The sequence below is a fragment of the Sediminitomix flava genome (assembly GCF_003149185.1).
GTDB lineage: Bacteria > Bacteroidota > Bacteroidia > Cytophagales > Flammeovirgaceae > Sediminitomix > Sediminitomix flava.
In genome coordinates this window covers 115,343-173,013 of sequence record NZ_QGDO01000008.1, presented here as the reverse complement: position 1 = coordinate 173,013, position 57,671 = coordinate 115,343, and the positions used below count along the sequence as shown (strand labels likewise).

Here is a 57,671-nt window from a genome sequence, read left to right as displayed (position 1 = left end):
CTTCTTCAATAATATCTTTTACTGAGAAATTATTCTCAGCAAAAACAGATAAACTAACAGTTAATAAAGCAATAAGAGTAGCAATAACTTTTTTCATGGCAGTAGTAAAGTTGTAAGTAAAAATTTGGACACTGAATCATAAACAATTGTACTGAAGTAGTACGTTATAGAAAATGCCAAAGCTATGCCATGAAATTATAAGTTGCTTTTTATCAGGTGATTGTGTCTATTTTTGATTTGCTTTAACCATCTAATGGTATTCGAATTAGATACAGTCTTGAACGAAATTGAACACCAATCAACAGAAAATTAGTGTATTATATGCTGAAAGAAGAAAACCACCTACAACAGAAACAAGTTGTGAGGTGGATTCTTTTTCGTTTTCAATATTAAGTTATGAGTATAAAAAGTTTTTATTAATAGATAAACCCTACCCCCATTTCAAATTGATTGGGTGTTTCACCAGCACTTTCATATCTATTGTTTCTGAACTGATAATCAGCTTTGAATGTCCAGTTTTTCTTTGGTCTAAAGTTTAAACCAACAGAGATTACTTCAAGGTTATTTCCTACAAAATCAATATCATTTTTCACAAAGTAATCGTCTACTTTTTGGTGAGTGTTTACCACTTCATATCTCACAAAAAGTGGAAGTTTCTTTTCTGTATTCATTTTGAATAGGTCAAAAAGATCGTATCTGACTTCTCCATAATAACCCATCGTTTCGGCACCCAATACATAGCTAGACTGATTTATATCTGAACCATCACGTTGGATATTTTCTTTATAAAGATCTTCAGTACCCGATAACCATCCTTTCATGAACATACCGAAGAATGACCAAGGACCCTGTGTATATGCACCAACTGCAGTAAACATTCCTAAGTTAGACTCTAATTTTTGCCCTTGTTTACCTTCAAAAGAGAGTGTATTATTCATAGAAGCATCACCATAATAACCTGCTAATGCAAGAAGTACGTGATCTTCATGACCATACTGTAATTTACCATTCACAGCCCAACCACCAATGTCATCATGAAAAGGATTAGTTCTACCGTCTCTTACCCAAGTACCTGTACGGAAAGCCATGGCATCCATACCTTTAGTTACACCGGCATGGTATTCTAAGTCTTCAATGATGTTACCGTAAAAGTTAACCCCTAGCTCTAACCATTGAGTAGGAATTAATACACGTTCTACTTCAGGTCGATTTACAGTATAAAAAGCAATTGGTTCTTCATTTACATTGACAAAACCTAAACCAAGTGGGTAATTACCTACCCTTACATTGAAATATGGATTAAATAAATAGTCAAAAGAAAATTCTAGGCCGTAATCAAATTCTCCTTTGTTAAATCCATCATGCATAAACTCCATCTGAAGTTCTGACATTAAAATGAATTTGTCTGTAAAACGATATCCAAAGTAAGTACCAAAACGGTAGAGGTTTGTATAATACAATTCTAATTCTCCAGAAGATGTATTTTTAGGTCCTCCGTGATAGTTTACATAATTGATTTCTCCAAATCCGCTTATGGAATATCTTCGATCAGAAGAGAAGATTTTTGAAGATGCATTTGCAAACCCAGGTTGCTTAATATATTTCAATTCTTCAATTGCTCCTTTTTTAACTTCAGTGGAGTCACTTTCAATATCTTGGGCGTACAAGTTTAATGAGGTAAGGCTCAGTATCAGTATTAAAAATCTGACAATTTTCATACAGTCTAAGTTTGTTTGTGCGTGTTAATTAAAAGATGTTTCACAAAAGAGCATTCAAAATAATGTACACACAAGCTTCAATGCCAAACATAACCTAATGAAAATGGTGAATTGCTATTTTTTTAAAGAAGCATTTTTAATTTTAACCAAATATAAATTCATTAAATGAAAAAATATTAAAATTATAAAAAGAGCCTTAAAGTCATTAAAGCTCTTTTTTAAAGTCTTAGCTCGAAATATTAGGTTTGAATTCTAGAATGTTCATTCTTGAACACTCTGTATCTTTTTTGAGGAATCGGGAAAATAAGTAAGCTCAATTTTAGAGTTGTATCTTATAGTAGGCCAGGTTGTTATATTCTTTTGGCATAGTGTTGGTGACTAGCAGTAATTGAAATACTATTTTATTAGTTTTTGTGATTCAGTGTCAAACCTCATTTAATTCATGAAGAAATTATTAATTACTATCGCCGCACTTATTGGTTTTACTTGCTCTGCATTTGCAGTGAATAAACTATATAAATCGAAATCGAAAAAGTATAATGCCTTGAAGGAAGAAGTAAGTTATAAGTCAGATTGGTTTACTTCAATTAGTGTTTCATCTATTCGATTGCAAGAGCAAAAGAACATGACAGAAGCATTTGCATGGCTTGAAAAAACAGTTAAATCTTTGGAGACTTCCAAGAAGCTAGATCAATAAGATGCTCATTTCATTCATTGGAGAAATGATTCTGCAAAGTGTTATGAAAAAGAACTGACGATAGAAGTCTCCAAAAGTTATTGTTACGGTGAGTATATTCTAATTTAAGTTTGCTATAAATTCTTCAAGATTATCCTTTCTATTTAAGCCCAATTTTTTTCGGAGTCTATACCTTGTTGTATGAACACTTTCAGTAGAGATTCCTAATAGTTTAGACATCTCTTTACTATCAAAAGAGAGTTTAATCAATGCACATATTTTCTGATCTCCTTGAGTAAGGTTTGGGAAATTCTCATTAAGAGTTTTATAGAAATCTCCATTTACTTCTACAAAACGAGCTTCAAATTCTTTCCAATTATTTGATCGATTAATATCAATACTTTTTGCTAGTTTCTGAAGCTTGCTGCTATTTGTATCTTTTCCATGTTCTTTCAGCTTACTTTTTAATTCAACAAGCATTTCATCTCGTTCAATAATTTGTAAAGTAGAAGCAGTCAGCTCTTTATTCTTAATTTCTAAGATTTCTTTAGCTTTTTCTTGTTCAAGTTTACGGCGCTCAAGCATTAACTTCTTTTCCGTTTTTATCTTGTTTCTGAAATGACGGTAGACAAAAAGAATGATACCAAGCAGAAGAACAATAGCACTATAGGAAATCAGTGTTTTTAAATACCAGATTTTATCTTCTTGCTCTAACTCTTTTAATTTCTGTTCTTGAATAACCTTTCGTTGGGCGTCTTTTTCTTGCCTAAAAGAATCTTTTATCTCAATAAATTGCCTGTTTTTTGCACTTCTAGTTCCGTACTGAATTTCACTTAATGCCTTTGCTTCTTTGAGACTCGCATAAGCTTCTTGATAGTTTTTCTTTTCTAATAAAAGCTCTGAAAGCTTTTCATAAAGCTCAGGAAGGACATCTTGGTGACTTTTGTATTTGAGTCCGTTATCAATAGCACTTCTGTAAAATTTCTCTGCATTTTCAAGGTCTCTATTATCTAAATAGATGTCTGCAAGTGCAGAATGATAAATCACTAAATAGCTCTTTTGGTCACTGCTAAAATATTTATCTAAAGGCAAAAGAATGTCTAAGGCTTTAGTGGATTGGTTTTCTACAAAGAAATTATAGCCCAATTCAGCTTCAATAAATGCAGAACTTGTTTGAACATCCCCCAAATCTTTAAAACGAATGAGTCTACAGCTATCCAAATACACTCTTGCTTGTTCAGTATTTTCAAGTTTTCGATTATAGATGGCTAGCGCATAATAATTATTTAGGAGTGTCTGTCGATCAATTTCTCCCTCAGCAAATAGGTTTTTATTTATCTCTAAAGATTTATCAAAATATTTTTTAGCCTCTTCGCTTCTTTCGTACAGGTGGTACAGCCAAGCAAGCCCAAAATAGGTTGATGCTTCCAATTTTAAACTTTTTACTTGGTCTAGAAATAAGAGTGCTTCCCAATAGCCATCGTAAGCAGCTCCAAAATCAGCATTATGAGTATACTGATCAGACAGACTTATTAAGCTCTGAATAGCTGTAAGGGTATCTCTTGTTTCGATACTTTTTGTGTATCCATTTTTGAGAATATTTAGTGCGCTGTCGGGGTATTGAAATCTTAAATTAGTAGCAACAGTTATAAAATCTTCCGAACTATTTTCTGGAAATGTAGAAAAATCTTGTGCAGAAAGACTGAACGAGCTAAAAATTAAATGTAAAAAAAGAACATAATGATGTCTAGTTCTGTGTTCAAAAAAAGTCAACATAAATAATTTTATAGTTCTAATTATCAATTGGTTATAAAGTTAGTCTATTAGCTTGTCTAGTTTTTTTTAATAAATAAATGTATAATGTACAGTTTTGATCTAGTGCAATAATGCAAAAAATATTCTGAATGTTACCATATTCGTTTCAGGATTTAGCGAATGTCTACACCCATAACTAACACGATATCGACCATTGAAGTTTGAGGAAGATAGAAGAAGATGTCCGATGATCGATAGGATATTTACAACACATTTAAAAACTTTTTTATGAAGCAGTACTTAACACTTTTTAAGCACTCGCTGATGATCGGAGCATTGGTACTACTAACCAATCTTGCTAATGCTCAGACCATCGTAGTGAAAGGTCAAGTAGTTGACCCATACAATTCGAGTCTTCCTGGAGTGAATATCCTTGTAAAAGGAGATGGCTCTGGTACAATTACAGACTTAGATGGTAACTATAAGATTGAGGTATCCCCCTCAGCTACACTTGTCTTCTCTTTTATGGGACATGTGACTCAAGAGATTCTTGTTCAAGGTAGAACGACAATTAACGTTGAACTTGAAGAGGATGTAAAAGCGCTTGAGGAAGTACTTGTAATCGGATATGGAACACAGAGGAAAAAAGAAATCACAGGGGCGGTTCAGTCTGTAAAAGCTGAAACCATTCTGAAAACTCCTACTTCAGATCTTGGAGAATCACTTCAAGGTCAGATAGCAGGAGTAAACGTTCAAGCCAGTAGTGGTAGGCCTGGTGCAGCCACCAATGTTCAAATCAGAGGTATTCTTTCTGCTACAAATGCAGGTGGGCCACTTTATATTGTCGATGGAATTCCATTTCAGAGCAATCCAAATATTGCGCCTGAGCAAATTGAAAGTATTGAAGTTCTGAAAGATGGGGCTGCTGCTTCTATTTACGGAACTAGAGCTGCTGGTGGTGTAATCTTGATTTCTACAAAAAGAGGTAAAACAGGTAATCTTAATGTTGAGCTTACTTCCTATGCTGGAGTTCAAAATATTACTTCAGGAACACCTCTGATGAATACAAAAGAGCAGATGTATGTGGAAAATCAAATGCTTTCAGCAATTGGTCAAGAACCGCTGATCTTTGTGTTCAATCCAGATGCATTAGATTTTAATTCTGATTTTGTAGGAGATATTCAAAATAACAATGCTGCAATTCAAAGTTATAATCTATCGGTTTCTGGTGGGCAAGAGAATCTAACCTTCCATACTTCGGTAAACTATTTCGATCAGGAAGGTATTCTAGTGAATTCAGGATTCAACCGTTTATCAACACGTATAAATGGTGAATATAAAAGAGATCGTTTTAGAGCTTTTGCTTCTATTGGTCTGACCAATGAAAATACCGAACAAGAGCCTTGGGGTATTTATGAATACGCTATCGTGCAAGCACCATGGCAAAGAGGATTATCAAATCTAGACCCTGTTGGAGATAATGGTGTATATATTCCTACAAGAAATGCGATCCAATATGGTTGGTTAGCTAGACAGTTATTGAACGAAGACAATAGAGAATCTCAAGCAAGTAACATTGCACTTAATCTTGAATATGAGATTTTAAAAGGCTTGAAAGTTCAAACAAACTTAGGTCGAAATACTTGGTCATATAGCCGTAAATTTTTCCAACCACAATTCTTAGTGTATGGACGTTCTGGCTTAGAACCTGCCGCTTCAAATGTGGATGCAAGCTTAATGGAAGAATTCATTTTTTCAAAGAGAGATACTTGGGAAAGCATTCTAAACTACAACAAGAAATTTGGGAAGCATAGTTTAGGAGTGACAGGGGTTTACTCTATGGAAAAGTATAACTACAGAGATATAAATCTTGGAGTAGTTGGTTTGCTTAGCAACGATACAGATGTAGTTGGAGCTGGAGTAACAGGAATTAAGCCAACTGGTAAAGAGACGGTACAGACCTTAACAGGTAAGATGCTAAGAGCACAATACAACTACGATGAAAGATACCTTCTTTCAGCAAGTGTGAGAAGAGATGGTTCTTCTAATTTTTCAGAAGACAACAGATACGGTACTTTCTTTGGAGCGTCTGCAGGTTGGAATGTCAGTGAAGAGCAATTCTTCAAGAATAGTGATGCACTAGACTTTATTTCAAATCTAAAACTAAGAGCTAGTTATGGTGAAGTTGGTAATCAGTCTATTGCGCCATACATGTTTTCTCCAACAATTGAAAATGGTATAGATTATCCATTTGGTCCTGAAGGAAACGAGAACCTTGAGATTGGAGCTATTCAACGTCAGTATGCAAACAATGATATCAGATGGGAAACTACAGTTTCAAGAAATCTTGGTCTTGATATGTCTTTATTTGATGATCGATTACAGCTCTCAGCAGACGTATATGAAAATGATAAGAAAGATATGCTTCTTAATCAGAGACTCTCACCATCTACGGGTACATGGCCAACTAGAGCTGCATGGTTGTATAACAATGTAGTTGTGAATGCAGGTAATATGGTGAATAAAGGACTTGAACTTTCTTTGATGTATAAACACATTAGTGAGAATGGTTTGAAGTGGAATGTAAATGGTACGTTCACTCGTAACCGAAATATGGTGACGAACTTGAATGGAATAGAAGGTTTTGCACTTAGTGGAGGACGTCCTGTAGTAACTAGGGGAGATAGAACAGATTATACAACTTATCTGATAGAAGGTTATGAGGCTGGAGCTTTCTTCTTAGTAGAAAATCAAGGTGTAATCAAGACAGAAGAGCAGCTTACAGCTTACAGAGAAATTGATGCTAATGCTCAACTTGGTGATATGATGTACAAAGACCAAAATGGGGATAATGTTATTGATGATCTTGATAGAGTTTATAAAGGTTCAGGGCAATCAGATTTCGATATTGGTCTTTCTTTCAATCTAATGTATAAAGGTTTTGACTTCTTTGTACAGAGTTACTACTCTCAAGGAGCAATGATCTACAATGGTTCGAAGCTTTATGCTTATGGTGTAGGTCGTCACAAAGATCAGTATTATATGTGGACACCTCAAAATCCAGATTCTGACATTCCTGTTGTGAGACAATCTCAAGAGCATGCAAATACAAGAGCACGTTCAGATTTCTTCTTGGAAGATGGGACTTACCTAAGAATCCGAAATCTAACACTTGGTTATGACTTTGCACACAGTATTTTCAAAGGCAAAGTCAATAAAATGCGACTGTATCTGACCGCACAAAATCCATTTACTTTCACAGAATACGAAGGTTACGATCCTGAAGTTGGGGGTGATGGACTTTACACAAGAGGTGTAGATGCTGGTAATTATCCTACAACTCGTCGATTCTTGATGGGATTACAGTTTAAGTTTTAGTCGTTATTAATCCAATGAAGAAATGAAAAGCATAAAATTATATATGATACTACTCAGTTCGTTGGTTTTTATAACGAGCTGTAACGAAGACGATTTTTTATCACAGGTCAATCCGAATCAAATCACTAGTGATACTTTCTGGAAAAGCGAAACAGATTTTAGTAAAGGTTTGACTACCGCCTATGGAGCCTTACAATTTGCAGGGATAAGTGGCGCTGACCTTAGTCATGAAATTGTACAAAGTGATTTAGCAGGAACAGAATATTGGTATTCGGGTCAGTATGAGTTTACTCAATTAGGTTTTACTGATGCGACACGCCATGTTCAAAACAAATGGAATGAATTATATGTAGGGGTTTTCAGAGCGAACCAAGTTATTGAAAACCTAGAAACTACAGAAGCTACTTTAGACGATAGTTTCGCTTTAGAAGTAGAAGCTCAAGCGCGTTTTTTAAGAGCGTTCTTTTATTTCCAACTTGTTCATTCTTATGGTGGAGCAGTTGTACATACTGCAGTTGCAAAAAGTCCTGAAGACTTCAATAAACCATTTGCAACAAAAGAAGAAGTTACTCAGTCTGTGATCATTCCAGATTTGGAATTTGCAAAACAACATCTTCCTCAAGTTTGGGATTCAGAAAACGATTTAGGTAGAGCAACTTGGGGAGCAGCTACTTCTCTTTTAGGAAAGGTTTATCTATTCGGAGAAGAATGGACAATGGCTGCGACGCAGTTTAAAGAGGTTATCGATAGTCAAGTTTATAGTTTGGTACCAAATACCTTAGATAATTTTACTGACGAAAACGAGTTTAATTCGGAGTCAATTTTTGAGGTAGCATATTCTGATGTACTTAAGCCTGGTGCTAAGGGACCTACAATTGATGATAACGAAAACGAAACGAGTGGTGAGGCTTCAGCTTTGGCAATGCAAACGGGGCAGTTGAGTTTTGGGGCATACAATACTGTAATTTCTTCTTATTATCTTCATGAATTAATGGTTTATGACGAAATGGATACGGATAACCCTATTAATTCTGGATACACGCACTCACAACGTTTTTATAGCTCTATTGCTCCAATTGATTCAGATGGATTGTATTACAACCTACCTACAGGTTCAAAAGGTGGATGGGCTTACGGACAGTCAGCCTATGTGAAAAAACATTCGAACTGGTATCATTGGGATACTGAAAGTCCATTGGAAAGATCAGGAATCAACTTTAGACATATCAGACTTGCAGATGTCTACTTGATGTATGCTGAAGCAGTTTTGGAAGCTAATTCAGATGTTGCCACAGCGATTCAGTACATTGATATGGTAAGAGCAAGAGCTGGTGTAATTACACTCCAATCATATATGGATAACAACGGAGGTACTTTCCCTGTACTTCATAAAAGTGTACAAGTACATGGTTCACATCAAATGGTTTCTCCATCTGAAGAGACTGTAATGACGCACTTAAGAATGGTAGAACGTCCAATTGAGCTTTGTTTTGAAGGACACCGTTGGAAAGATTTGGTAAGATGGGGAATTGTGAAAGAAACTTTTGATTCACATAAGGCGGATGAAGATTGGAGATCAGCCAATTTGAATACAGATGGGAGTGGTATAGCACCTTTGTTTATCAATGAAAGAATTCGTCCTGACTATGCTGTTTCAGCAGGGGCGTATAATAGCGAGGCGCATGACTATTTTCCAATACCTACCAGTGAGCGTCAGATCAATACTAATTTGGGCAAATAATAAACTTTTTGAACGATGAAAAAAAATCTAAAACATATAGGTTTGTTACTGATTTCTTTCAGCTTATTTGCTTGTTCAAATGAGTGGGAAGCTCCAGCAGACCAACCAAGCCATCACTTAGTTTTTAGTTCAGAAATGGACTATGAAAACAAAGTACAAGTAGGTGGAGAAATTACTTTTGGAGATATCTCAACTGGTATCAAGTCAAGAACTTGGACTTTACCTGAGGCAGGAGTATCTATTGTCGAAGGAGAAAATGGAACATCTTCATCAGCAGAAATTGTAAAGCTACGTTTCGATCAATCAGGAGAGTTTGAAATTGGATTGAGTCAAACATTTGAAGGCAATGCCTATGTTGGAGATGCCCAAGTAGGTTCATCTTATGATACAACTTTCAATGTTACAGTACTAGATTCAATTCGTTTGGGAATCACAGCTCAATATGTGAATCCTGATGGAAGTCTGGGTGAGTTTTTGAATATTTCAGAAGGAGCCTTAAATGAGGTGATTGCAAGTAGAACAGTTCGTTATTATTATACTGCTTTAGGAGAGCCGGCAAACTTGAATTATAAGTTTGGAGGTGGAAATCCTGCTGAAGTATCATATGATACTCAACAAATACTAGCTGGGGAATCTCTTGAGACTGATGTGAAATATACAAGAATGGGAGATCACTCTGTAACTTTTATAGGTAATAGAGAGCGTCCTTCAGGTATTGATACTTTACTTCTTGAAAACTTAATCAGAGTAGTGGCTTCTACAGAGCCAGTCACACTAGATGATGTACAGGAGATAGATGATAAAGTAGCGCTTGTATTCAGCAGAGAAATTGATGCTGCCTCTATTTCAGATGCTAATTTCTCCGTAAAAATTGTGAACGGTGATCTTGAAATTAATCCAACAATTTCAGCTGTTGGTCTTAAGCCAAATGAAGGAAATGTTGTTTTAATTTCTTTAGGAGATGAAAAGCTTTATTCTTCAGATGTTGTAACAGTCACTTATACTCCGGGAAGCATGAAAACCACAGATGGTGTATTAGCAACAGCTTTTGAAGAAAATATCAGAAGAGATTTAGTAAATATAGTTGATGCAACTGCAGCAGGCTTTGAAAATGCAGCCGATGGTTGGGTATTTGGTGGCTGGTGGGGCAACCCAGGAAGCTTTGAAGCCTCTCAAGAAGTGGTTAGAAGTGGAAATTATAGTTTGCATGTAAATAGTTTTACAGGTCCAGCTGGAGAAGAAGGTCATACTTGTTTTGTGTATGATATGGCTACTCCTGTTCAAGCTAATGTAAATTATCAAGTAACTTTCTGGTTGAATGTGGTTTCATCTACTCCGCATGGCACATTAGGATTCTCTGATTTCAGAATGCTAGTACTAAATGATTGGGGTAATGCAGTAATTGTTTCACCAGATAATACCGATCAATTCACACCAAATACTTGGGTGAAAGTAACAGCAAATTACAAGTCTGCTCAAGAAGATGCCTTCAGACTTTGGTTTAGATCTATCGGTGATACCGAACTATATATTGATGATCTTGAAATCGTTGAGTTTGAATTAAGACCAACAGAATAAAAAGATCTTATGAATTTGGGGGTGCAAATCCTTGTACCCCTAATTCTTGAAAACGAAAAATTTAAATACCCCCGTTTATAGCAAGCTAAATTTTCGCTTGAATATATACAGATGAGGATTTTTGTCTTAGAATCCAGTACAAGACTAATAAACGTACTCTGATGAAAAAATTAATATACCTAGTCATACTAACATTGGCTGTTAGCTGTCATGCTAATAAGCCCATTGAAAGTCGAGTTACAGATTTCAATTTCGGTTGGAAATTTGATTTGACACAACAAAACGATGATACAAACAAACGCACTAAAGTAGATTTTATTGATGAAGCATGGGAAGATGTACAATTACCTCATGATTGGGTGATTAAGGGTTCTTATGAGTTAAAGAACGAAGATACAGCCCCTGCTACAGGATATATTTATGGCGGTGGAATTGGCTGGTATCGCAAAAATTTTAGTTTATCTCTCGAAGAAAATCAAATAGCATATGTACTATTTGACGGTGTTTATAATAACTCAGAAGTATTTTTAAACGGCAAAAAACTTGGTGAACATGCTTATGGTTATTCTCCATTTTACTATGAACTTAACGCTGAGCTTAACCAGAATGGAGCAGAAAATGTACTTTCTGTAAAAGTTGATCATAGCCGTTATGCAGATAGCAGATGGTACACAGGTGCTGGTATTTATAGAAATGTAGAACTTATAGTAACCGATAAACTACATATTCCTGTTTGGGGGACTTTTGTAAATACGCCAAAAGTATCTGCAGAAGAAGCTGAGGTTAATCTTAATACTGAAATCGCAAATAAATACACACAAACACAAAGTTTCAAATTAGAAACACACATTATCAATCCACAAGGTATTGAAGTCGCCCAAACAACCACTGACACATCAGTTGAGGCTAATTCAAAAACGGAAATTAACCAAAAGATTACAGTAAAGAAACCTTCTTTATGGAGTATTGAAAAACCTTATTTATATACGGCTAAAACATTGATATATAAGGAAGATAAGGTTGTAGACGAATACGAAACTACATTCGGAATTCGAAGCATAAAATTTGATGCGAATACAGGTTTTTATTTGAATGGAGAAAATATGAAAATTAAAGGTGTTTGTTTACACCATGATGCAGGACTAGTCGGAACGGCTGTGCCAAAGGAAGTTTGGAGAAGAAGGCTAGCTTTATTGAAAGAGGGTGGATGTAATGCCATTCGAGTTTCTCACAACCCTGCTTCAGAAGAATTTCTTGATTTATGTGATGAAATGGGCTTTTTGGTACAGGATGAGTTTTTTGACGAATGGGATTATCCAAAAGATAAACGTTGGAATCAGAAGCAAAAGAAGCAAGAATATGTGACAGACGGCTACGCTTATATTTTCCAAGAGAATGCCGAAAAAGACCTAAAAAATACGATTTTAGCTCATCGAAATCATCCATCTATTTTCCAGTGGAGTATCGGAAATGAGATTGAGTGGACATATCCTTATATGTCTGCGGCAACTGGCTTTTTCAACAATATGAATTGGAGTGGTAATTACTTTTGGTCTCCACCTCCATATTCAAAAGAAAAAATTAGAAATCAACTGGAAACACTTCCAAAAGAAAAATACACGATCGGGGAAACGGCTAAAAAGTTAGTCAAGTGGACAAAAGAGCTGGATACCACTAGACCCGTAATTGCGAACTGTATTTTACCTTCGGCGAGCCATGAAACGGCTTACGGAGAGTCAATAGATATTGTGGGGTATAGCTACCGAAGAGTGCTCTATGATTACGGACATAAAAATTACCCAAATAAAGTAATCATGGGTACTGAAAATCTTGCGCAATACCATGAATGGAAAGCCATTATGGAAAGACCATTTATTGCGGGTACGTTTTTATGGACAGGTATTCATTATATGGGTGAAATCAGAGGGGCTTGGCCAAAAAAAGGTACAGGTTCGGGTATGATTGATTTTGCAGGATTTGCAGGGCCTTCTTACCATATGATGAAAACGCTTTGGAACGAGGAACCACATGCCCATTTTGCTACACAAAAAATAGAGAAATCTATCAATAAAATTGATCCTGAAACAGGTTTATTAGTGGCCAAAAAGCCAGATGCTTGGAAAAAAGCACTTTGGGAATGGCATGATGTAAACGAGCATTGGAATTATCAAGAACAAGAAATGATAAGCGTAGAAGTCTATTCAAATTGTAATGAGCTTGAACTCTTCTTAAATGATAAAAGCCTTGGACTTCGTAAGCTTTCAGAATTTGAAGATCACATTTATAAGTGGGCAGTGCCATTTACAAAAGGAGAATTAAAAGTAGTAGGCAAGAAAGGAGAAGAAGCTTATACCACATCGATTCATTCAGCAAATTCAGCCAAAAGTATTCAGTTAGCTATTGATAAAACAGCATTGAATGCTGATGGATATGATGTAGCCCATGTGGTGGCTCAAATAGTAGATGAAAATGGGCATCCTGTGAAACACGAGGAGCAGATCATCCATTTTAATGTTCCAGAAGGACTTCGTTTGCTTGGGGTAGATAATGGCGCAATTGATAATGTTCAAGATCATTATGCAAAATCCATCGAAACCTCAAATGGCAGGGCTTTGCTCATTGTGCAGGCAACAAGAGGAGAAGGGAAAGTCCAAGTAGGCGTAACGGCAGAAGGACTAAAAGGGGATGAGGTGGTCTTGGAAGTCAATACAGATAATTCCCAAGCTCAAGTTTTAGAAAGTCGAATCAACTAATCATATACGAACAATCATGAAAGCAGCAAAATATATCAAACAAGGCACATTTGAAGTGACCGAAGGTGAGTTAATCAAACCAGAAAAAGGAGAAGTGAGATTAGATGTTGCATACTGTGGCGTTTGCGGAACAGATGTTCATATTTATCATGGTGTGATGGATGCTAGAGTTAGCCCACCTCAAACTGTAGGACACGAAGCGTCTGCAGTGGTAGCAGAAGTTGGAGAAGGTGTAGAGAATGTTAAAGTGGGAGACAAAGTAGCTGTTCGCCCATTGAAATTTGGTGAGCCTCATCCATTTGACAAAGGATTTTCTCACGTAGGAAAGAATTTGAAATTTATCGGTATTGATAGTGCTGGTGCATTCCAAAATTCTTGGACAGTTCCTGCCTATACACTACACAAATTGCCTGAAACTTTGTCGCTAAAGCATGGTGCTTTCATTGAGCCTTTGGCGGTAGCTTGTCACGATGTGAAAGTAGGACGAGTGAAAGAAGGTGAAAATTGTTTGGTGATTGGTGGAGGCCCAATCGGAACACTGATCGGCTATGTATTGAGAGAAAAAGGAGCCAATGTGATTATTTCTGAAGTCAATGAAAATAGACTAGAAATGTTGAACAACCTTGGTTTTACGACTATCAACCCAATCAAAGAAAATTTGGTAGAACTAGTTTCTGAACTTACACAAGAAGCAATGATCGATTGTGTATTTGAAGTGTCGGGTTCTGGTCCGGGTGTAGATGCCATGACAGAAGTGGTCAATGTAAGAGGTCGAATCGTGATGGTAGCTATTCATGGTGGTGAGAAAAAGCCTGTAGATTTATTCAAATTCTTCTGGTCAGAAATTGAGCTATTAGGTGCTAGACTTTATGAAGAAGATGATTATGAAGAAGCAATTCGCATTGCTGAAACAGGAGCACTTCCGTTTGAACAGTTGATCACAAAAGTAGACACGCTAGACAATATTCAGTCTGTGTTTGAAACCATCGATAACAATCCTGCAGGGATGAAATACCTTATCGACTGTCAGAAAAACTAAGCCATCATCAAACTAAAAAATATAAAACAATGAGTACAATTATAGATCAATTTCGCTTAGACGGAAAAGTAGCTTTAGTAACAGGATGTAAAAGAGGTATCGGTAAAGCTATGGCAGTGGCTTTGGCTGAAGCTGGTGCAGACATTATCGGTGTTTCAGCTTCTTTAGAGCTTTCTGGAAGTGAAGTAGAAAAAGAAGTTTTTGCTAGAGGAAGAAAGTTTAAGGCTTATCAGTGCGATTTTTCAGATAGAAATGCGCTTTATACGTTCATCGAAAATGTAAAAGGAGAAAATCCAGTCATCGATATTTTGGTGAACAATGCAGGAACAATTCTTCGTACGCCTGCGGCAGAACATCCAGATGAAATGTGGGATAAAGTAATTGAGGTAAACCAAAATGCACAATTTATCCTAACACGTGAGCTAGGTAAAGAAATGGTAGCAAGAGGTTATGGAAAAGTAATTTTCACAGCTTCATTACTTACTTTCCAAGGCGGAATTACTGTACCGGGTTATGCAGCTAGTAAAGGCGCAATTGGTCAAATGACCATGGCTTTTGCTAACGAATGGGCATCTAAAGGTGTCAATGTAAATGCAATTGCTCCGGGTTATATCAGTACTGATAATACAGAGGCATTGAGAAATGATCCTGTAAGAGCTGAATCAATTTTAAGTAGAATACCAGCAGGACGTTGGGGAGAACCTGAAGATTTTGCAGGCCCAACAGTATTCTTGGCTTCGCCTGCTGCAAATTATATGAACGGTTCCATCATGCTTGTAGATGGCGGATGGATGGGGCGCTAAAATCTTTTTCACCTTAAAAATTAATGATTATGTCAGAGATTAAAGACTACAAATTATTTATCAATGGAGAATGGGTTGAGGCGACATCAGGCGAACAAGCTGATATTTTAAGCCCATCCGACGAGTCTGTAGTAGGTAGAGTAGCAATGGGTGTTGAGGCCGATGCTGAAAACGCTTTGAAGGCTGCTGAAGCTGCTCAAAAAGAGTGGAAAAAAGTACCACCTCGTAAGCGTGCTGAACTGATGCGCAAATTTGCTGCAGAAATCAGAGCGAATAAAGATTATTTATCAAAGTTGTTAGTAAGAGAACAAGGTAAAATTATTTCTCTTGCAGAAATAGAAGTAGAAGTAACTGCAACTTTTATTGAATATGCTTGCGACTGGGCAAGACATATTGAAGGTGATATTATGCCTTCAGACAATCCGGATGAGCACATTTGGATTCATAAAATTCCTAGAGGAGTAATCGTAGCGATTACAGCTTGGAATTTCCCATTGGCTTTGGCGGGTAGAAAAATTGGCCCAGCTTTAGTAGCGGGTAACAGTATCGTAGTAAAACCTACACAAGAAACACCACTAGCAACACTAGAGCTAGGTTTCTTGGCCGAGAAAGTTGGTCTTCCAAAAGGTTTATTAAATATCGTGACGGGTTCTGGAAGAGTATTAGGAAATGCACTTGTAGAAAACCCAATCACTAAAATGGTGACCATGACAGGTAGTACACCTGCAGGTCAGCAAATCTTCAGAACTGCGGCAAATAATTTGACGCATGTTCAACTTGAGTTAGGTGGAAAAGCACCATGTATCGTATTTGAAGATGCAGATATCGATCAAGCCGTAGAAGGAGCATTCCACTCAAGATTCGATAACTGTGGACAGGTTTGTACTTGTAACGAACGTATGTATGTCCACGAAAGCATTTATGATACATTCATGGAGAAATTCATGAATAAAGTAAAAGCATTGAAAGTTGGTAACCCAATGGATATCGATACAGATATGGGGCCAAAAGTAAATGCTTCAGAGCTTAAGCACATGAAAGAGCTTGTGGCAAAAAGTATGGAAGAAGGAGCTGTACTAGCCTACGGAGGGAAATCGCCAGAAGGTGCTGAATTTGAAAAAGGACATTGGTTCGAGCCAACCGTTCTGACAAATGTAAGTCAAGAAATGACGATTGTGCATGAAGAGTCATTTGGTCCTATTCTTCCAGTAATCAAATTCTCTGATTTCGATCAGGTTGTTGAATACGCCAACGATTGTGAATATGGCTTGGCTGCAATGGTCTTCACGAAAGACATGCAAAAAATATTGAGATGTAATGATGAATTGGAATTCGGTGAAATCTATGTGAATAGAGGGCACGGAGAGCAACATCAAGGCTTCCACAATGGCTACAAGCTAAGTGGTAGCGGTGGAGAAGATGGTAAGTATGGCTTCGAGCAATACTTAGAGAAAAAGACTTTCTATGTGAAGTATTAGTGGATAATCGATGAAGCCCGAGTTTTTCGTGTGCTCGGGCCTTCATTTTCTCCACTTTAAATATCACTATCCTTAGCGTTTTTCTAAGGATTAAGTAATGAAAGTAAGAGTCTCAGACTCGTCTTTAGAAAACATTTATTTCAACAGACACTAATGCTCATGATACAGTTCGTAGAATGCTTTGCTATTTCTACAAACAGTATTTCGAAGTGTAGTATGAATAAATTTTTTGAATCATGACATCACAGATTAAACAAATAGACGTAAGACTTTTTAATGTTCCACTTCCTGAAGTGCTTTCTGATGCAAAACACGGCGATCATACACACTTTGAGCTAGTGACTTCAACAATCACGCTTGAAGATGGAAGTCAAGGAACAGGATATACATATACTGGAGGGAAAGGTGGTCATGCGATAAAAGCAATGATTGAGCATGATATCGTTCCTGCCCTTATAGGAAAAGATGCGAGCCAAATTGATGAAATCTATGATTTCTTAGAGTGGCATATGCATTATGTAGGAAGAGGAGGAATCGTTTCTTTTGCTGTTTCAACTATTGATATTGCACTTTGGGATATCAAAGGGAAAAAAGAAGGATTGCCACTTTGGAAAATGGCTGGAGGAGCTTCCAACAGTTGTAAGGCATATTGTGGAGGGATTGATTTACAATTCCCATTAGAAAAATTACTGGGTAATATCAAAGGATATTTAGAGGCTGGTTTCAATGCTGTCAAAATCAAAATTGGTAGAGACATTTTGGAAGAGGATATCGAGCGTATCAAAGCTGTACGTGAGTTCATCGGGCCAGATATTACTTTTATGGTAGATGCCAATTACTCAATGTCAGTTGAAAAAGCAATTAAAGCAGCAAAGGCATTTGAGCAGTATGATATCACTTGGTTTGAAGAACCAACTATTCCAGACAATTATAAAGGATTTGCAGAGATTGCAGATGCCACAGGTATACCATTGGCAATGGGAGAAAACTTACATACAATTCATGAATTTGAATATGCTTTTGAGCAAGCTAAGCTTTCATTCATTCAACCAGATGCATCAAACTGTGGAGGAATTACGGGTTGGTTAAAAGCTGCAGAACTTTCAAGAAAATACAATACGCCAGTTTGTTCACACGGTATGCAAGAACTACACGTAAGCTTAGTTTCTGCCCAATCGAACAGCGGCTGGCTGGAAGTACATAGTTTCCCTATCGATGAATATACGACAAGACCTTTGGTGGTTGAAAACTTCAGAGCTATTGCCTCTGATGAACCAGGAGTAGGAGTCACTTTTGATTGGGAGAAACTAGTACCTCATGAAGTTTTATCATTTACACCAAACGATATGAGCCATGCTTAATACAGAAACCATAGAAAAACGAATTTTTGGAGAATTTGAGGGCGTACAAATAGATCAGTACATTCTAAGGAATTCGAATGGAATGCAAGTAAAAGTAATTACTTACGGTGCTTGTGTATCTTCCATTTTACTACCTAAAAATTCGGATGAATACGCAGATGTTGTGTGTGGTTTCGAGGGTATGGAAGGATATCTGTCAGATGCTTATAAAACAAATGCACCTTACTTTGGGTGTACAGTAGGAAGGTTTTCTTCAAGAATTAAAGATGGGAAATTCACTCTTGAAGGAAAGGATTACCAGTTGGATACAAATGATGGGCCAAATCATTTGCATGGTGGCATAAATGCTTTCGACAAAAGAATTTGGAATGCAAAAGTGGAAGGAAATGTCCTAGTCATGCAGATAAACAGTGCTGATGGCGATGGCGGTTTTCCCGGAAATGTCGATTTGAATGTGAGTTTTGAATTGACAGAAGAAAATGCTTTGAAAGTGAGCTATTATGCAACTACGGATAAAGCAACGCCACTTTCATTTACAAATCATTCTTATTTCAATCTTTCGGGTTTTGATACCGATATCAAGCAAACGAAAGCACAAATTTTGGCCAATAAATTCTTAAAGCCAGACGAAACCAATGTGCCTGTTGGTGAGACGGTTGAAGTAAGCGGGAGAATAGATGATTTGAGAGAAGGTAAAGTATTGGGAGATACTTTCAAAGAACTAGAAACAGGCTTCGAACATTACTATGTTTTTGATCAGCAAGAAGGCTTGAATAAAGTTGCAGTATTTGAAGATTCTCAAAGTGGGAGAAGTCTAACAATACTCACCGACGAGCCCGGAATGCTTTTTTATACAGGTTATTTCACTTCAAATGAGCTGAAAAGAGAAACAGGTCAGCAATACGGTCAGTATAGAGGATTCTGTTGTGAGGCACATCGCTACCCAAATGGGCCTAACATTTCGGGAGCTCCAATAGCGATTACTACTCCAGATCAGCCGTACGAAAGTGAAACCGTTTATCAGTTTACATTTTAGTGATTTCTAAACCTTAGAACTATGATAGAAGGAATTATTTGGGCAATTGCAGCAGGTGTTATGCTAGGTTTATACGCATTGCCAGAGAAGTACGCAAAAGATTTTGAGTTTGAAAATACGTGGGCATTGTTTTTTGCCATCAACTGTTTTCTAATTCCCAATGTAGCTGCTTTCGGATTGATTGAAGGCTTTGGTGATATTTTATTAGCTATTCCAACACCAGTATTGATTGGAATGGGAATCTCAAGTTTTCTTTGGGGAATTGGTGTGATGATGTGGGGGAAAGCCATTAATCATATTGGATTATCCCTCGGTTTTTCACTTTTTATCGGGACGATTATTTTAGTAGGATCTCTCATTCCATTTATGATCGACGGTCTGCCTGCTACTCCTGTATTTGTAACGATAATGATTGGGATTTTTGTTGTTCTGATGGGAGTAATCAATAATGGTAGAGCAGGAATCATTCGTCAGAAAGATGAAGGGAGTCAAGAAAGTGAGAAAAAAGGTTCAATGACCACAGGGATTCTGATTGCAGTAATCGGTGGACTTTTGGCAACAGGATTTAGCTATGCAAACACAGTGGGAGGAAGCATCATTCATGAAGCTTGTTTGAAAATGGGTAATCCTGAGTGGGTAAGTGCAATTGCAGTAATGTATATTATTTATATGGCTGGTGGTATTGCTATCGCATTGTATTTTGGGCAACAATTGACCGCTAAAGGGCTTTGGGGGCGTTTTAAAACACCAAATCTTTTAAGAAATACAGCACTTACCACTGTGATGGGAATTTTTAACTTCACAGCTTCAGCAGCTTTCGCTTATGCCGCTTTCCAATTGGGAAGTAACGGAGGAACAGTTGGTTATGCGATATTCAATACGGTTTCAGTTGCAGTAGCTATTGTGAGTGGTTTGCTCACTCGCGAATGGGTAAATGCTTCTACAAAAGCAAAAGGTGCATTATATGTCGGCTTGAGCTGTATGATTATTGGGATTTGCATCGTTGCTATTGGTAATGGCTTAGCTTAAAAGAAAACAAACAACATTATTTTTTAAACAAGAAAGAAAATGAAATCAACAATATTCAACACAATAGTAGCAGCGGGTTTAGGCGTGTTAGCCGCATGTAACCCTTCTGCAAAAGAAGAAATAGCAAAAGGAGATATCTCTGCAAATGAGATTTCGGAAGAAAAACTAGACTTTTTAGGAATTACAGATAAAGACCATTTAAGTGCTGCTTCTAAAAGGGCTTTGGCTTGGTCAGATGATTTGACCAATGAATGGTTTGGTGAATTCACTGTTCATGATTTGAAAGGAGATTTAGCCTATGAAGAAGGCGTGGTAAGAAGAGACCCGAGTGCGCTAATCAAAGTAGACGGTAAATACTTTGTTTGGTATTCGAAAAGTGTGGGGAAAACGGATGGTTTTGCGGGTGATATCGAAAACGAAAAAGTATTTCCTTGGGACAGATGTGACATTTGGTATGCAACTTCGGAAGACGGTTGGACTTGGAAAGAAGAAGGAATTGCAGTGGCTAGAGGTGAAAAGGGAGCTTACGATGATCGATCAGTTTTTACGACTGAAATCATGGTGCATGATGGTGTGTATTATTTGTGTTATCAGACTGTAAAATCACCATACAATGTACGAGTTAAAAATCAGGTTGGCTTGGCTTGGTCAAATTCGCCTTACGGTCCTTGGACAAAAAGTGAAGAACCAATCTTAAGCCCTGCGGATAATGGAATTTGGAAAGGGGATGAAGACAATAGATTCTTGGTAGAAAAGAAAGGAGACTTTGATAGTCATAAAGTTCACGACCCTTGTATCATTCCATACAATGGAAAGTTTTATCTCTATTACAAAGGAGAACAAATGGGTGAGGCGATTACGTTTGGCGGGCGTCAAATCAGACATGGTGTAGCGATCGCGGATAATCCTAAAGGACCATATATTAAGTCGAAATATAATCCTATCTCAAATAGCGGACATGAAATCTGTGTTTGGCCTCATAAAGACGGAATCGCCTCACTCATTACAACCGATGGACCTGAAAAGAATACGGTTCAACTCTCAAAAGATGGAATCAACTTTGAGATTGCCTCCGTCATTCCGGGCGCACCTCATGCAATTGGTCTGAACAGAACTTTAGATACGGAAGAGCCATTCGCCATTTTTGAATGGGGGTTGACGCATAAGTATCACAATTATGATTGGCAATACATTCGTCGATTCCAAGGGAAAAGAAAAACGACGCATGTAGCCAAAGGCGAGGTAAAAAATAAAGAAGCTAGCGATGCTAGTGATCAATCAAAGTAACACCTAGTTCTAAGTGGTTAAGGCTGATGTGTAAAGATGAATAGTCCTTGGTCTGTATCTGGCCAAGGCTATCACAGCCTTACAATTTGAAAATTTTGAAAAGGGAGGTAGTGATGAAATCATTATTTTTAAGTGTCTTATTAGGTTTAAGTGCAACATTTGCAATTGCACAAGATTGGAAAGATATACCTGTAGCAGCCAATGCGGGTACAGGGAAAGTTTGGGAATTACAGACCAATGTATCCGACGATTTTAATTATACTTTCGATGCCTCGAATGATAAGACCAATTTTGGTCCGAATGATATGTGGTATAATTTCTATCATAATCATTGGGATGGCCCTGGTACAACCTATTGGAAATACAACCACGTTTCTGTTGAAGGTGGAGATTTGATTTTGAAATCATCTCGATTTGATAAAAATAATCAACCTAATCCACAATATCCATACGCAAATGGATTACCAGCTTATAAGATGAATAAAACGGAGGGTGGTGTAAATGCAGGTTGCATTACCTCTAATCAAAAGGTTGTTTATCCTGTTTATGTAGAAACGAGCTTGAGTGTTGCAAACATCGCTTTAGCATCCTGTTTTTGGTTGTTAAGCCCCGATGATACACAAGAAATTGATATCATTGAAAACTATGGTGACGTAGACTATTTCAAACAATTTACACATATTTCACATCACTCATTTATCAGAAATCCATTTCACGATTACCAACCTCGTGATCGAAATAGTTGGTGGCCAGATAGTAGAGTTAATACAAACTATGGATGGGGAGATTGGTGTTGGAATGATGGAGATCGAAGATACTTCCGTTTGGCTGTAAACTGGATTTCTCCTAATCATTTCGAATATTATATTGATGGGAAATTAGTACGTGTATTGTATGAAAATGCGATTGCAACAGATATACATGGTACTTGGGAATATACTTATTACAACGATATTCATCCAGAGGGGGCAAAAGACGAATTTGGATCAAACATAGGAGGGATGCCTACGAGTACGAACGGTTATTCAGATATAACAATTCATGCAAGGGAGTCTAGTTATTCTTTTGAAACGCTCAAAGCTACAAGTGAGGCATCAAATGGAATTAATGTGATAGATCCAGGCAATTATCAGAATGGAACAGGTTTTACGAAAGAGTTGGATATTATTGTCAATATCGAATCTCAAAGTTGGTTGGTGAGCAGCGGACAAACACCTTCTGATGACGATTTAAGTGATCCAAACAAACAAGAATTGAGAGTAAACTGGATTAGAGCTTATAAGCCTGTTGCAGCAACTATTACCGAAATAGGTTTCTCAGAATCAGATGTAGAATTAAATGTTGGAGAATCTTATACACTTTCTCCACAAATAAGTCCTACTGAATTATCAGGTATAGGAGTTGATTATATTTCCAATGATCCAACAATTGCTACAGTTGACCAAAACGGTAAAGTTACAGGTCTTGCTGAAGGAGAGGCTGTCATAACCGCATCAGTTGGAGATATTAAAGCAACAATAAATGTTCGTGTGACAAAGACAATTACAGATTCGGATGAACTAGGAAGTAGCAAGATCAAACTAAGTCCAAATCCAGCTTCAGGAGAAGTGAATATTTTGGGTTTACCGCTTCGGGAGTTTGAACTACGTTTGATAGACATTCATGGGAAAACGTATATAAGGCAGCATTTAAAAAATCAGTCTTCATATCAACTACACTTGGGGGAAATTCCTTCAGGTGTTTACTTCATTCATCTGAAAAGTGGAAAATTTAGTACGGTAAGAAAGTTGATCGTTAGCTGATGATAGAAAAGTAAGTTATAAAGTCCTCTAATCAAATAGAGGACTTTATCATTGTAAATATCTATTCTCATAAAAGGTTTTATATGAAGATTATTTATAAAGGTATATGTTGCTTGTTTTTTCTTTTTTTGACTATCCATGTAAATGCTCAAGAAAAGCCTAATATCATACTTATCATATCTGATGATGCGGGTTACGCAGACTTTGGATTTCAAGGGAGTAAAGAATTTAAGACACCAAACTTAGATAAGTTAGCAACTCAAGGTATCGTCTTTGAACAGGCTTACGTCACAGCGGCTGTTTGTGGTCCTTCAAGAGCAGGAATTCTTACAGGTAGGTATCAGCAAAGATTTGGCTTTGAGGAAAATAATGTTCCAGGAATCATGGAGAATTATAATCTCCCTGATGATGAAATGGGTTTACCTCTTGAAGAGAAAACTATGGCTAACTATATGAAAAGTTTAGGATATAGAACAGCATTATTCGGCAAATGGCATCAGGGAAATGCAGATCAGTTTCACCCTACAAAAAGAGGTTTTGAAACCTTCTATGGTTTTAGAGGAGGAGCGAGAAGTTACTATGAATACAACGAAGCACATCCTACAAAAAAGACGGAAGATTTTCTTGAGAAAGGATTCAAAAATTACGGAGAGACCGATGAGTATTTAACTTATACCTTTGCAAATGCAGCTAACGATTTTATAAAAAAAGATGATGAAGCCCCTTTTTTCATCATTTTATCATTTAATGCGGTTCATTCTCCTATGGATGCGTTAAAAGAAGACCTTGGTCAATTTCCAAAACTATCTGGAAAAAGGAAAAAACTTGCTGCTATGACACTTGCTATGGATAAAGCATGTGGTTCTGTATTTGAAACTATTGAATCATTAGGAATCGAGGAAAACACATTAATCGTATTTACCAATGATAATGGCGGACCTACAGATTCAAATGCATCCTCAAATAAACCTTTGAGTGGAACAAAGGCCAATCATTTGGAAGGAGGCATTAGAGTTCCTTTTATAATGAAATACAAAGGAGTCCTTTCAGAGGGCGAAAGGTATACCTACCCAATCAGTACTTTAGACCTATTACCAACCTTTTATCAACTTGGAAAAGGGGATTTAAATCAGCTATCAAATATTGATGGTGTCAATTTGATACCTTATCTGAAAGGTGAGCTCAATGAAAGACCACATCAATCCCTTTTTTGGAAAAAAGAAAATAGAGCAGCTATAAGAGATGGAGATTGGAAACTGTTACGATTTCCAGATAGACCTGCTGAATTATACTATCTTCCAAATGACCAGTCTGAACAAAATAATCTAGCGAGTAAGTATCCTCAAAAAGTACAGAAACTCTATAAACGTCTATTTGAGTGGGAGTTGACATTGGCAAGACCTAGGTGGCAACTAAAGAGGAAATATGAGGGAAAGGCAATGGAGAGAATGGATAAGTATCGATTAATGGAAAAAGAAAACTAAAATAACCATGGCAAAATTTAGTAGAATAGAAGTCGTTACCAAAATGAAAAAAACAGTGATAGTACCTGTTTTTTTCAATGCAGATGTACTTCAAAGTCTAGCCTTTATGAAAACGGTTTATGAGGCAGGAGTAAGGGTTTTTGAATTCACAAACAGAGCTGAGTTTGCTCATGAACTATTTGCTGAGTTGATCAAAAAAGCTAGAATAGAAATGCCTGATTTGGCTATAGGTATAGGCTCTATTGTAGATGCACATACTGCTGCAATTTTCATTCAAAATGGGGCAGATTTTATTGTTTCTCCATTATTTAATGATGAAATCGGGAAATTGTGTAACCGAAGAAAAATTGCATGGTTTCCAGGTTGTAGTACGGTTTCTGAAGTTTCCGACGCACATGAATTAGGAGCAGAGGTTGTTAAGATTTTTCCAGCGAATGCCTTCGATGCCATCAATTTTATCAAAGGAATTAAAGCACCTATGCCTTGGACAGACGTAATGCCAACGGGAGGCGTAAAACCTACAATTGAGGATTTGACGAAGTGGTTAGATGTAGGCGTAAGTTGTGTCGGGATTGGAAGTAATTTAGTCATAAAAGACCAAGAGGGAAATTGGGATTATGATTCAATTTTCAATTTAGTTTCTACTTTGACCACTTTTGTTGAATCTTACCGAAAAGAGGAATACCCAGTGCTCTAACCATAAAAACTAGCTAAATGAATAAACCAAAGATTATCACTTTCGGAGAAATATTGATTCGACTTTCTCCCCCTTCTAATAAGCGTTTTTCTCAAAGCCCCACACTTGAAATCCATTATGGCGGAGCTGAAGGGAATGTTGCGGCAAGCCTTTCTAAATTTGGATTGAATGTAGAAATGGTATCTGCTCTTCCTCATCATGAATATGCGGATGAAGCCATTAAATTTTTGAAAGGACATAATGTAGGAACAAAGTATATCTTGAGACAAGAAGGTCGAATGGGGGTGTATTTTGTGGAAGGGGCCAATATGCACAGAGGAGGGAAAGTAATTTATGATCGAACAGAGAGTTGTTTTACAAATTTACAGCTTGAAGATTTAGATTGGGATGAAATTTTTGAAGGGGCAACATGGTTTCATTGGAGTGGAATCACTCCAGCAGTTTCTGAAAATGCAGCTTTATTATGTGAGCAAGCAATTTTGAAAGCCAATGAAATGGGGCTACAAGTTTCTATGGACTACAATTTCAGAGCTAAACTTTGGAAGTGGGGAAAGTCTGATACTGAAGTAATGCCCAAGCTGATGAAAGGCTGTCATGTGATGTCTGGAATTCATCCCGATTTTGATGTACTTAAAGAAGAAATTCCAGATGAAGAATTTGCGAAGTCTGCTGATAAATTGATGTCAGAAAATCCAAAATGTAAAATTGTTGTTTTTTCCTCTAGAGGGGTGTATTCAGCAAGTCATCATACTTGGCAGGGCGTCCTTTACGATGGTAAAAAAGTTTATCGTAGTACAAAATATGAGCTTACCCACATTGTGGATCGAGTTGGCGGTGGAGATGCTTTTATGGCAGGGATAATTTATGGTTTAAATACCTCTGAAAACCTCCAAGAAGTGATAGACTTTGCGACAGCTTCCTCTACGTTAAAACATGGTATTGAGGGAGACTTCAATGATGTTGCTTTAGAAGAGGTTTATCAGCTTATGCAAGCAGAGGGCGGTGCTAAGGTTTCTAGGTGATTTAAAATATTTCTCTAAAAAAAAATGGGTCTATCTTAATTCAAAGCTAGACCCATTTTTCATTTACTTTGCTAACTGTTTTTGCTGATTTTCTTTCTCAATACGAGCTCTTTGTTTTGCACTCAAACCTTGCTTAAAATAGGTTTCTGGTTTGTGATATACTTGGTGGCCTTTCATTTGAGGGTCATGAATATCTCTACTCAAATCACAGTCAAAACGAACGAGCATAGAATGTTTTTTTCCTCTTTCGCCCATGCCAATAAAGTGTGATAAACCCCAAGTAATTCCTCTACCATCTTTAGTATTGGTAAAAGCATCTGGCACATGAGGTCCTGCAGCAATAGGCATTAATTCTGTAATAGATGCTATTTCGAAGTTAACCCAATCCTCTGCATATTGAATGGTATTATGTTCTGGTCCATCTTTATATACAAGAGCTGCAACCCCATTTTTATAAGGAAAAAGCGTAGTTTCATGACCCGAAGTAACCACAGGGTTTAATGGATGTTTTGTAAATGGCCCTAGTGGATTATCAGCTGTCGCGAGTCCTTGCATACGCACTAAATGAGGTCTTTTGTTGAAATCAGACTTGTAGTATAAGTAGATTTTCCCGTCATGAACAAGTGGGTATGGGTCATGAATTGAATATTGATCCCATTCACCCTCTGCTCCGTTTGGAATCACAATTTTGTTATATGGAGTCCAAGGACCATTTGGAGAATCTGCATAAGATACGGCTACGGGGCAGTCATCTCCGCGTTTACCACTGGCTTCCATAAACCCTTGATAGTACAAATAATATTTGCCTTCCCATTCCAATATATCAGTTGTAGTAACTGAACGCCATCCAACTAGTGGCTTTTCTGGTCTTTTGATCGCGACACCTTGCTCTTCCCATGTAAATCCATCTTCAGAAGTAGCGTACCAAATTTCTGATAAATCCCAATCAGAAGATGGGATAGTGTCGTTGCAATTGTCAGCACCTCTTGGAGGGGTAGAGGTATTTCGATAAGTATACCAAACATAGTATTTTCCATCATGGAAAATTACTTTTGAAGGGTCTCTTCGAGTAATGGTACCATCATGTCCGTGATAATCAAAACCTTTGAGCTTTGTGTATTTAAACTGACTGAATAGCTCATTGTCTTGTGGTTGAGGGGCTTCATAATCTGTATAGATTCTTTCCATTGCCGCACTCATTTCTCTATTCGGCTTTTCATCTGGTAGGATAAAAGGAAAGCCTTTTTGCTCTGTTTTTTGAGCTTCTACTTGGCAAGCTTGTAAGGTTGCAGTAATCGCTAATATGCTCCAAAATCTTTTCATTATACGTATTGTTTAAGGTTTTTATAGCACGCTAGAAGATGGATTACCAAGAAAACTTATAGACAGTTTGGCTGTGGTAATCATCATTTGGTTCTAATATTTTATGGTAAAAGTTTTTCTGATTTATCGCATCTGGAAAATGCTGTGTTTCTAAACAGAATGCAGTTCTTCTGTCATCGGTTTTTCCTGATTTTAAAGTGTTATAGCTTTTTAAAAAGTTAGCAGTATAAAATTGAACTCCTGGCAGGTCACTGAAAACATCCATTTGTATTCCTGATTGGTCACCTACAATACTCGCTACTTTTGTGATCGTATTTTTATCATCAGAGCTAACGACAAAATTGTGGTCGTAGCCATTCCCATATTTGAGCTGAATATTTTCATCGTCGATTCTTTGACCTATGGCATGAAAACTACGAAAATCGAATGCAGTATTTTCTACTTTTAGTTGATAACCTAAAGGAATTTGATTCTCATTAATTGGTGTGAATTCTTTAGCGTTTAGCTGTAATTGATGTTTCAGTACATCGCCACTTCCTTCTCCATTCAAATTAAAAAAGGAATGATTGGTGAAATTTATGGGAGTAGCTTTATCTGTGGATGCCTTGTAAACTATACTTAATTCATTGTTTGAATTTAAGGTATAAGTGATTTCTACTGTCAAGTTTCCAGGAAATCCTTCAGCTAAATGCTTTTCTGTGTAATTCAACTTTATGTGATTACTACTTTTCTCATTGATTTCCCATACAACATCATGGAAGCCTTTCAAACCACCATGAATACTGTTTTTCCCATTATTTATTGGCAATTGATAGCTTTGACCTTCCAATTCAAATTGACCTTCAGCAATGCGATTAGCGTAGCGACCGATACTTGCACCAAAGTATTTTTGTTTGGTATTTAAGTAATCTTGAATGGAAGCAAATCCCAAGACAACATCTGTCTCTATTCCTCTTTTGTCGGGTACTTGAAGTCCGACAATTCTAGCACCATAATTTGTGATGGCGACTTTCATCCCATTTTCATTTTTGAGAAAATGTAAAAGAGTTTTCTTGCCATTAACTTCTGTTTTAAAATGCTCAGGATTGAGCCAAGTTGCTCTTTTCATATAAGCAAAAAATAGAAATGGCAATAGCAGATATATGAACTTGGGATACCTTTTCATCATGATCTTTTAGTAAATATCTCTTGATTGGATAAGAATACTTTGAGGCTCAAATCCATCTGCCTTAGCGGTAATCTTAATTTCTCCAGATTCTTTGGTAGATTGTATAATCGCTAATCCTCGACCTTTTGATGTGGTGAGTTCGTCACTCTGGAAATCTTGAATATTTGTCCAAGCACCATTATCTACGCCTAGAAGTTTGGCATTCCCTTCTATCTCAAATTCGATATTTACATTCTCCGTTTTTACAGGAATTCCATTTGCATCTATTAGTTGGGCAACAAGATGAGAAACATCATAGGCATCTGCGATAAGCTCTTTTTGATCTGCTGTGAGTCTAATTTGTGAAGCTTTTGATGTCGTTTGAAGCTTGGCTACTTTTTCTTCTTGACCTAGTCTCGCTTTTGCTACAAGTTCACCTTCTTCAAAGGGAACAACCCAACGCATTAGTCGATCAGGACTTTCTGACATACTTCTGAAACCTTGTGATTTTCCATTGAGGAATAGCTCAACAGTAGCGTAATTTGAACATACTTCAACCAAAATGGAGTCACCTTTTTCATAGTTCCAATGCATATTAGAATCTCTCCATTTATAGGCTCCTTTATTTTTTGCAACAGCAAATCCAGAAAGTGGATGAGCTCTAAATCCAGATTGATTGAGTGGGAGAGTACCGATTGAAACATGAGGTTGATCTGCCCAAATACTTTTGAAGTAATTCCAACCTTGTACTTCAAACCCCGCTAAATCAAGCATATCTCCCCAAGCACTTTTTTCGGGCCATTTAGCATGCCTTTCTCCCATATAATCAATTCCAGTCCACATAAACATGCTGAAAACTCCTGGGTTTTCAAGAACTTGTTTCCAATCATTCCAAGTACCAGGACATTCATTTGTTGTCACCTGTTTGTGTGGGAAATGTTTCTGTGCCCATGGAAAAATGACATTTCGATAACTATACCCTGGAATGTCTACGGCATCTGCATACCCACTAATGTGGCTAACTTGGGGGATAATTAGATTGGCAGTCGTTGGTCTTGTCGTATCTAATTCTTTTACCCATCCGTTCACTTTTTGGGCGGTATTCGCCAAGATAAAATCTCCTTTTTCCCAATTTTCGTATCTGTTTTTGAGTTCTTCAGGAGAGTATATAGGAAGTTTACCGAAGAACCCTGAATTTTTAGTCGGATTTTCGTAATCGGTATAAAAACCTGTAATATAACGGTAATGCAGATAAGTCCATTCGATTTCATTCCCGATACTCCATTGAAAAACAGAAGGGTGATTCCGATCCCTCAGAATAGTACGGGTAAGATCGTATTTTCCCCATTCTTGGAAGTGTTCTGTATATCCTCTAGTGATATAGTCTTTTACTCGATCGTGAAGGTTATGACGTTTGTCTTTTGGATAGTCCAGTTCGTCAAAGATTTCATTCTGAACTAAGAAACCCATCTCATCACAAAGGTCTAAGAATTCTTCTGAGAAAGGATTATGAGAAGTACGAATGGCATTTACACCCGCCATTTTTAATTTCTCCAGTCGTCTTCTCCAAACACCTTTAGGAACTGCAGCTCCTACAAGTCCTCCGTCATGGTGTAAACAAACTCCTTTTACAAGTGTTGATTTTCCGTTTAGGAAGAAACCTTCCCCAATTTTGAATTCCAAACTGCGTATGCCGAATGGCGTCGTATATTCGTCAACAACTTTTCCATTTTGTTTAATAGTTGTAATGGCTTTATAGAGATACGGTTTTTCAGTATCCCAAAGTAAAGGTTGCTTTACGACTAACTGTTGGGCTACGGTTTTTGAATCTTTTGCTTTTAAATCAACGTCTTTTGTAGTTTGAGCGACTTCTAATCCATTTTGATCAAGTATGGTAGTTTGAAGTTCAAAATTCACTAATTCAGTATTCTGATTAGTGATTTTTATATCAACTTCAATGCTTGCCTTTTCATTGCTGACCTCAGGTGTTCTGATAAATGTACCCCATATTGGGATATGTAATTTATCAACTGAGATCAGTTTTACATTTCGATAAATTCCACTACCTGTATACCAACGACTGTCTGCATATCTGGAATGATCTACATGAACTGTAAGTACATTTTCGCTACCATCTCTTTTTAGCGTTTCTGTCAGGTCGAAGTATGTAGGAGAGTAACCGTAAGGATTTTGACCAAGTAATTTTCCATTTAACCAGAATGTAGCATTGTTATACACACCATCAAAAAGTATAAACGTACTTTTATCTGTTGGATTAACAGGTGTTGGAAAATGCTTTTGGTACACCCCAACACCTCCTGGTAAATAACCTGTACAGCCTTCCAAAGTAGAGTCAAAAGAAGCTTCCACACTCCAATCATGAGGTAATCGGATATCTCTCCAATTGTGATCATCTAAAGGTGTTTTCGTAAGCTTGGTGGTATCCTCTAGTAATGTAAATTTCCAACCAAAGTTGAAGTCAGACTCTCTTTGGAGAGTCTGATTTTCTTTTTGACAGGAAACCCAAAAGAAGCAGTTTAATAGCCCGATGAGTAAAAATCTTATCTGCATATTATTTATCTTATAAAAAAAAGAGCAGAATTTATTGAACTACAACTCGTTGATAGTAAACATTATCTTCACTTTCAATAGTGATTAGATACATCCCCGAAAAACGAAAAGTTGATCGTGGGATTGAATGAGCCAAACTCATCTTTGAGTTGTATGGGAGTAAACTTCCTGTCAAGTCATATATTTTGATATTCGATACTTTTTCAGTCTTGACCTTTAGTGAAGTATTTTCTAATGGATTTGGAAAAACTCTAAAGCTCGATTTAGAAGTATCAGTATTTAAAGGCGTTTCAGGTTCTGGATCAGGCGTTGGATCCGGATCTGGTTCGGGGTCGGGATCAGTTGGATTTGAAGGATTAGGGTCAGGTGCATCGGTATCAATTTCCCCACCTATTACAGGATTAACTCCAGGAATCCATGGCGTTAGTCCGTATTCGTATGCTCCGATATCTGGTGCATTTCCTACAAAGCCATCAGTATAACCTTCAATAACCTCTCCTTTATCAATTAAATAACTCGTAACAGAAGGGCGGAAGTCATGGTTTTCAACTGATGCAAATGGATTTTGGTCAGAGATGATATTTGTTTCATCATTAATATCTGTTCCGATGAATTCAAGAATACTAGCATAGTTATTTTTCAATACGACATCATCAAGGGTAAACCCATTTTCCCAACGTCCCATTCCTTCTTCAACTTCATAAATACTATTGTTATAAATGTCAATATTCCAATTGTCCCAGTTTAATTGAATACCAGACCAAGTAATGTTCCAAACGACATTGTGATGTACTGAATAACCCTTACTGTGATTATCTAGGTAGATTCCTGCTGCACGTCCATCTGCGTAGTCTGGACCTTCAGAATCATGGAACCAGTTGTGATGAATTTCTACATTTTTATCGTCTGCATTTCCAACAGTATAATAGACTCCACCATCATTGTTGATACGCATACAATCAGAAACATCATTATAGGCTATTTCACAATTGTTTGCACCGTTATAAATACCATCTCTACCAGTCGTCTCAATTGTATTTCCATAAATTCGACTATTTGTAGCTGCATTTCTAATTGGAGAGGCATGAATACCAACTGTGTTTGTATTTCTTATGTAGTTGTTATTGATATCTACTTGCGTAGAACCACCCCAACCAGCAACATAAATTCCATTTAAAGAGCTACCATCGATGGTATTTTGAGTAATGATATTGTCAACTCCTCTTACAAAAATAGCACCTTCAGCTACTTGTGCTCCTGTATTATCAAGTCTGTCTAAAGTTTCTAAACCATGCTTGATTTCCATATTCTTTAGAATACACTTGTTGGCTTTAACTTCAACTCTACCACCAAAGACTTTTAATCCATCGATATGAACATAAGATTTTCCGATGTCAATGGCTTTATCTCTTGCTGACACTTCTACTTTTAGGGTAGAAGGATCAACATTTCCTGGTGCTTGGAAATAGACTGAACCGTTTTCGTAGAACCATTCACGTTCGTAATCTAAGGCATCCAAAACGCCCATTAAGTAAAAACGTCCACGATTGTTATTTCTGAATACTGTTGGATTGTGAGGATCAAAAGGCCATTTTGTGATATCAACCTCGGTGAATGTAATCATGGAAGTTGTACTAGCTGTAATTTCTCTTGTCCAACTTGCTCCCGAGTGAGCACCCAAATACCAGATTAATCCGCCTACCCAACTATGCTCAGGTAGATTTTTTCCTAAAACAGTTGAAGCACTTCCGCTTTCAACATCCCAAGCATCAATTGTATAAACATCATCATCCGTATTGTTAGGCCAACGGGCATAATCCATTGGTTTGTCATCACAAAATACCATATTCTGACGCCCCAATTTCATTGCATAATTGGCTTTGTAGATATTTCCTTCGTGCTGTTCCCAAGTATCTATAATTTCAGTAGCGGAGATTAAAACTTCTTCATTATTGTAATTTGTATAAACGATAGGATTACCATCTTGTCCAGCACTTTTAGGAATGATCGTTTCACGATAGGTACCTTCCATAATAAAGCACGTATCGCCAGCTGTAAGCATTGAAGAAGCTTTTGCGATGCTCAAAAAAGGTTCAGATTCTGTTCCTGCATTGCTATCATTCCCAGACTTTGATACATAGTAATTTGTGGCTAAAGCCGTTGATATTTGTGCTAAAAATATGCTTAGTATAAATATTATCTTTTTCATAATTCTGATTTTTAAAAATAGATAAAGAGGTGTTTATCAAATCTTTTTTGGTTTTTCACCAGCACTAGCTTTGTCCAAAAAGGATTGTCGTTTTTTCTCTTCTTTCAATACATTTGCAGCATGGGGATCATACCATTTTGCTTTTACTGTTCCTATGCTCCACTCTTCATACAGTCTGACAAGTTCGTTTACTTTATTAGGGAATTTATCAGCTAAATTAGACTGCTCGTATGGATCATTTTCTAGATCAAAAAGGAGGTGTTTTAACTTGTAGCCTGAGTAGACCAGTTTATAATCTCCATGTCTGACAGCGTATCCTGCTCCATCGGAATAGCGCCAAAAATGTGTTTTATGTGGTGCTTTTCTTTTCTTATTGTTGAGATAGGGAATAAGACTCACTCCATCTAATTCTTTATTTGGAGGCTCTACACCAGAAGCATCTACGAGTGTTGGAAAAACGTCCAAAGCAGTTATAAAATGCTCAAACTTTTTTCCGCCTTCAATTCCTTTTGGCCATGAAATAAGGAAAGGAACTCGAATTCCACCTTCAAAAAGCATCCCTTTATGTCCTCTGAAAGGGAAAGAGCTAGCTCCATTGGTATGTGCTCCGTTATCGCTGTAAAAGATGATTATGGTGTTTTCGTACTCACCAGTTTCCTTTAGTTTCTCAACGACCTTTTGAATCCCTTGATCCATTCCAACCACCATCGCAGCATAAGCAGCTCTATGTCCATCTTCTATATGGGCAACTTCATCAAAGTATTTTTTAGGAGCTTGAATTGGACTGTGTGGCGCATTATATGCCAAGTACATAAAAAATGGTTTTTCAGACTGACTGTATTTCTCAATGTATTTACTTGCAGCATTTGAGAAGTCATCCGTTAGATAGCTTAGTTTTTCTTGAGCTACGATTTCACCATTTTGGAGGACACCAGAATTTTTAGCTTTGTTTTTGTTCAGTCTGCCCCAGTAATCGTTCCCTCCACCGTAAAAGCCAAACCAATCATCAAAGCCTCTGTTGTTTGGCCAAAATTTTTCATGATCACCCAAATGCCATTTTCCAATAGCACAAGTTTGATATCCTTGTGTTTCGAAGTGTTCTGACATCAGAAGTTCTTCAAGGGGGAGACCATCTGTTTCTTTCACTTTTTGGTATGGGATGTTGTTTTCATGTCCAAAACGTTGCTGATATCGTCCACTTAGTAAGCCAGCTCTACTTGGACTACAATATGGATGACTTGCATATCCTTGAGTAAAAACAATTCCTTCTTCAGCTAGAGCATCCAATTGAGGTGTTGGAATATCGGAGCCATTGAATCCTACATCGCCCCAACCTTGATCGTCTGAAACTATAATCAGAATATTTGGGCTCGTATTTTTAGTCTTTTTTGAAGAAGTTTGAGCATGAATGAAAAATGGATAAAGCAGACAAATCCAAAGTAAATATCTTTTTTTCATTGCTATTTCTTTTAGGGGAAAGGCATTGAAGAAAGAGAGAGCTGTTTTCCATCAATGCCTTTATGTCAATTATTTTAAAGCGCCATGTCTTTTAATTGAATCTGAATGGATGCTGATTCAAGGCCTTCAGCGCTAGCTTTTAACTTGAATGATTCTTTTGCGCCTTTATCAACTTTCAGAATTGCGAGAGCCATACCGCTAAACACTTCCATCTGATCTCCTTGAAGAGGCGTAAGAGATGCGGCATTTCCGTTTCCTACACCTGCAATTTTACCTTTTCCTTCTATCTCAAATTTGATGTTGTTATTTGCTTTGTAGCAAAGGTTTCCCTCTTTGTCTACCACTTTCACAGTGATGTAAGACAAGTCTTTATTATCAGAAGCGATTAGCGTACGATCGGCTTCGAGTTCGATATGATGAGCTTTTCCAGCAGTACTAATCTCTTTTTCAACTATGGCTTTTCCATCTTTGTAAGCAATCACTTTGATGGTTCCTGCTTGGTAAGGAACGTCCCAACTTAATCTGTATTTAGACATCAATGGTTTATCGGATTTCCAGAAACGGTGAATCATTGGGATAGGAGTAAGGTCAACTCCTTTTACTTTTTTACCATATGATTTTCCGTTTACGAAAAGCTCAACCTCATCACAATTTGTAAAGGCATGAACAGGAATGATTTCTCCTTCTTTTCCTTCCCAATTCCAATGAGGTAATACATGAACCATTGGCTTTTCAGTCCACTGGCTTTGGTATAGGAAATAACGGTCTTTAGGGAAACCACACAGATCGGCAGCACCAAAATAAGAAGAGTGAGAAGGCCAATCACCGTTCCAATAGCCATTTGTAGAATTATCTCTACCACCATAAGGAGTTGGCTCTCCCAAATAGTCAAAACCTGTCCAGATAAATTCGCCTAAAACGCGTGGATTTTCAGCTAACATATCAAAGTCTAGATCGGGAGGAGAAGACCAAACAGGGCCAATAAGATCATAGCTAGTTACTTGAAGTGATTCGTGCTTTTTATAGGTTTCGATAGGGAAATGATAAACCCCTCTTGAACTCGTGCATGAAGAAGTTTCAGAACCATAAATAATCCAATCAGGATGCTGTTCTAAAATCTCTTTATATTTCATTGGCTTGTAGTTGAAGCCCGGAATATCTACTTCATGTGCTAGTTTATTAATGACAGATGCAGGGTAATAATTAAAACCAGCAGTTACAGGACGAGAGGTATCTTCATCTTTTGTTATACGTGCAAGTCTTCTAGTTTCTTTCCATCCATCTTTAGATGATTGTTCTAAAATCTCATTACCGATACTCCACATAATAATTGATGGATGATTTCGGTCTCTTCGAATCATATCACGTAGGTCTCTTTCGCTCCATTCGTCATAAAATTTATTATAACCATTTTCAACTTTAGCCTTTCGCCAACAGTCAAAAGCTTCATCGATCACCAAAAGCCCCATTTCATCACAAAGGTTTAGTAAGGTTTTTGATGGTGGATTATGACTTGTTCTGATGGCATTTACACCCATATCTTTCATAATCTGTAACTGACGTTCTTTAGCTCTACGATTAACGGCAGCTCCAAGAGGACCTTGATCATGATGTAAACAAACTCCTTGAAATCTGACTTTTTCTCCATTCAATCGAAAGCCTTGATCTGCTGAAAATGAAATTTCTCGAATACCAAAAGTTGATTCTTCAAAGTCGAGTAATTTCTGTCCATTTTTGATTCTGCTAATGGCTTTATATAAATGCGGATTTTTTAAGTCCCAGAGTTCAGTGTCTTGTATTTCAGTTACTTGCTCTACAACCGACTCTGAATTTGCACTTATCTCAATTACAGTATTTTGACTCGATACCTGTTCTCCTTTCTGGTTTAGAATGACTGTTTCTAAAGTAAACTTCACAGCTTGCTCAGAAGTATTTTTCACTTCTGTTTTAATATTTACTGTAGATTTTTCTTTTGAAACTTGTGGGGTCGTGATGAAAGTACCATCGAAAGCAATATGAACAGGTTCTTTGTATTCGAACCAAACATCACGATAAATTCCGGCACCAGGATACCAACGTGTACTCAAATCTTCTGGAGCACACTTTACGGCAATAGTATTTTCTTGACCAAATTTAAGATATGGCGTCATATCCAATTGAAATCCAATATATCCGTAAGGTCTTTCGCCTATCTTTTGACCATTTATCCAAACTTCAGCACGATTCATAACTCCTTCAAAATGGACAAATGCTTTCTTCCCTTCAAGCTGATTTGGAACATTGAATTTCTTTCGATACCAACCAATTCCATGAAACGGTAATCCTCCGCTTCTTGCATTGTATTTTTCATCAAAAGGACCCTCAATTGCCCAATCATGAGGTAAGTCGAGTTGTCTCCACGAAGAATCATCGAATTCAGCTTTCATGCCATTCGCTTTTTCTCCTTTTGAAAATTTCCAGTTTTCATTGAAACTACTTTCTTCAAGGATAATAATGTCTTCTTTGGGTGCTTGCTTACTACAAGCCCAAATACCGATGAGCAAAAGCAGCGCGATGTATTTTATTTTCATTGTAGTATGGTCTATTGGTTGATGTTAGAGGAATTTTATTTTGGAAGATTAGCTTGTTTTTTCTCCATTTCAGCACTGGATTCATTGGTGAATCTTTCAACTAAAGGCTGTCCTTTATCTCGAGCTAATCTGATTTGTTTAGCCCAAACCTTTCGCATTTCTTCAAGCTTTAATTGGTATTCTGAACTGTTTGCTAGATTGGTACTTTCCGAAGGGTCTTTATCAAGGTGATATAATTCTTCATACACAGCTTTTTCACCTGCTAAAGGTTCTTCGGCATAGCTTCGGTAAATCGATATTTCTTTGTCAGTCATCCCGTATAATGCTCTATTGACATTCAAACCCAAGTCTTTGGTGTATTTTATGCGTTTTGAAGCTGAAAAATTTTCGTTTTTATAATAGCGAATGTATTTCCATTCCTTGTCTTGAACAGCTTCACAACGAGGGTTCCCAAATTGTGTTGACCAAAGATTTTCTGTGAAAACATACTTTCTTATTTCAGTTTCCTCTGTCAATAATTGAGAAAGGTCTTTTCCTTGAAAAGATGCTGGAACGCTGACTCCTGCTTTAGCCAAAAGTGTTGGTGCAATATCAATACTTTGTACAAGCGCATCTGATCTTTTGATGCGTTTACGTTTTGGTAGCCTAGGGTCCATGATAATCATCGGGACGTGTGTACAGTATTCATAGAGTAGAGCTTTACCGCCAAGACCGAATTGTCCCATGAGTAGTCCGTGATCTGAAGTGAAAACAATGATGGTATTTTTATCCACTTTCATTTCTTTCAATTTATCACGGAGTTTACCTACCAATTGATCAATTCCAGTCATGGCTTGGTATTGCCTGATTAGACGTTCCTTGGTACTTTCTGGCTCATTTACGTAATCATAGATGGTCTGACGATCTTCGACATGATGAATGTCTAGCGGTATTTTAGAGTTTTGAATATCTTTTTTTGCAATGTAGTTTTCAGCTAAAGGAATTTCTTGATCTCTATAAAGTGATTTATAGATTTCAGAATCACTCTCTCTCATCTGCATGCTTTCTGTGCCTGCACCATGAGGTAAGTTGAAACATATGTTGAGTAAGAAGGGCTGATCATTTGGTCTTTTATCTAAAAACTTAATTGCCTTTTCTAGTTTAAATTCATTGTTGTCTAAGGCATCAAGAGCTGCTTCTCCTACAACTTCTATTTGTGTATCTTCTTCTGCATCAGAGAATATTTTATGTCGTTCTTTTGGGTAAAAACCAAGATGTCGATGCCCTGCATACCAATAGTCAAACGACTTTTCTAAGATTCCAGATTTGTAGCCATTTTTTCCTACAGGAGAGTGGTTTTTACCTACGTAGGCAGTGAAATAACCTGCTTTACGTAGTTGCATTGGGTAAGAATTTTGCCAAGCTTCTTCGGCTACGGCAGTACCCGCATTGAAATTTACACCATGTTTTCTCTCGTATTGAGATAAAAGAATAGAGACTCTACTAGGCATACAAATAGGACTTGTGATATGCGAATTAGTGAAGAGTGTTCCTTCATCGGCGAGTTTATCGAGGTTGGGAGTTTGAACTACAGGGTTTCCTGTTACTCCCATATAGCCATAAGGTTGATCGTCTGTAAGAATAAAAATGAAGTTAGGTCGATCATCTTTTTCTTGTGCCAATAAACTTGTCAAAGGAAGAAAGAAAATGCTAAGTATATATATTAATCTTTTCATAGCTGTTTGGTTGGAGTTTGTATGCTTTGGAAAAATGTGCTCTTATTTAGCTGTCAGTTTAGCTTCTTCTACATAGGTATAATATGCACCTTGAATATTTCCTTCTGCTGTTTCAAAATATGCACTCATTACATTTTCACCTTTGGGTACATCGACTGAGAATGTAACTTCTTTACTTCCTTCGACTACTTCTTCTTCCCAAACTTGATCTCCAACTTTTAGGAAAGCCTTTTTAAAGTTGAATATTTTTCCCTTTTGAAGGATATAATCCTTTGCTTGCGTTTCTAATCTTTCAGCAGACTCATTTAAAGCAAGGTCAGATTCTATTGGCCATCTTCTCAAGGATATTTTATAACGAGATGCTTTAGTGAAATCTACTCTCCATTCTCCATTACCTTTAGTCCCTTTTCGAATCATTTGGTGATTCCAAGGGATTCTCTGTTCTTCCGAAACGTGCCAATCATGTGCGGTTAGTACCGAGATAGCTTCTTGTTTAGTCCCTAATTTGATGTAAGGGAATTGACTGAAGCTTTTCTTTTGATCTTCCCAATTAGTTTCATACGCTTTTCTTAATCTTTTTACCATACCAGAATGCTCTGCTGCTATGTCATTAGATTGAGAAGGATCTTGTTTGATGTTATAGAGTTCTTTGCCGTTTATCAATCGCCACTCTTTGGTCATGGTATAAGAGTTGCGCCATTTTTCAGGGTATTCTAGTCTTTGAGAATCCCCAATTAATATTCTGTCTTTTATTTCTTCCTTGCCTTTAATTGCTTCTGATAAATCATCGCCATCAAAATTTATTGTAGTTTGTTCTAAATTACATAAACCTATTAGAGTGGGAAGAATGTCGATGTGTGCAGTCAATGCATCAATATCTCTGCCTGTATCTATTTTACCGTCTTTCCAATGGATGTAGAATGGCACTCGATGACCACCATCATAGGCACTTCCTTTTTTACCTCTCATATTGGCATTAAAACCATTTTTTAGCTCTGAGCCTTTGAATGCCGCACCATATGCTGTTCCGTTGTCGGTCATATAAATCAAAATGGTATTGTCAGCGATTTTCCAATCTTCGAGTTGATTTCTTAAAGCTCCAAGGTTATCATCTATGTTGGTGATCATCCCATAAAATTTTGCTCGATCTTTAGCTACTCCATTTTCTAAGTATGGTTGAGCGTATTCCATTGGAACATTTAGAGGGCCATGTGGTGCATTGGTTGAGATGTAACAGAAAAATGGCTGCTTGTTATCCTTATTTTTTTCTATGAAAGAGAGCGCTTCTTTAAACCACACATCTGTGCAATAACCATTTACTTCTTCTTCTTTTCCATTTCTGAGGTAGACATCATCGAAATAGTCATTATTCCAATAATCTGGAGTTTGTCCAACTCCACCAGCGCCATGCGTAAGTACTTCTTGAAATCCTCTGAATTGAGGAGAATAAGGATAGTTGTCTCCTAAATGCCATTTACCAAAAAGACCAGTGGCATAACCATTGTCTCGAAATACATTTGCCATTGTCTTTTCTTGTTCATAAAGTATTGATCGTCCCATTACCGTATGCCAAACCCCAACACGATTAGGGTATTTTCCTGTCATTATTCCAGCCCTTGAGGGAGCACAGGTAGGACTTACATGAAAGTTGCTGAGTCGAGTACTTTCTTGAAATAGTTGATCGATATTGGGAGTGGAAACAACTTTATTTCCATGAGCAGCTATATCTCCGTAACCTTGATCATCTGTGATAATCAATATAACATTCGGACGATCTTGTTCTTTTTCACAAGAAAACATCATAAACGAATGTAGTCCTAAAAGAAGACCACTAAACAATTGGTGTATATAGTTTTTCATGTTCGATTTTGGTTTATCGACAGATGCTCAAAAAAGTATGAAGCTATTCTAACTTTTAAGCTTGCTACTTAATACTGTAAGTAGGAATATAGCTTGAAACAAATGTATAATTTAATCAAAATAGTCAGGGTGTAAAGTACTTCTGAAAAAAGGGGGGATATACAGATTTTCTAAAATATATCTTTAAAAAGACGGTAGTTGTATACCTTTTTTAGTTGAGTTTTAATTGAAGATCATCTTTGTCTAAAGTGAAGTGTTTTGAGCTATAATTTGCTAGTAAATCGATTTTATTCAGCTTATTTTTATGACTTCAAAAATACTTGGGGGATAAAAATATTCAATTACCGACGGTATTTGAAAGATGATAAGTGTATAGACCACGCTTTGAAAAAAACATTTCTATTTTGACTCTCGATTTGAGCACTTAAAATCGTAAAAGTTATGACATTTTTTAATTTCAAAGGTGTTTTTACGGGTTTGGCTATTTTGTCCTTACCAATCATAAATACCTCATGTCAGCCCGAAGAGGAGAAAAAACCAAATATCCTGTTCATTATGTCTGACGATCATACTGCCCAAGCTATTGGCGCATACGGAAGTAGACTTAGTAAGTTGAATCCTACACCAACCATTGACAAATTGGCTAATGAAGGAGTTCTTTTTGAAAATGCATTTTGTACGAATTCAATTTGTACACCATCTCGAGCTACGATCATGACTGGGCAATACAGTCAATCTAATGGTGTATTAGATTTGAATGGTAGGTTACCTGAAGAGCAGCAATATCTGCCGCAAGCAATGAAAGCGGCAGGATATGAAACCGCAATGATCGGGAAGTGGCATTTGAAAGAAGAGCCTGCTGCCTATGATCATTATGAAGTATTACCTGTTCAGGGAAAATACTTTGACCCTGTTTTTCGTGTTAGAGGACAGAAAGAGTGGCCAAAGAATACGAATAAATACACAGGGCATTCATCTGATGTTATCACAAATTTATCATTGAAATGGTTGGATGAGGGAAGAGATAAGTCAAAGCCATTCTTCTTAATGCATCATTTTAAAGCCCCACATGATTTCTTCGAATTTGCTCCTCGTTATAAGGATTATTTAGAAAATACACAGATTCCTGAGCCTTCTAGTTTGTATGATAATCAGAATAATGGTTCAATTGCAACTAGAGGAGCTGAAGATTCTTTAATGTATAAAATTGGATCTTCTATTTCTAAAAGAAATATTGCTCGTAACATGGGACAAGACCTTGATATTGATCAGAGTCTAGATGGAAAAGCGTACACAAGTGCTTCTTATCAAGAGTACCTCAAACGCTACTTACGATGTGTAAAAGGGGTAGATGATAACATCCAAAGAATCATGGATTACCTAGAGAAAGAAGGAGAGCTTGATAACACAATTATTATTTATACTGGTGATCAAGGTATGATGTTAGGTGAACATGACTACCAAGATAAGAGATGGATGTATGAAGAATCTATGCGTATGCCATTTATTGTCTATTATCCTGCTAAGTTGAAAAAGGGTATTCGTACAGATGCGATTATCAACAATACAGATTATGCACCAACGATGATTGATTTGGCTGAAGGTACAATTCCTTCTCAAATGCAGGGGAAATCATTTGTAGATATTCTTGAAACTGGACAAGAACCAGAGGATTGGAGAAAGTCAACCTATTACCGTTATTGGATGCATATGGCGCATAAGCATGCCAATCCAGCTCATTTTGGGGTAAGAACAAAAAAGCATAAGTTGATCTTCTTCTATGCGAAGCATTATGATCCTGATAATCATTTGAAAGATTGGGGACAAGATTATCATTTTGAGGGACCTGTTGGATGGGAGTTATATGATCTAGAAAAAGACCCACTTGAAATGAATAATGTGTATAATGATCCTGCTTATGAATCAGTTCAAGCAGAGTTAAAACAAGAAATTATACGTTTGAGAAAACAGTATAAGGAAGAAGATGTAGCTTATCCAGCAATTCAAGAGGTTATAGAAAAGTATTGGAATTCATAACTTAGGGTAAGTTTCTGATTGATCGAGTAGTTAGTCAAATAATAGAAAAATAGGGTAGAGCTGTCATATGTTCTACCCTATTTTTATACACTGAATTTTGTGTGTTCTTTACTTCAAGAAGAAATAAATAGACATTAAAAAAAGCTCTAACCTTTGGGCAAAGGTTAAGAGCTTTATATGGATTTTGGACTAACTCATTCAAGTTTAAATTATAGCATCTCCTTCCAATTCAATTTGGAAAGAAAAAGCATGTTTACAGGGCTTCTCTGAAGGAAGATGAATTACTAACCCTTCTTCTTTCAACTCCCAAGAAAGATCAGATTGAGAACCCAAAAGGTTTACAGCCTTTATTTCTTGATCTAAAAATCCCTTGTCTTTTGCTAAACTTTTAATTAGCAGTTTATTATCTTTTGGCCAATCCAAAGAGATAGCATACAGATTATTCCCATTTATGGTAAAACGAATATCTTCAGCTACAGCTTCTGGATTTTTATTTTCACTAAGATGGCCTTCTACTATTTTTTGAGGACCTTCACCATAGATTTTCCAAGTCCTAGTATTGTAGATTGCTTCTCCGTTTATTTTAAACCAATCACCAAGTTCTAATAAACGTTGTTTCACTTCACTTGGAATTTCACCATCAGCCTTTGGAGGGATGTTTAAAAGCACAGCACCATTCTTAGAGACTACATCAACCATAAAGTCAATGAGTCGGTTGGTCGATTTGTACTTAGGATCATTTATATGACACCAAGCTCTCCAATCGATAGAATCATCAGTAAGCCAAGTGAAATCCTTTTTATCGCTCATTCGTGCTCTTTCCAAATCTAGGACTGCCGAACCTTCTTCTAAATCGGTAAACTTATAAGTACAAACTACTTCTTTCCCCCACTTTTGAGCGTTGTTATAGTAGTTGGCTAAAAACTGTTTTCTGTACTTTTCACCGATTATGTCCATTCTATTATCAACCCAAATGATATCTGGTTGGTAATTTTCCATTAACTCATCTAGCCTAGCAAGCCATTCTTTATTAAATTCTTCATCTGGAAGAGGATCACTTTTTACCTTTGCCATTGTAAATGTACCTTTTGGAGTATATGGTCCATAAAGCCCTTTGTATTCAGGATTTCCAGCATCAGTAGATTTATCCCATGTAGGAAACCAAGCATACATCCAATGCCTGTGATAAGTGGCAATAAACTTCATGTCATATTTTCGAATAGCATTAGCCATTTCTCCAACAATATCTCGTTTGGGCCCCATATCTACAGCATCCCATTTTGTTAGTTTGCTATCCCACATCGCAAAACCATCTGCATGTTCGGCAACAGGTCCAGCAAACTGAGCTCCCGATGCCTTAAACAGTTTTGCCCATTCATCAGCATCAAACTTTTCACCTGTGAACATAGGTATAAAATCTTTGTACCCAAATTGGTCTAGTGGACCATATTTCTTTTCATGATAGGCTCTGATTTCGCTTCCTTCTTTGTACATGTGATGCGAATACCATTCAGTTTTGTATGCTGGAACGGAGTAAGGTCCCCAATGGAAATAAATTCCAAATTTTGTATTCTTCCACCATTCAGGAACTTGATATTTTTTTAGTGACTCCCAATTTGGTTTGTATTCAAATTTAGAAATAGGAGTATCTTTTTGACGCTCTTTTGAATGCTGATTACATGAAAAAAGAGCAAAAGCAATGAATAGGTAATTGAAGTAATTTCTCATGACTAAGAAAAGTATGATGTTAGCAATTGAAAAAATCCTGCAAATCTGTTGATAACGAATTTATTACTAAAGGAGAGTTTACTGACAAATAAAAATGAAGCAAAAGAGGGTACATTTTTATAATCATAAAAAATACACTTAAAAAATCACTTTTTTCAAAAGCTCAAGTATTTGATGCTAAGGTCAGGAGTAAAGATTGGTAATTTTCAAGTCAAGAAATTTGTATCGTTTTTCATAAGTACCCTTATTCAATGACTCATAGATTATTACTAGAAAGGCTATTTTAATACCAATTAAGGCTAATTACCCTAATATTTAATCAATTTATACCCCATTGATTTTTGGTGTATATTGCAGACCTTTTTAGTCTATTAAATAAGGTTGAGTGTAAACATTATTTTTAATGCTTCTGTAAATTTTGAACAAGCTTTTATCATTCTATTGAATAAGCCATTTTAACAGCCCTATTTCAACTTTCTGTAATTTTCCCCCTCTATTTCAAGAGAAAATTCTCTGTGGTATGCATCTCAGAAAGCTACATTTGGAATATACTATCAGAGTTCACTAAGAGTAGTGAATGCCACTTTTAAGTTTAAAATTCTATTTGGTAGAATATTGAACACTTTTTATGAGAATCTCAGTAAAGTCAAAATATATAGCCTTATGAGAAAAGTTATCGTGATTTTTATAGCTGCTATCTTATCTGCTTGTACATCCCAAAAAGATAGTAGTATTGTAGGAAAGAAGGTCTATGAACCTAATTGGGAATCTTTACAGCAATATGAAGTACCTAAGTGGTTTCAAGATGCCAAGCTAGGAATATTCATACACTGGGGAGCTTATTCAGTTCCTGCTTACGGTTCGGAATGGTACCCAAGACTTATGTATATGGATAGCGTTGAATGGTCTCCAAATGGAGAAGCAAGGAAAGAAGGCCCAACTTATATCAATAAATTCCATGTAGAAAACTTTGGTGAGCTGAACAGTTTTGGCTACAAAGATTTTATACCAATGTTTAAGGGGGAACATTTCAATGCTAAAGAATGGATTGATATTTTCGAGAAGTCTGGAGCAAAATATATTGTGCCTGTAGCAGAACATCATGATGGTTTTGCGATGTATAAATCAAATCATACACGTTGGAATTCAGTAGATATGGGGCCTAAAAAAGATATTTTAGGTGAATTGACTACTGAAGCTCGAAATAGAGATTTAAAAATAGGTGCCTCTTCTCATTATGCTTTTAACTGGAACTATTTTACGTATAAGGAAGGATTTGATACAATGGATCCACAATATTCGGATTTATATAGCAAACCTCATGAGCATTATGCACCAGCAGATAAAGAGTTTTTATCTATGTGGTGGAAGAGAACTACCGATATAATTGATAATTATCAGCCAGATATCTTATGGTTTGATTTTTATATAGATAGAGAGGAATTTAGTCCATATCATCCTAAAATTGCAGCCTATTATTATAACAAAGGAGTTGAATGGAATAAGGATGTTGTACTACAAACAAAGAATTTCAAAATGGTAACCTTCCCAGAAGGAACACACGTTTTGGATATTGAAAGAGGAAAAATGTCAGATATCCGAAAAGAGCCTTGGCAAACAGATACTTCAATCGGTAAAAATTCATGGGGTTACGTTAAAAATTGGAAATCAAAAGATGCGAATACCTTAATCGATGATTTGGTAGACATAGTAAGTAAAAATGGTTGTTTGTTGCTTAATGTAGGTCCTAAAGCTGATGGAACCATTCCTGAGGATCAACAAGCCATTCTATTTGAGATGGGAAATTGGTTAAAAGTCAATGGAAAGGCGATCTATGGTTCTAGACCTTGGAAAATCTTCGGGGAAGGACCTACACAAGTTGCAACAGGTCATCATACAGAAGGTAAAAATCAAGAGTTAACTTCAGAAGATTTTAGATTTACTACTAACGAAGGTAGGTTATACGCTATAGCTATGGATTGGGCTGAAGATGGTAAAATGATAATTCCAGCTGTAAGTACAAAGTCTAATTATATTTCTGCAGCGGTTCAAAACGTGAAACTTCTTGGAAGTAATTCAAATTTGGATTGGAGACAAACAGAGAAAGGTCTTGAACTACAATTACCTTCTGAAAAACCATGTGAACATGCTTTTGTCTTTGAGATTGAGTTCAATAATAATCAATCGCTTGCTTGGTTAGATAAATAATCGTGACTGGTTTTGAATATACAACTATGGGCTGTTTCTAATCTTAAGAAACAGCCTTTTTTTTAACGCATTTAAGACTATGAAAAAATTAATTTTATTATTCCTGCTTCTCACGAATGCAAGTATGCTCATAGGGCAGGAGCTTACCGTAGAAAAAGCAAAAGTGAGTTTCTCACCAGATCAAGTACTTTCTTACAATGGAGTAAAAAATTTTGATCGGCAGAAGTACATTAATATACATTCAAGTTATAGAAGCATTCCAAATTCGTTTAAGGATTATCTTTATAAAGATCTCAAAATAAGTGATGGACGTCGTTTTGGACTAGGTGGACCTTCCAATAAAGCGAGCAAAACCAACCACAAAATTCCGGGAGCTTTCAGTTACGAAGACCTACAAGAAGAGATGAAACGTACGATCAAAAACTCTGATCCAGAATTGCCTTTTAAGTCACAAATGATTTTTACATCTCACCCTGGCTCATTTTTTCCAGTTGGAAATTTTAAAATGAAAAAGGATGGTGTTTGGCAAGAAGGATATGAAGCAATTGCAAATTACTTTGTAGAGCGACTGAAAGAACCTGCCCTTCAAGATGGCTATCTTGAACTACTTAATGAGCCATTTGTACATGATCGGGATATGCATACAAGTATTGATACCATTGTCAATATGATGAATACCACAGCAAAAGTTCTTCACCAAACTTACCCAGAACTCAAGATTGGAGGACCAGGACATGCATGGCCAGCCTATGAATTACAGGATTTTAAAGTTTGGGAAGATAGAATGTCCAAGTTCATTGAACGTGCAGGTAAAGAAATGGATTTTCTATCGGTACATCTTTACTCAACTTTTTATGATGATAAAGTGAGTTATAGGGCAGGGGCTAATGCAGAAGCAATTTTAGACTTGATTGAAGCGAAGTCATTTAAAGAATTTGGAAAGGTAAAGCCTTTAGTTATATCTGAGTATGGAGCAGGTTTTAAGGCAGGGTCAAAAATTCAAGAAGCATATTTTCAAAATAGAGATTGGTTAATTATTCACTCTGTCAATTCTAAAATGATGCAATTTATGCAACGACCAGATAGGATTCAGAAAACGATTCCATTCATTACTTCCACCGCGACTTGGTTTAAATCTGAGCATCCATATCCTTATGTTTTATTTCACAAAAAAGGAAACGATTGGGAAACTACACACCTCATTAAGTTTTATGAATTTTGGAAAGGTATTGAAGGTGAATACATTCCTGTCAATTCTTCTCATCCTGATGTTCAAGTCATAGGTTTAAGGAATAATAATAAGTTTTATATCTGTCTTGATAATTTAGAAGATAAAGAAACGAAGGTTGATCTTTTCTCAACTCTGAAAGGGTTTAAAGCTAAAAAAGTAAGAATTAGACGTTTATTTAGTAATAGCGAACAACCAGTTTTAGAAGAAATCAAATTGAAGAATTGGAAAGAACTAACATTAAAAGCTGATGAAACTTCCATTATCATATTTGAACTAAAAAAAGAATTGCAGAATAATAAAGAGATAGTTTTGACAGAAAAATATCATGAAAATCTGATTGAAAAAGTAGATGAAGATGGTATTTCCTATGACTTTGAAGTAAATACTAAAGGACTTACACATGCTGAGTTAAGTCTTGGAATATCTCGACCAATTAACTTATCAACCACCCCGGTAGTATCAGTAAACGGTTATCAGTTAATGGTTGATGAAAATGAGATGGGGAGAAGACAAGATTTTAAAGAACTAACCTTTGAAGGAGCTGAAGAACCTAAAAAGAAAAGACCAAAACAGCAGAATTTTTTTGGTGTTAGAAAGGTAGCTATTCCGCTAGGCTATTTGAAAGAGCAAAATACAATTACTGTGAAATTTGAAGAAGGGGAGGGCTTTGTTTCAACAATAAAATTAAGTACAGCTCATCTCAGAACACTAATTGAGTAGTCACATTATTTTCAATAAAAACAATTGAAAATCAGGTGATGTTGATTCAAGTTAGTAGCCTTCATCATGCCAATTCGAGGATTATTAACAATAAAGATAAAATTCACCCTTAATTAGCTAAAATAATTAACCTTATAGCTCTTTAGTATTGCTTAATATTACTCATATATAATATCATTTTATTGAGGTCGACATGAGAAAAAACAGACTATTCCTATGCTTATCATTTATGATAATGATGGGAAACCTTTTGACATCGCATAGTTCATTAGCGCAAAAGAAAACTGAAACCAAAAAGCCAAATATTATTATCATTTACATGGATGATTTAGGATTTGGCGATTTGAGTTGTTACGGAGCAAAGGAGATAAAAACTCCAAACATAGATAAAATTGCAAAGCAAGGAATTAAGTTTACCAATGGTTATGCTTCATCGTCTACTTGTACACCAAGCAGATATGCTTTGCTTACAGGTGAATATCCGTGGAAAAATAAAAATGCAGCAATTTTAAGTGGTGATGCTCCATTACTTATTTCTACTGATAAACAGACTCTTCCAAAGAAACTTAAAGCAAATGGCTATACTACTGCTGTTGTCGGAAAGTGGCATTTAGGTCTAGGAAATGGGCAGGTGAATTGGAATGAAAGAGTTAGCCCCGGACCAAATGAAGTTGGTTTTGAATACGCTTACATTATGGCTGCTACCAACGACAGAGTTCCTACAGTTTATATGGAAGATGGGGGTGTAGTAGGGCTAGACAAGAATGATCCTATTGAGGTTAACTACCGCAAAAATTTTGAAGGAGAACCAACTGGGCTAGATAACCCTGAGCTATTAAAAATGAAATGGCATCATGGGCACAACAAATCAATCGTAAACGGAATTCCTCGTATTGGTTACATGAAAGGTGGAAAATCTGCTTTGTGGGATGATGAGCAAATGTCTGAGCATTTTTTAGGCATTGCCCAAGATTTTGTAAAGGAGAACAAAGAAAAACCTTTCTTCCTGTACTATGCATTACATCAGCCACATGTTCCTCGTATTCCTAATCCAAGATTTGTTGGGAGTACCAATTTGGGACCAAGAGGTGATGTGATTGTAGAGGCCGACTGGGCAGTTGGTGAGTTTATGAATACCCTTAAAAAAGAAGGATTACTTGAAAACACATTGATCATATTCTCTAGTGATAATGGCCCTGTTCTAAATGACGGTTATTTTGATCAAGCAGATACTAGAAATGGTTTGCATACACCTGCTGGTGTCTTAAGAGGTGGTAAATATAGTTTGTATGATGCTGGAGCACATGTTCCGTTTATGTGTATGTGGAAAGGGGAAATTAAACCAATGGAATCAAATGCTTTGGTATCTCAAGTTGATATTTTTAACTCGATTAATTCTCTTTTGAAATTAAATGAAGTAGATACAGATAGTCAAAATATACTTGAAGCATTTTTAGGAAAAACAGAGAAAGGAAGATCAGAATTTGTAGTAGAAGCAAACCGTAATTTAGCATACAGATCGGGCGACTGGTTAATGATTCCTCCTTATACCGGTAATCCTGTAAATGCCTTTGTGGGAATTGAATTAGGTAAAGCAAAATACTTTCAATTATTCAACTTAAAAGAAGACCCGTCTCAAACTAAAAACTTGAGTAAGGAATACCCAGAAGTTTTAGCTAAATTGAAGAAAGAATTCTTAGAGGAAGTAAAAGGTTTTGAGCCTGAAGGAGCTAATGAATTAGTTCTTGAATAGTTATTTTTTTGTAGATTTAAACAAACTAAAGCCCTAAAACAGATATTGTTTTAGGGCTTTATTGTTCCCAATTACTTGGGTTATAAAAATCAGATACATTATTTATCTCTATGATTACGATGGTTTTAGCGTTTTAACGGTCAAGTCTAGTCAGCTAAGTATGAATAGGTATAAAGTTTAATAGATTCATTGTTTTTGTGTAAACAAAAGGTGAAATGGGCAGCCCATTTCACCTTATAATTTATTTGGATAGGAGAGAGGTATATTATTCTTTTCCTATTTCATCAAGTTCAAATACGGGTTTGTCAGAAGGTGTTGAATTGTCTTTCAAATAGTGTGAAGGAGGTACGCCAAACTCTTTTTTGAAGCAATTTCTGAAGTATTTGAGATCATTAAACCCTACCTCATAAGTAACATCACTTACACTAAACCTACCAAGCTTAAGCATTTGTGCAGCTCTTTTAAGACGAATATTTCTGATAAATCCTTTTGCCGTCTGCCCTGTCAAGGCTTTAAGTTTCTGATTCAATCTTAAAGGAGTTGCTCCATATTCTAGCGCGAGCTTTTCAACAGTAAATTCTGAATCTGAAATGTTTTCCTCTACAATACCTACCAAACGATTTAAGAATTTTTCATCAATAGGAGTGAAGGTAATTTCACTTGGTTGTATATCAATATCAGTTCTGAAACGTTTCTGTTGGTTACTTCTATTCTCTATAAGTGTATGAATTCTTGCCAATAAAACATCAGAATTAAATGGTTTAGTTACATAAGCATCTACTCCGTATTCATAACCTTTAAGTTTACTGTTCTCAGAATTCTTAGCTGTTAAAAGTACAATTGGCAAATGACAGAGTTGACTGTCTTCACGAATTTTCTTGGTGAGTTCATAACCATCTAAAATAGGCATCATGATATCTGAGAGGATCAAGTTAGGCATAACCTCTTTTGCAAGACTTAGTCCTTTTTCACCATCTTCAGCTAAGAAAACTTCATATGTTTCTTCTAATAAAGATTGTAACAGCTCACGAATTGAATGATTATCATCAATAACAACAACTTTCGGTTTCGTTGATACTTCTAGTAAATCTTCTTCTTCGTTTGTGTCTTCTTTGCTTACTAATTCTTGATTAAGTTCAATTTGTTCTCCTTCATAATTTTCTACAGAAAGTGGGAATTCTAAATAGAAGGTAGTTCCTTTATTTGTTTCACTTTCAAATTCGATAGTACCATTGTGAAGTTCTACTAGACTTTTTGTAAATGCAAGTCCGATACCTGTTCCTCTATGCTTAGCTGTTTTGAGATTTTCTACTTGATAGAATCTATTAAAAAGGTGTTCTTGTTTCTCTTCAGAAATTCCTATTCCGGTATCCTGCAATGTGATTTTCACTTTATCGTCAGCTCGCTTTACAGATAGGTTTATTTCACCTTGATAAGTAAACTTGAAGGCATTTGAAAGTAGGTTATACATTATTTTTTCCAACTTATCGTTGTCCATATATCCATGTATGTCACTACCTTCCGAGTGGAAGTTAAAGTCAATATGTTCATGCTCCGCAAATTCTTTGAAAGAATGAAATACTTGTTCAATGAAGGTATTCCAATTTCCTCTCATAAGTTGTAGTTTCATCTTTCCTTGATCAACTTTACGGAAATCAAGTAGTTGATTTACAAGTCGCATTAAGTGTTGTACATTCTTGAAAATCAGCTGATAAGACTTTTCACGTTCATGTTCGGAAAGATTTCTCCCTTTTTTAATAAGTTGCTCAATTGGAGTATGAATTAAAGTAAGTGGAGTGCGTAGCTCATGCGAAATGTTTGTAAAAAACTGAAGTTTCAATTGACTTAGATCTTCCAATTTTTCACGTTCAAATTTTTCCATTTCCAATTGACTCTTTCTTCTAGCAGTAATAATTGAATATCTAGAGAAGAAAGAAATTGCAGCAAAAAAGAGCATTACATACATCCATTTTGCCCACCAACTTAACCACCAAGGAGGAAGTACTTTTATGTGTAGAGAAATAGGTTGCGGATTCCAAACATTGTCACCGTTAGCTCCTTTTACAAGAAGTTGATATTCTCCTGGTGAAAGGTTTGTATATTTTGCTTCTCTTTGCATTGCATCTGCTGAAATCCAATCTTGGTCAAAACCTACAAGTTTATATTTATATAGATTATTTTCGGGTGCACCATAATGCAAACAAGCAAAGTTGACTGCAAAACTATTTTGGTTGTAATAAAGTTCAATAGATTTTGTATCCCTCAATGATTGACTTAGAATTTGATTATTATGGAATACTTGGAACGGTTTAATATTGGTATTCAGTACTTTTAGGTTAGTGAAAATGAGATCAGAAATTGTGTTATCATCAACAATTTCATGAGGATTAAAAATATTGATACCATTTACTCCACCAAATAGGAGCATACCATCTTTATTTTTAAAAGCCGCCAACTCACTAAATTCATCATCTTGAAGCCCATCACTGACATCATAATTTTTTACAGAACGAGTTTCCAGATTTATTTTACTAAGTCCTTTGTTACTTGCGACCCAAAGATTTCCGTAATCATCCTCCAAAATTGATTTAATAACATTACTTGGTAGTCCATTTTCAATTGAAATATGGTCGAAAGTAGAACTATTTGAAATGTTATCAGGAGCTAAAATATTTAGACCTCCACCCATTGTTCCAATCCATATTTCACCATTTGAAGCCTCAAAAATTGGTAAGATATAATTATAGCTCAGACTTTTAGGGTTAGAATCTTCATTTTGAAAGAGCGTATACTTTGGATGTTCTTTCAATTTTTCATTTTTAGAAATAAAACAGAGTCCTTCTCGAGTACCTACCCATAAGTTACCTTGTTTATCTAAGTGTAAACTTCGAATAATATCTAGTAGATTTTCTTTTCCTTTTTTATGTGAAAGAATAGAGTTTGACCAAATTATACTATTATCTTTTTGCTTAATACCTCTTAGGACTCCACCTCCGTAAGTACCCATCCAAATAACAGAATCACCATCATTCTCTATTGAAAAAGCAGCGTTATGATGACCTTTAGGATGAAAAATGCTTTTAGTAAGTTGTTGTTCTAACTTATGAGCTTTGTTACTATCGATGGCTAATGATTTAAAAGGATAGCCTACACCAAAGACCATTTTCTCATTCCATTCTTCAATACTATAGACAATATTCGGTGATTTTTTATCATTGACCACTGGTATTGTTTTGAAACCAGAGTTATAGTTTCTCTCATTCCAGTTTTCAAGTAAGTTAATACCACCGCCTTCTGTACCAATCCATAATCTATCTTTTGAGTCTTGAAAAATTGATCTGATTTTATTGTAACTCAGACTTCCTTCAAAATGTCCTTTTTTAATATGCCCAAACTTTTTTCTTCTAGGGTTATATTTATTAATACCTCCACCGTTAGTACCAATCCAAATAATACCAATGTTATCTTCATATAAAGCTGTGATAATATTGGTACTCATATTGTCATTATTTGAGCTGTTGTAAAAACCTAATACTTCCAGTGAATCTCTGTAGCTCCCATATTGTAACTGGTATAAACCATCCGGAGTACCAGCCCAAATAACATCAGATTCAGATTTAAGTAGGACATCACATTTTAAATCAGATTTCTTTACAAAATCACCTTTTTCAGAGTTTTTCAAACTCATTTCAAATACACCATCAAAATATGCAATCAACAGATTACTTCCTTCTTGTGAAATGTTAAGGAGGTTGTTATCAGTAGTTTTCAAATATGACTTGAATGTGCCATAATTTTGATGTCCTTTGGCTGGGATATATTCCTGAAGTCCTTTTTTAGTTCCAATCCATAATGTTCCACTATTATCTACGAACAGATCAGTGATATGATTTGATAAAATACTTTCTGCATTGTGAGGATTATGGTAATATTTAAGTGCAGAAATATGCTTTTTGTCTAAAAATTCTTTCTTTACACAGTTTAAACCCTTGGAATTCCCAAACCACAAATTTCCATCATTGTCAAATGTCATTCGGGAAGCGACATCATCTGTAAATAATTTAGGATTCAAATCTGTATTTGAAAAGGAGTCAAATGTTTCACTTTGAATATTGAATCTACAAAGTCCTGCATCAGCTGTACCAAGCCATAAATTCCCGAGATGATCTTCTTTAATTTTATTGATTAGATTTGAGGATAGGGGATGAGTTTCCATAGTATAATTTTTAAACTCATATCCATCAAAGCTACTAAATCCGTTGTTAGTACCAATCCAAACTACACCTCTCTGATCTTGATATATACAATTTATATCATTTTGGGATAGGCCATCTCTTGTTGAAAAATGTTGGAGAACAATGTTATTTCCAATACCAAAAGTATTGATAGACATACCAATAAATGATAAACACATCATCAAAGTTGGTAATAATCTAAGTCTAAATATTTTAGTTGAAAACATGTGTTGAGCGTTTAGTAGTAAAAAATCCAGTTTTTATGTGTTGTTATTCACTTGGTTGTTAGGGGAAATTTATACAAAATACCCCCTCTAATCTAATTTCTAAACAAAAAACACTAATTTACCCCTTATCTTTATGTGTAAAATACACCTATATTGATTTTTGTACTTTAAGAATACATCACAAATTTCATTTTTTGAAAACTTTATTAATCAGGAAAAAATTGTAAAAAATAAACAAAATAGAATTATATTTAACGATAAGCGAAATAAATAAAATTATATTATTAATAATTCTCTCAAAATCTATACAAAAAAGAGGCTAATATTGATCAGTTATTTTGAATAGATAGAACTAGGAGAGTTATTATCATGATTTTTATTATAGATATTTCTCATCGTATCATCAATTTTCTTATCCAGATAAACTTTAGAAGTAATAGAAATATCTCGATGCGAAAGGAGTTTTGATACTATTGCAATATCTCCAAACTCAGCTAATCGATTTGCTCCAAAAGTATAGCGGAAATAGTGGAAAGTAATTTCGTGAGTATTACCATTTTGGTCTGTATAATTCCTTAAATCTTTTAAACTTAAAATATTTTTAAGTTGAACAGCGATACTTCTTTTAGAAAATAGTGAACCTGATTTTATACCTAATAAACTGATCAATTTTTTAAGAGCTGTAAGGGACACTTGATTTAGAGGTAATGATGGAGCTTCAAAAGCATCATATCCTTTACAAAATCTTAAATGCAAAATACCCCGATCAAAATCAATATCTTCTACATGAATTTCTTCCACAGTAGAAACCCTTAGCCCTATTTCTAAACCAAGTGTGATTGCTGTTTTCAATCGATTAATAGTGAGGTGTTTAGTAACTTTTTGCTTATCATTCAAATGAGGTAAAAAGTTAATTTCACTAAGATATTCATCTAGTGCAGAATATAGTTTATCAATGTAGGATTGTGGAAGATGACATTTTGCTCCGAAACTTTTATATCTATTTTTTCTGTACGAATAATTAGCTAACTGTTTTAATGCAAGTGCATATTCATCAAAAGCAATTTCTGCTTTTCGATATAGTTTCATGTAATCAAATTCTCTTTGGCTATTTTGAGCGAGAAATAAATTATTACCAATTCCTTGTGACCTTTCCTGATTTTGAAAATGTTCAATACTAGCATCAATGAAAGATTTCCTAGCAGCAGGTGTTTCCACTTTTTCAGAAAGAATATATTTAAAGAAAAGTCTAATGTCTTTAATTATATCATTCATAGAAGAGTTCTTGAGGAGAATACCATCTTCATCTTTGATATCACCCCAGCTAGATAGTTTCTGATGTTTTCTCAGATCCAGATATTCTGTTACATTGCTGTAAGTAAAAAGACTAGGTGCATTTCTAATCCAATTATTTTCAGTAGAAACATCAATTTTATTTTTCAACAAAAAGCGTAAAAATAATCTTACATTTCTCATTGAAATATCTATTGTTCCGGTATATTTATCAAGTTTATGACTTTTTTGCCTGAAGTAATAGAAGTCTAATAAGAGTTGGTGATTATCCAGTTGACTCAATAATTTATTCTGAAGATGCTTTTGAGTCTGAAATTCTTCGCTCACATGAGTAATCCCAAGTTCCTGTATAAATTTCAAAAAAGGCATAGCTTGTTTATGTTCATAATTTGAAACCTTATGAATCTTAGCTAACCTAATACATACTCGTCTTTTGAAATATTGATTAATTTTTCCATCTAGTTGCAATTCATCTAAATAATCTAAATATGCCTTTAATTGAATTTCTAGATTAAATAGTTGGCCAGCATAATTACTCAATACAAATTTTAAAAAATATTCTGCTGAAATTTCAGCATTTCTAATTGTACCATGAATAGACTTTTGAGCACGATTTAGACCATCAATATCTTGAGGAAGTTCATTTTCTTGGTAAAAACAGCTTTTCACATGCTCTTTATAGTGATTGATCACATGATTCCAAGGTAAAGTTTGAAAAGTAGTCTGGTTTTGTGATGCCAAACCTCCAA

34 protein-coding genes (1 of these 34 cut by a window edge) are annotated in these 57,671 nt (G+C 36.1%); 20 read left to right on the top strand and 14 right to left on the bottom strand.

Translation table 11 applies throughout. The features are described from left to right. Positions 1-97, bottom strand: partial view of a tetratricopeptide repeat protein gene (locus BC781_RS22370; RefSeq protein WP_109622169.1) — the beginning only. 320 nt of this gene lie to the left of the window's left edge; only the first 97 of its 417 coding nucleotides appear in the window; its start codon is at positions 95-97; its stop codon lies beyond the left edge, outside the window. 319 nt (positions 98-416) lie between these two features. After that, complete coding sequence (locus BC781_RS22365; protein WP_109622167.1) at positions 417-1,718, bottom strand: porin; 1,302 nt, start codon at positions 1,716-1,718, stop codon at positions 417-419. A gap of 442 nt (positions 1,719-2,160) precedes the next feature. On the opposite strand from BC781_RS22365, the gene BC781_RS22360 reads away from it, so the two are divergent. Beyond that, the gene (locus BC781_RS22360) at positions 2,161-2,415 is read left to right on the top strand and encodes a hypothetical protein (protein ID WP_109622165.1); all 255 of its coding nucleotides are present in this window, start codon (positions 2,161-2,163) and stop codon (positions 2,413-2,415) included. Positions 2,416-2,514: 99 nt separating this feature from the next. Here BC781_RS22360 and BC781_RS22355 read toward each other — a convergent pair whose 3' ends face one another. Beyond that, positions 2,515-4,170, bottom strand: coding sequence for a tetratricopeptide repeat protein (locus tag BC781_RS22355; protein WP_109622163.1), 1,656 nt, complete (start codon positions 4,168-4,170; stop codon positions 2,515-2,517). Positions 4,171-4,437: 267 nt separating this feature from the next. On the opposite strand from BC781_RS22355, the gene BC781_RS22350 reads away from it, so the two are divergent. The 15 genes from BC781_RS22350 (at position 4,438) to BC781_RS22280 (ending at position 26,637) form a co-directional block, all read left to right on the top strand. Next, on the top strand, positions 4,438-7,527 hold the full coding sequence (locus tag BC781_RS22350) for a SusC/RagA family TonB-linked outer membrane protein (RefSeq protein WP_109622161.1): 3,090 nt from the start codon (positions 4,438-4,440) through the stop codon (positions 7,525-7,527). Between the two features lie 43 nt (positions 7,528-7,570). Next, positions 7,571-9,268 (top strand): RagB/SusD family nutrient uptake outer membrane protein, encoded by a 1,698-nt coding sequence (locus BC781_RS22345; RefSeq protein ID WP_211323944.1) that lies wholly within the window; start codon positions 7,571-7,573, stop codon positions 9,266-9,268. A gap of 15 nt (positions 9,269-9,283) precedes the next feature. Continuing rightward, on the top strand, positions 9,284-10,846 hold the full coding sequence (locus tag BC781_RS22340) for a hypothetical protein (RefSeq protein WP_109622157.1): 1,563 nt from the start codon (positions 9,284-9,286) through the stop codon (positions 10,844-10,846). A gap of 161 nt (positions 10,847-11,007) precedes the next feature. After that, positions 11,008-13,599, top strand: coding sequence for a glycoside hydrolase family 2 TIM barrel-domain containing protein (locus tag BC781_RS22335; RefSeq protein WP_109622155.1), 2,592 nt, complete (start codon positions 11,008-11,010; stop codon positions 13,597-13,599). Positions 13,600-13,615: 16 nt separating this feature from the next. Next, positions 13,616-14,638 carry a zinc-dependent alcohol dehydrogenase gene (locus BC781_RS22330; protein ID WP_109622153.1) on the top strand — a complete coding sequence of 341 codons (1,023 nt, stop codon included), beginning with the start codon at positions 13,616-13,618 and terminating at the stop codon, positions 14,636-14,638. 29 nt (positions 14,639-14,667) lie between these two features. Further along, positions 14,668-15,441: an SDR family NAD(P)-dependent oxidoreductase gene (locus BC781_RS22325; protein ID WP_109622151.1), complete on the top strand. Its 774-nt coding sequence runs from the start codon at positions 14,668-14,670 to the stop codon at positions 15,439-15,441. A gap of 29 nt (positions 15,442-15,470) precedes the next feature. Then, a complete protein-coding gene (aldA, locus tag BC781_RS22320) occupies positions 15,471-16,919 on the top strand; it encodes an aldehyde dehydrogenase (protein ID WP_109622149.1) in 1,449 nt (482 codons plus the stop codon). 236 nt (positions 16,920-17,155) lie between these two features. Continuing rightward, positions 17,156-18,280 carry a mandelate racemase/muconate lactonizing enzyme family protein gene (locus tag BC781_RS22315; protein ID WP_109622147.1) on the top strand — a complete coding sequence of 375 codons (1,125 nt, stop codon included), beginning with the start codon at positions 17,156-17,158 and terminating at the stop codon, positions 18,278-18,280. Continuing rightward, a complete protein-coding gene (locus BC781_RS22310) occupies positions 18,273-19,316 on the top strand; it encodes an aldose epimerase family protein (protein WP_109622146.1) in 1,044 nt (347 codons plus the stop codon). Before BC781_RS22315 ends, BC781_RS22310 begins: the two co-directional genes overlap by 8 nt. A gap of 21 nt (positions 19,317-19,337) precedes the next feature. Continuing rightward, a complete protein-coding gene (locus tag BC781_RS22305) occupies positions 19,338-20,345 on the top strand; it encodes an L-rhamnose/proton symporter RhaT (protein ID WP_109622144.1) in 1,008 nt (335 codons plus the stop codon). Positions 20,346-20,384: 39 nt separating this feature from the next. Beyond that, entirely contained in the window at positions 20,385-21,632 is a 1,248-nt protein-coding gene (locus BC781_RS22300) for a glycoside hydrolase family 117 protein (protein ID WP_109622142.1), read from the top strand. 113 nt (positions 21,633-21,745) lie between these two features. After that, positions 21,746-23,434, top strand: coding sequence for a T9SS type A sorting domain-containing protein (locus BC781_RS22295; RefSeq protein WP_109622140.1), 1,689 nt, complete (start codon positions 21,746-21,748; stop codon positions 23,432-23,434). An 83-nt stretch (positions 23,435-23,517) separates the two neighbouring features. After that, complete coding sequence (locus BC781_RS22290; protein ID WP_109622137.1) at positions 23,518-24,918, top strand: sulfatase-like hydrolase/transferase; 1,401 nt, start codon at positions 23,518-23,520, stop codon at positions 24,916-24,918. A 7-nt stretch (positions 24,919-24,925) separates the two neighbouring features. Continuing rightward, positions 24,926-25,615, top strand: coding sequence for a bifunctional 4-hydroxy-2-oxoglutarate aldolase/2-dehydro-3-deoxy-phosphogluconate aldolase (locus BC781_RS22285; protein ID WP_109622135.1), 690 nt, complete (start codon positions 24,926-24,928; stop codon positions 25,613-25,615). Between the two features lie 17 nt (positions 25,616-25,632). Further along, positions 25,633-26,637 carry a sugar kinase gene (locus BC781_RS22280; protein WP_109622133.1) on the top strand — a complete coding sequence of 335 codons (1,005 nt, stop codon included), beginning with the start codon at positions 25,633-25,635 and terminating at the stop codon, positions 26,635-26,637. Positions 26,638-26,700: 63 nt separating this feature from the next. Here the strand turns inward: BC781_RS22280 and BC781_RS22275 are convergent, their stop codons facing one another. The 8 genes from BC781_RS22275 to BC781_RS22240 all read right to left on the bottom strand — a co-directional run bounded on the left by BC781_RS22275 (position 26,701) and on the right by BC781_RS22240 (position 41,490). Beyond that, a complete protein-coding gene (locus BC781_RS22275) occupies positions 26,701-27,960 on the bottom strand; it encodes a glycoside hydrolase family 117 protein (RefSeq protein WP_109622131.1) in 1,260 nt (419 codons plus the stop codon). Positions 27,961-28,003: 43 nt separating this feature from the next. Continuing rightward, on the bottom strand, positions 28,004-29,068 hold the full coding sequence (locus BC781_RS22270; RefSeq protein ID WP_211323942.1) for an aldose epimerase family protein: 1,065 nt from the start codon (positions 29,066-29,068) through the stop codon (positions 28,004-28,006). 66 nt (positions 29,069-29,134) lie between these two features. Beyond that, positions 29,135-31,678, bottom strand: coding sequence for a glycoside hydrolase family 2 TIM barrel-domain containing protein (locus BC781_RS22265; protein WP_109622129.1), 2,544 nt, complete (start codon positions 31,676-31,678; stop codon positions 29,135-29,137). 31 nt (positions 31,679-31,709) lie between these two features. Beyond that, positions 31,710-33,887 carry a T9SS type A sorting domain-containing protein gene (locus BC781_RS22260; protein ID WP_109622127.1) on the bottom strand — a complete coding sequence of 726 codons (2,178 nt, stop codon included), beginning with the start codon at positions 33,885-33,887 and terminating at the stop codon, positions 31,710-31,712. A 36-nt stretch (positions 33,888-33,923) separates the two neighbouring features. Continuing rightward, positions 33,924-35,345 carry a sulfatase family protein gene (locus BC781_RS22255; protein ID WP_109622125.1) on the bottom strand — a complete coding sequence of 474 codons (1,422 nt, stop codon included), beginning with the start codon at positions 35,343-35,345 and terminating at the stop codon, positions 33,924-33,926. A gap of 74 nt (positions 35,346-35,419) precedes the next feature. Continuing rightward, positions 35,420-37,915, bottom strand: coding sequence for a beta-galactosidase GalB (gene galB / locus BC781_RS22250; RefSeq protein ID WP_109622123.1), 2,496 nt, complete (start codon positions 37,913-37,915; stop codon positions 35,420-35,422). Positions 37,916-37,950: 35 nt separating this feature from the next. Further along, a complete protein-coding gene (locus BC781_RS22245) occupies positions 37,951-39,630 on the bottom strand; it encodes a sulfatase-like hydrolase/transferase (RefSeq protein ID WP_109622121.1) in 1,680 nt (559 codons plus the stop codon). 42 nt (positions 39,631-39,672) lie between these two features. Continuing rightward, positions 39,673-41,490, bottom strand: a complete 1,818-nt coding sequence (locus BC781_RS22240; protein ID WP_109622119.1) for an arylsulfatase — start codon at positions 41,488-41,490, stop codon at positions 39,673-39,675. A 441-nt stretch (positions 41,491-41,931) separates the two neighbouring features. Between BC781_RS22240 and BC781_RS22235 the strand changes: the two genes are divergently transcribed. Continuing rightward, the gene (locus BC781_RS22235; RefSeq protein WP_109622117.1) at positions 41,932-43,527 is read left to right on the top strand and encodes a sulfatase family protein; all 1,596 of its coding nucleotides are present in this window, start codon (positions 41,932-41,934) and stop codon (positions 43,525-43,527) included. 204 nt (positions 43,528-43,731) lie between these two features. On the opposite strand, the gene BC781_RS22230 is transcribed toward BC781_RS22235, so the two are convergent. Continuing rightward, positions 43,732-45,255, bottom strand: a complete 1,524-nt coding sequence (locus BC781_RS22230) for an alpha-L-fucosidase (protein ID WP_109622115.1) — start codon at positions 45,253-45,255, stop codon at positions 43,732-43,734. A gap of 663 nt (positions 45,256-45,918) precedes the next feature. Between BC781_RS22230 and BC781_RS22225 the strand changes: the two genes are divergently transcribed. From BC781_RS22225 to BC781_RS22215, 3 genes are all read left to right on the top strand, one after another. After that, positions 45,919-47,463 (top strand): alpha-L-fucosidase, encoded by a 1,545-nt coding sequence (locus tag BC781_RS22225; protein ID WP_109622113.1) that lies wholly within the window; start codon positions 45,919-45,921, stop codon positions 47,461-47,463. A 79-nt stretch (positions 47,464-47,542) separates the two neighbouring features. Beyond that, entirely contained in the window at positions 47,543-49,414 is a 1,872-nt protein-coding gene (locus BC781_RS22220) for a GH39 family glycosyl hydrolase (RefSeq protein WP_109622111.1), read from the top strand. Between the two features lie 235 nt (positions 49,415-49,649). Further along, positions 49,650-51,167 carry a sulfatase-like hydrolase/transferase gene (locus tag BC781_RS22215; RefSeq protein ID WP_317047251.1) on the top strand — a complete coding sequence of 506 codons (1,518 nt, stop codon included), beginning with the start codon at positions 49,650-49,652 and terminating at the stop codon, positions 51,165-51,167. A 265-nt stretch (positions 51,168-51,432) separates the two neighbouring features. Here the strand turns inward: BC781_RS22215 and BC781_RS22210 are convergent, their stop codons facing one another. Next, positions 51,433-55,629: a hybrid sensor histidine kinase/response regulator transcription factor gene (locus tag BC781_RS22210; RefSeq protein ID WP_109622107.1), complete on the bottom strand. Its 4,197-nt coding sequence runs from the start codon at positions 55,627-55,629 to the stop codon at positions 51,433-51,435. Between the two features lie 333 nt (positions 55,630-55,962). After that, a complete protein-coding gene (locus BC781_RS22205; RefSeq protein WP_158281558.1) occupies positions 55,963-57,591 on the bottom strand; it encodes a tyrosine-type recombinase/integrase in 1,629 nt (542 codons plus the stop codon). Positions 57,592-57,671: the final 80 nt, after the last annotated feature.

Coding starts and splice junctions, on each gene's coding strand:
- BC781_RS22365 (WP_109622167.1), bottom strand. CDS start 1,718: ATGAAAATTGTCAGATTTTTAATACTGATACTGAGCCTTACCTCATTA.
- BC781_RS22360 (WP_109622165.1), top strand. CDS start 2,161: ATGAAGAAATTATTAATTACTATCGCCGCACTTATTGGTTTTACTTGC.
- BC781_RS22355 (WP_109622163.1), bottom strand. CDS start 4,170: ATGTTGACTTTTTTTGAACACAGAACTAGACATCATTATGTTCTTTTT.
- BC781_RS22350 (WP_109622161.1), top strand. CDS start 4,438: ATGAAGCAGTACTTAACACTTTTTAAGCACTCGCTGATGATCGGAGCA.
- BC781_RS22345 (WP_211323944.1), top strand. CDS start 7,571: ATGATACTACTCAGTTCGTTGGTTTTTATAACGAGCTGTAACGAAGAC.
- BC781_RS22340 (WP_109622157.1), top strand. CDS start 9,284: ATGAAAAAAAATCTAAAACATATAGGTTTGTTACTGATTTCTTTCAGC.
- BC781_RS22335 (WP_109622155.1), top strand. CDS start 11,008: ATGAAAAAATTAATATACCTAGTCATACTAACATTGGCTGTTAGCTGT.
- BC781_RS22330 (WP_109622153.1), top strand. CDS start 13,616: ATGAAAGCAGCAAAATATATCAAACAAGGCACATTTGAAGTGACCGAA.
- BC781_RS22325 (WP_109622151.1), top strand. CDS start 14,668: ATGAGTACAATTATAGATCAATTTCGCTTAGACGGAAAAGTAGCTTTA.
- aldA (WP_109622149.1), top strand. CDS start 15,471: ATGTCAGAGATTAAAGACTACAAATTATTTATCAATGGAGAATGGGTT.
- BC781_RS22315 (WP_109622147.1), top strand. CDS start 17,156: ATGACATCACAGATTAAACAAATAGACGTAAGACTTTTTAATGTTCCA.
- BC781_RS22310 (WP_109622146.1), top strand. CDS start 18,273: ATGCTTAATACAGAAACCATAGAAAAACGAATTTTTGGAGAATTTGAG.
- BC781_RS22305 (WP_109622144.1), top strand. CDS start 19,338: ATGATAGAAGGAATTATTTGGGCAATTGCAGCAGGTGTTATGCTAGGT.
- BC781_RS22300 (WP_109622142.1), top strand. CDS start 20,385: ATGAAATCAACAATATTCAACACAATAGTAGCAGCGGGTTTAGGCGTG.
- BC781_RS22295 (WP_109622140.1), top strand. CDS start 21,746: ATGAAATCATTATTTTTAAGTGTCTTATTAGGTTTAAGTGCAACATTT.
- BC781_RS22290 (WP_109622137.1), top strand. CDS start 23,518: ATGAAGATTATTTATAAAGGTATATGTTGCTTGTTTTTTCTTTTTTTG.
- BC781_RS22285 (WP_109622135.1), top strand. CDS start 24,926: ATGGCAAAATTTAGTAGAATAGAAGTCGTTACCAAAATGAAAAAAACA.
- BC781_RS22280 (WP_109622133.1), top strand. CDS start 25,633: ATGAATAAACCAAAGATTATCACTTTCGGAGAAATATTGATTCGACTT.
- BC781_RS22275 (WP_109622131.1), bottom strand. CDS start 27,960: ATGAAAAGATTTTGGAGCATATTAGCGATTACTGCAACCTTACAAGCT.
- BC781_RS22270 (WP_211323942.1), bottom strand. CDS start 29,068: ATGAAAAGAGCAACTTGGCTCAATCCTGAGCATTTTAAAACAGAAGTT.
- BC781_RS22265 (WP_109622129.1), bottom strand. CDS start 31,678: ATGCAGATAAGATTTTTACTCATCGGGCTATTAAACTGCTTCTTTTGG.
- BC781_RS22260 (WP_109622127.1), bottom strand. CDS start 33,887: ATGAAAAAGATAATATTTATACTAAGCATATTTTTAGCACAAATATCA.
- BC781_RS22255 (WP_109622125.1), bottom strand. CDS start 35,345: ATGAAAAAAAGATATTTACTTTGGATTTGTCTGCTTTATCCATTTTTC.
- galB (WP_109622123.1), bottom strand. CDS start 37,915: ATGAAAATAAAATACATCGCGCTGCTTTTGCTCATCGGTATTTGGGCT.
- BC781_RS22245 (WP_109622121.1), bottom strand. CDS start 39,630: ATGAAAAGATTAATATATATACTTAGCATTTTCTTTCTTCCTTTGACA.
- BC781_RS22240 (WP_109622119.1), bottom strand. CDS start 41,490: ATGAAAAACTATATACACCAATTGTTTAGTGGTCTTCTTTTAGGACTA.
- BC781_RS22235 (WP_109622117.1), top strand. CDS start 41,932: ATGACATTTTTTAATTTCAAAGGTGTTTTTACGGGTTTGGCTATTTTG.
- BC781_RS22230 (WP_109622115.1), bottom strand. CDS start 45,255: ATGAGAAATTACTTCAATTACCTATTCATTGCTTTTGCTCTTTTTTCA.
- BC781_RS22225 (WP_109622113.1), top strand. CDS start 45,919: ATGAGAAAAGTTATCGTGATTTTTATAGCTGCTATCTTATCTGCTTGT.
- BC781_RS22220 (WP_109622111.1), top strand. CDS start 47,543: ATGAAAAAATTAATTTTATTATTCCTGCTTCTCACGAATGCAAGTATG.
- BC781_RS22215 (WP_317047251.1), top strand. CDS start 49,650: ATGATGGGAAACCTTTTGACATCGCATAGTTCATTAGCGCAAAAGAAA.
- BC781_RS22210 (WP_109622107.1), bottom strand. CDS start 55,629: ATGTTTTCAACTAAAATATTTAGACTTAGATTATTACCAACTTTGATG.